The 54,923-nt window shown below is 63.1% G+C and carries 60 protein-coding genes (1 of these 60 running past the window's edge); 38 read left to right on the forward strand and 22 right to left on the reverse strand.

Annotated features, from left to right (window positions below; all coding sequences use genetic code 11):
* Window positions 1–111: 111 nt before the first annotated feature.
* Window positions 112–834: a flagellar biosynthetic protein FliO gene (locus tag RFM52_RS13865; RefSeq protein ID WP_320295791.1), complete on the reverse strand. Its 723-nt coding sequence runs from the start codon at window positions 832–834 to the stop codon at window positions 112–114.
* 211 nt (window positions 835–1,045) lie between these two features.
* Here RFM52_RS13865 and cckA point away from each other — a divergent pair, with 211 nt between their 5' ends.
* Both cckA and RFM52_RS13875 read left to right on the forward strand, forming a co-directional pair.
* Window positions 1,046–3,625 (forward strand): cell cycle histidine kinase CckA, encoded by a 2,580-nt coding sequence (gene cckA / locus RFM52_RS13870; RefSeq protein ID WP_320295790.1) that lies wholly within the window; start codon window positions 1,046–1,048, stop codon window positions 3,623–3,625.
* 169 nt (window positions 3,626–3,794) lie between these two features.
* Window positions 3,795–4,502 carry a purine-nucleoside phosphorylase gene (locus RFM52_RS13875; RefSeq protein WP_320295789.1) on the forward strand — a complete coding sequence of 236 codons (708 nt, stop codon included), beginning with the start codon at window positions 3,795–3,797 and terminating at the stop codon, window positions 4,500–4,502.
* Window positions 4,503–4,598: 96 nt separating this feature from the next.
* Here the strand turns inward: RFM52_RS13875 and RFM52_RS13880 are convergent, their stop codons facing one another.
* Entirely contained in the window at window positions 4,599–4,904 is a 306-nt protein-coding gene (locus RFM52_RS13880; RefSeq protein ID WP_320295788.1) for a ribbon-helix-helix domain-containing protein, read from the reverse strand.
* A gap of 121 nt (window positions 4,905–5,025) precedes the next feature.
* Window positions 5,026–5,271 (reverse strand): hypothetical protein, encoded by a 246-nt coding sequence (locus RFM52_RS13885; protein WP_320295787.1) that lies wholly within the window; start codon window positions 5,269–5,271, stop codon window positions 5,026–5,028.
* Between RFM52_RS13885 and RFM52_RS13890 the strand changes: the two genes are divergently transcribed.
* The 3 genes from RFM52_RS13890 (at window position 5,249) to RFM52_RS13900 (ending at window position 7,888) form a co-directional block, all read left to right on the forward strand.
* A complete protein-coding gene (locus tag RFM52_RS13890; protein WP_320295786.1) occupies window positions 5,249–5,644 on the forward strand; it encodes a VOC family protein in 396 nt (131 codons plus the stop codon). The two genes, RFM52_RS13885 and RFM52_RS13890, sit on opposite strands and share 23 nt — an antisense overlap.
* A gap of 75 nt (window positions 5,645–5,719) precedes the next feature.
* Window positions 5,720–6,268, forward strand: coding sequence for a gluconate 2-dehydrogenase subunit 3 family protein (locus RFM52_RS13895; RefSeq protein ID WP_320295785.1), 549 nt, complete (start codon window positions 5,720–5,722; stop codon window positions 6,266–6,268).
* Window positions 6,269–6,316: 48 nt separating this feature from the next.
* The gene (locus tag RFM52_RS13900) at window positions 6,317–7,888 is read left to right on the forward strand and encodes a GMC family oxidoreductase (RefSeq protein WP_320295784.1); all 1,572 of its coding nucleotides are present in this window, start codon (window positions 6,317–6,319) and stop codon (window positions 7,886–7,888) included.
* A gap of 59 nt (window positions 7,889–7,947) precedes the next feature.
* Here the strand turns inward: RFM52_RS13900 and RFM52_RS13905 are convergent, their stop codons facing one another.
* Entirely contained in the window at window positions 7,948–8,337 is a 390-nt protein-coding gene (locus RFM52_RS13905; protein WP_320295783.1) for a hypothetical protein, read from the reverse strand.
* 308 nt (window positions 8,338–8,645) lie between these two features.
* On the opposite strand from RFM52_RS13905, the gene urtA reads away from it, so the two are divergent.
* From urtA to RFM52_RS13935, 6 genes are all read left to right on the forward strand, one after another.
* Window positions 8,646–9,956, forward strand: coding sequence for an urea ABC transporter substrate-binding protein (urtA, locus tag RFM52_RS13910; RefSeq protein ID WP_320295782.1), 1,311 nt, complete (start codon window positions 8,646–8,648; stop codon window positions 9,954–9,956).
* Window positions 9,957–10,064: 108 nt separating this feature from the next.
* On the forward strand, window positions 10,065–11,681 hold the full coding sequence (gene urtB / locus RFM52_RS13915) for an urea ABC transporter permease subunit UrtB (protein ID WP_320295781.1): 1,617 nt from the start codon (window positions 10,065–10,067) through the stop codon (window positions 11,679–11,681).
* Window positions 11,678–12,901 (forward strand): urea ABC transporter permease subunit UrtC, encoded by a 1,224-nt coding sequence (urtC, locus tag RFM52_RS13920; RefSeq protein WP_320295780.1) that lies wholly within the window; start codon window positions 11,678–11,680, stop codon window positions 12,899–12,901. Before urtB ends, urtC begins: the two co-directional genes overlap by 4 nt.
* A gap of 6 nt (window positions 12,902–12,907) precedes the next feature.
* A complete protein-coding gene (gene urtD / locus RFM52_RS13925; RefSeq protein ID WP_320295779.1) occupies window positions 12,908–13,654 on the forward strand; it encodes an urea ABC transporter ATP-binding protein UrtD in 747 nt (248 codons plus the stop codon).
* Window positions 13,655–13,724: 70 nt separating this feature from the next.
* Window positions 13,725–14,420, forward strand: a complete 696-nt coding sequence (gene urtE / locus RFM52_RS13930; RefSeq protein WP_320295778.1) for an urea ABC transporter ATP-binding subunit UrtE — start codon at window positions 13,725–13,727, stop codon at window positions 14,418–14,420.
* Between the two features lie 266 nt (window positions 14,421–14,686).
* The gene (locus RFM52_RS13935; RefSeq protein WP_095765283.1) at window positions 14,687–14,863 is read left to right on the forward strand and encodes a hypothetical protein; all 177 of its coding nucleotides are present in this window, start codon (window positions 14,687–14,689) and stop codon (window positions 14,861–14,863) included.
* 23 nt (window positions 14,864–14,886) lie between these two features.
* Here the strand turns inward: RFM52_RS13935 and RFM52_RS13940 are convergent, their stop codons facing one another.
* The 10 genes from RFM52_RS13940 to RFM52_RS13985 all read right to left on the reverse strand — a co-directional run bounded on the left by RFM52_RS13940 (window position 14,887) and on the right by RFM52_RS13985 (window position 24,137).
* Window positions 14,887–16,032 (reverse strand): GGDEF domain-containing protein, encoded by a 1,146-nt coding sequence (locus RFM52_RS13940; RefSeq protein ID WP_320295960.1) that lies wholly within the window; start codon window positions 16,030–16,032, stop codon window positions 14,887–14,889.
* Between the two features lie 112 nt (window positions 16,033–16,144).
* Window positions 16,145–16,399 (reverse strand): hypothetical protein, encoded by a 255-nt coding sequence (locus RFM52_RS13945; RefSeq protein ID WP_320295777.1) that lies wholly within the window; start codon window positions 16,397–16,399, stop codon window positions 16,145–16,147.
* A gap of 247 nt (window positions 16,400–16,646) precedes the next feature.
* A complete protein-coding gene (locus RFM52_RS13950; RefSeq protein WP_320295776.1) occupies window positions 16,647–17,450 on the reverse strand; it encodes a DUF72 domain-containing protein in 804 nt (267 codons plus the stop codon).
* 30 nt (window positions 17,451–17,480) lie between these two features.
* Entirely contained in the window at window positions 17,481–17,939 is a 459-nt protein-coding gene (locus RFM52_RS13955) for a GNAT family N-acetyltransferase (RefSeq protein WP_347349925.1), read from the reverse strand.
* Complete coding sequence (locus RFM52_RS13960) at window positions 17,936–18,346, reverse strand: DUF302 domain-containing protein (RefSeq protein ID WP_320295774.1); 411 nt, start codon at window positions 18,344–18,346, stop codon at window positions 17,936–17,938. Before RFM52_RS13960 ends, RFM52_RS13955 begins: the two co-directional genes overlap by 4 nt.
* The gene (gene uvrA / locus RFM52_RS13965; RefSeq protein WP_320295773.1) at window positions 18,346–21,267 is read right to left on the reverse strand and encodes an excinuclease ABC subunit UvrA; all 2,922 of its coding nucleotides are present in this window, start codon (window positions 21,265–21,267) and stop codon (window positions 18,346–18,348) included. Before uvrA ends, RFM52_RS13960 begins: the two co-directional genes overlap by 1 nt.
* A 1,102-nt stretch (window positions 21,268–22,369) precedes the next feature.
* Window positions 22,370–22,651 carry a hypothetical protein gene (locus tag RFM52_RS13970; protein ID WP_320295959.1) on the reverse strand — a complete coding sequence of 94 codons (282 nt, stop codon included), beginning with the start codon at window positions 22,649–22,651 and terminating at the stop codon, window positions 22,370–22,372.
* A gap of 72 nt (window positions 22,652–22,723) precedes the next feature.
* A complete protein-coding gene (locus RFM52_RS13975; protein WP_347349926.1) occupies window positions 22,724–23,326 on the reverse strand; it encodes an ATP-dependent Clp protease proteolytic subunit in 603 nt (200 codons plus the stop codon).
* A 26-nt stretch (window positions 23,327–23,352) separates the two neighbouring features.
* On the reverse strand, window positions 23,353–23,826 hold the full coding sequence (locus tag RFM52_RS13980; RefSeq protein WP_320295771.1) for an SRPBCC family protein: 474 nt from the start codon (window positions 23,824–23,826) through the stop codon (window positions 23,353–23,355).
* Window positions 23,823–24,137 carry an ArsR/SmtB family transcription factor gene (locus RFM52_RS13985; RefSeq protein ID WP_127863847.1) on the reverse strand — a complete coding sequence of 105 codons (315 nt, stop codon included), beginning with the start codon at window positions 24,135–24,137 and terminating at the stop codon, window positions 23,823–23,825. The genes RFM52_RS13980 and RFM52_RS13985 overlap by 4 nt, the downstream gene beginning before the upstream one ends.
* Window positions 24,138–24,373: 236 nt before the next feature.
* On the opposite strand from RFM52_RS13985, the gene RFM52_RS13990 reads away from it, so the two are divergent.
* The 3 genes from RFM52_RS13990 to RFM52_RS14000 are packed head-to-tail and all read left to right on the forward strand — an operon-like array spanning window position 24,374 to window position 25,787.
* Window positions 24,374–24,901 carry a single-stranded DNA-binding protein gene (locus RFM52_RS13990; RefSeq protein ID WP_320295770.1) on the forward strand — a complete coding sequence of 176 codons (528 nt, stop codon included), beginning with the start codon at window positions 24,374–24,376 and terminating at the stop codon, window positions 24,899–24,901.
* 33 nt (window positions 24,902–24,934) lie between these two features.
* Window positions 24,935–25,333, forward strand: a complete 399-nt coding sequence (locus RFM52_RS13995) for a DUF2306 domain-containing protein (RefSeq protein ID WP_320295769.1) — start codon at window positions 24,935–24,937, stop codon at window positions 25,331–25,333.
* Between the two features lie 28 nt (window positions 25,334–25,361).
* On the forward strand, window positions 25,362–25,787 hold the full coding sequence (locus RFM52_RS14000) for an OsmC family protein (protein WP_320295768.1): 426 nt from the start codon (window positions 25,362–25,364) through the stop codon (window positions 25,785–25,787).
* A gap of 70 nt (window positions 25,788–25,857) precedes the next feature.
* Here the strand turns inward: RFM52_RS14000 and RFM52_RS14005 are convergent, their stop codons facing one another.
* The 3 genes from RFM52_RS14005 to RFM52_RS14015 all read right to left on the reverse strand — a co-directional run bounded on the left by RFM52_RS14005 (window position 25,858) and on the right by RFM52_RS14015 (window position 27,520).
* Window positions 25,858–26,487 (reverse strand): MarC family protein, encoded by a 630-nt coding sequence (locus RFM52_RS14005; RefSeq protein WP_126082577.1) that lies wholly within the window; start codon window positions 26,485–26,487, stop codon window positions 25,858–25,860.
* Between the two features lie 92 nt (window positions 26,488–26,579).
* Complete coding sequence (locus tag RFM52_RS14010; RefSeq protein WP_320295767.1) at window positions 26,580–26,957, reverse strand: VOC family protein; 378 nt, start codon at window positions 26,955–26,957, stop codon at window positions 26,580–26,582.
* 32 nt (window positions 26,958–26,989) lie between these two features.
* Window positions 26,990–27,520 (reverse strand): hypothetical protein, encoded by a 531-nt coding sequence (locus RFM52_RS14015; protein ID WP_320295766.1) that lies wholly within the window; start codon window positions 27,518–27,520, stop codon window positions 26,990–26,992.
* Between the two features lie 85 nt (window positions 27,521–27,605).
* Between RFM52_RS14015 and RFM52_RS14020 the strand changes: the two genes are divergently transcribed.
* Entirely contained in the window at window positions 27,606–28,433 is an 828-nt protein-coding gene (locus RFM52_RS14020) for a helix-turn-helix transcriptional regulator (RefSeq protein ID WP_320295765.1), read from the forward strand.
* Window positions 28,434–28,460: 27 nt separating this feature from the next.
* Here RFM52_RS14020 and RFM52_RS14025 read toward each other — a convergent pair whose 3' ends face one another.
* Both RFM52_RS14025 and RFM52_RS14030 read right to left on the reverse strand, forming a co-directional pair.
* Window positions 28,461–29,084, reverse strand: a complete 624-nt coding sequence (locus RFM52_RS14025) for a ParB-like protein (protein ID WP_320295764.1) — start codon at window positions 29,082–29,084, stop codon at window positions 28,461–28,463.
* Window positions 29,081–30,808 (reverse strand): SulP family inorganic anion transporter, encoded by a 1,728-nt coding sequence (locus tag RFM52_RS14030; protein WP_320295763.1) that lies wholly within the window; start codon window positions 30,806–30,808, stop codon window positions 29,081–29,083. The genes RFM52_RS14025 and RFM52_RS14030 overlap by 4 nt, the downstream gene beginning before the upstream one ends.
* A gap of 173 nt (window positions 30,809–30,981) precedes the next feature.
* Between RFM52_RS14030 and gyrA the strand changes: the two genes are divergently transcribed.
* Entirely contained in the window at window positions 30,982–33,768 is a 2,787-nt protein-coding gene (gene gyrA, locus RFM52_RS14035) for a DNA gyrase subunit A (RefSeq protein ID WP_320295762.1), read from the forward strand.
* A 51-nt stretch (window positions 33,769–33,819) separates the two neighbouring features.
* Here the strand turns inward: gyrA and RFM52_RS14040 are convergent, their stop codons facing one another.
* Entirely contained in the window at window positions 33,820–33,972 is a 153-nt protein-coding gene (locus tag RFM52_RS14040; protein WP_320295761.1) for a hypothetical protein, read from the reverse strand.
* A 191-nt stretch (window positions 33,973–34,163) separates the two neighbouring features.
* Between RFM52_RS14040 and coaD the strand changes: the two genes are divergently transcribed.
* The 7 genes from coaD to tgt are packed head-to-tail and all read left to right on the forward strand — an operon-like array spanning window position 34,164 to window position 38,760.
* Window positions 34,164–34,664, forward strand: a complete 501-nt coding sequence (coaD, locus tag RFM52_RS14045) for a pantetheine-phosphate adenylyltransferase (protein ID WP_320295760.1) — start codon at window positions 34,164–34,166, stop codon at window positions 34,662–34,664.
* An 18-nt stretch (window positions 34,665–34,682) separates the two neighbouring features.
* Window positions 34,683–35,288 carry a peptidylprolyl isomerase gene (locus RFM52_RS14050; RefSeq protein WP_430699249.1) on the forward strand — a complete coding sequence of 202 codons (606 nt, stop codon included), beginning with the start codon at window positions 34,683–34,685 and terminating at the stop codon, window positions 35,286–35,288.
* 29 nt (window positions 35,289–35,317) lie between these two features.
* A complete protein-coding gene (locus RFM52_RS14055; RefSeq protein WP_320295759.1) occupies window positions 35,318–35,830 on the forward strand; it encodes a peptidylprolyl isomerase in 513 nt (170 codons plus the stop codon).
* A 10-nt stretch (window positions 35,831–35,840) separates the two neighbouring features.
* Window positions 35,841–36,290 (forward strand): DMT family transporter, encoded by a 450-nt coding sequence (locus tag RFM52_RS14060; RefSeq protein WP_320295758.1) that lies wholly within the window; start codon window positions 35,841–35,843, stop codon window positions 36,288–36,290.
* Entirely contained in the window at window positions 36,290–37,378 is a 1,089-nt protein-coding gene (queA, locus tag RFM52_RS14065) for a tRNA preQ1(34) S-adenosylmethionine ribosyltransferase-isomerase QueA (RefSeq protein ID WP_320295757.1), read from the forward strand. The genes RFM52_RS14060 and queA overlap by 1 nt, the downstream gene beginning before the upstream one ends.
* A complete protein-coding gene (locus RFM52_RS14070) occupies window positions 37,368–37,637 on the forward strand; it encodes a hypothetical protein (RefSeq protein ID WP_320295756.1) in 270 nt (89 codons plus the stop codon). The genes queA and RFM52_RS14070 overlap by 11 nt, the downstream gene beginning before the upstream one ends.
* On the forward strand, window positions 37,630–38,760 hold the full coding sequence (tgt, locus tag RFM52_RS14075) for a tRNA guanosine(34) transglycosylase Tgt (protein WP_320295755.1): 1,131 nt from the start codon (window positions 37,630–37,632) through the stop codon (window positions 38,758–38,760). The genes RFM52_RS14070 and tgt overlap by 8 nt, the downstream gene beginning before the upstream one ends.
* Window positions 38,761–39,079: 319 nt before the next feature.
* Here the strand turns inward: tgt and RFM52_RS14080 are convergent, their stop codons facing one another.
* Window positions 39,080–39,403, reverse strand: coding sequence for a hypothetical protein (locus tag RFM52_RS14080; protein ID WP_320327851.1), 324 nt, complete (start codon window positions 39,401–39,403; stop codon window positions 39,080–39,082).
* A gap of 54 nt (window positions 39,404–39,457) precedes the next feature.
* Between RFM52_RS14080 and RFM52_RS14085 the strand changes: the two genes are divergently transcribed.
* On the forward strand, window positions 39,458–40,435 hold the full coding sequence (locus RFM52_RS14085) for a hypothetical protein (protein ID WP_320327852.1): 978 nt from the start codon (window positions 39,458–39,460) through the stop codon (window positions 40,433–40,435).
* Window positions 40,436–40,454: 19 nt separating this feature from the next.
* Here RFM52_RS14085 and RFM52_RS14090 read toward each other — a convergent pair whose 3' ends face one another.
* A complete protein-coding gene (locus tag RFM52_RS14090; RefSeq protein ID WP_320295753.1) occupies window positions 40,455–40,874 on the reverse strand; it encodes a DUF4864 domain-containing protein in 420 nt (139 codons plus the stop codon).
* A gap of 214 nt (window positions 40,875–41,088) precedes the next feature.
* On the opposite strand from RFM52_RS14090, the gene RFM52_RS14095 reads away from it, so the two are divergent.
* From RFM52_RS14095 to RFM52_RS14160, 14 genes are all read left to right on the forward strand, one after another.
* Window positions 41,089–41,325, forward strand: coding sequence for an Lrp/AsnC ligand binding domain-containing protein (locus RFM52_RS14095; RefSeq protein WP_040995065.1), 237 nt, complete (start codon window positions 41,089–41,091; stop codon window positions 41,323–41,325).
* 168 nt (window positions 41,326–41,493) lie between these two features.
* On the forward strand, window positions 41,494–42,906 hold the full coding sequence (locus RFM52_RS14100; protein ID WP_320295752.1) for a circularly permuted type 2 ATP-grasp protein: 1,413 nt from the start codon (window positions 41,494–41,496) through the stop codon (window positions 42,904–42,906).
* A gap of 154 nt (window positions 42,907–43,060) precedes the next feature.
* Window positions 43,061–44,002 (forward strand): alpha-E domain-containing protein, encoded by a 942-nt coding sequence (locus RFM52_RS14105; RefSeq protein WP_320295751.1) that lies wholly within the window; start codon window positions 43,061–43,063, stop codon window positions 44,000–44,002.
* 21 nt (window positions 44,003–44,023) lie between these two features.
* Complete coding sequence (locus RFM52_RS14110; RefSeq protein WP_320295750.1) at window positions 44,024–44,818, forward strand: transglutaminase family protein; 795 nt, start codon at window positions 44,024–44,026, stop codon at window positions 44,816–44,818.
* A 32-nt stretch (window positions 44,819–44,850) separates the two neighbouring features.
* Window positions 44,851–45,582 carry a proteasome-type protease gene (locus tag RFM52_RS14115; RefSeq protein ID WP_320295749.1) on the forward strand — a complete coding sequence of 244 codons (732 nt, stop codon included), beginning with the start codon at window positions 44,851–44,853 and terminating at the stop codon, window positions 45,580–45,582.
* 101 nt (window positions 45,583–45,683) lie between these two features.
* Entirely contained in the window at window positions 45,684–47,096 is a 1,413-nt protein-coding gene (locus RFM52_RS14120; protein ID WP_320295748.1) for a pyridoxal phosphate-dependent decarboxylase family protein, read from the forward strand.
* 126 nt (window positions 47,097–47,222) lie between these two features.
* Window positions 47,223–47,990, forward strand: coding sequence for a DeoR/GlpR family DNA-binding transcription regulator (locus RFM52_RS14125; protein ID WP_320295747.1), 768 nt, complete (start codon window positions 47,223–47,225; stop codon window positions 47,988–47,990).
* 126 nt (window positions 47,991–48,116) lie between these two features.
* Window positions 48,117–49,643, forward strand: a complete 1,527-nt coding sequence (gene glpD, locus RFM52_RS14130; protein ID WP_320295746.1) for a glycerol-3-phosphate dehydrogenase — start codon at window positions 48,117–48,119, stop codon at window positions 49,641–49,643.
* A 39-nt stretch (window positions 49,644–49,682) separates the two neighbouring features.
* Entirely contained in the window at window positions 49,683–50,762 is a 1,080-nt protein-coding gene (locus RFM52_RS14135) for an ABC transporter ATP-binding protein (protein WP_320295745.1), read from the forward strand.
* 10 nt (window positions 50,763–50,772) lie between these two features.
* Window positions 50,773–51,840, forward strand: coding sequence for an ABC transporter ATP-binding protein (locus tag RFM52_RS14140; RefSeq protein WP_320295744.1), 1,068 nt, complete (start codon window positions 50,773–50,775; stop codon window positions 51,838–51,840).
* Complete coding sequence (locus RFM52_RS14145) at window positions 51,841–52,707, forward strand: carbohydrate ABC transporter permease (protein ID WP_320295743.1); 867 nt, start codon at window positions 51,841–51,843, stop codon at window positions 52,705–52,707.
* A 1-nt stretch (window position 52,708) separates the two neighbouring features.
* Window positions 52,709–53,623 (forward strand): carbohydrate ABC transporter permease, encoded by a 915-nt coding sequence (locus RFM52_RS14150; protein WP_320295742.1) that lies wholly within the window; start codon window positions 52,709–52,711, stop codon window positions 53,621–53,623.
* A 3-nt stretch (window positions 53,624–53,626) separates the two neighbouring features.
* On the forward strand, window positions 53,627–53,914 hold the full coding sequence (locus RFM52_RS14155; RefSeq protein ID WP_320295741.1) for a DUF2160 domain-containing protein: 288 nt from the start codon (window positions 53,627–53,629) through the stop codon (window positions 53,912–53,914).
* 79 nt (window positions 53,915–53,993) lie between these two features.
* Window positions 53,994–54,923, forward strand: partial view of an ABC transporter substrate-binding protein gene (locus RFM52_RS14160; protein ID WP_320295740.1) — the 5' portion only. Its footprint extends 795 nt past the window's final position; the window shows 930 of its 1,725 coding nt (coding positions 1–930); it begins with the start codon at window positions 53,994–53,996; the stop codon falls past the right edge of the window.

Here is a 54,923-nt window from a genome sequence, read left to right on the forward strand (position 1 = left end):
ACAAAGACATGCTTAAAATCAAACACTTAAAGCAGGTCGCGTGAATCCTTTTTCACGCGACCTGCTTTAAGCTGCGGAGAGGTGCGCCTGTGCCGGCAAGCTGTCGCCAGGTCAGCGCTTGTGGCTGCCCAACTCGCCAAGGAGCTTGGTCATCTCGTCATCGAGCGAAGGCTTGGCCGCGGGCTTGGCGATTGCCGGCTGGGAATGCTGGTCGTCGAGAGAGGTCTCGAGCTCGTGCATCAGCGTGTCGTCAATGGAGTCGTTTGAAGGCGGCGGCGCATATCTGGTGCTGCCATTCGTCGTCCCATAGCTCGGCAGCGGCGTGACTTTCGCCGTCGACTGGCTCGGCGCCGCCGGCTTGGGCGCGGGTGCCGGCGCGCGCGGACGTGCGGCGGCGGCTGGCTGGGCGGCAGGCGGCGGCGCCTGCCTGGCCGGGGCGGGTGCGGGAGCTGGCGCCGGTTGCGGCGCGCGCGGGCGCGGGGCGGTGGCTGCCGCCTGCTGCTGCCCGCTGTCGCCGGTCAGCGCAGGGCGGCGAGGTGCCGCCAGCCTGATGTCGCGCTCGACCACGACATCGGTCGGCCCGCCGATCAGGATCAGGTGCTCGATGTCGTCGCGGCGCACCAGCACCAGCCTGCGATGGCTGTCGACGGCGGTGGCATCCATGACCGCAAGGCGCGTCTTGCGGTTCCTGCCGCCGGCGACGAAGGTGCCGAAGGTCAGGTTGCGGACCACCTTGATGGCGAGCAGGACGACAACCAGCAGGATGAGGGCCGCTACCGTCCACAGGATTGCAGCGACATAACCCGGGCCCGCCACGTTATCCAGCCACTGCATCGGTGCACCCCAATCGCCATCTTTGAAGTGAGGGGACACTAGACCGTTGGGACCAGCGACCGCAAGTTGGCTTCACCTTTCGTGAACAGTTTGAAACATGAATCGTTGATTTTATCGGACATTTGCCGCCGGGGCCTTTTCCGTTACAGGAGAATGTGATTCAACCGGCCGTCCGCGCCCGTCGGACACCGGAATCACGAGCAGGGGGAACATGGCCAAGGAAGCGCGCGGCGATTTCTATCCGGTACCGATCGTCGACCAGAACACGCGTCCGGGCGCCGTCACCAGGCTCATCGTCTTCATCGTCGTGCTGACCGGCGCCGCGATCGTCTTCGGACTTTTCCGCGAGCGCCTCGGCGATCCTTTCCTGCTCGGCATGCTCGGCGTGCTCGCCATGATCGGTGTCGGCTTCCTGTTCGCGACCGCGATCGGCTTCGTGCAGATCGCGCCGCGTTCGACCGGCGACGAACTGTCGAAAGCCTTCGTCGACTCGATGTCGCAGGGCTTGCTGGTCACCGACACCAAGGGCCGCGTCGTCTACGCCAACCGCGCCTATGCCGATATGACGGGCGCTGCCTCGGCCGCCGATCTCAAGACCGTCGAAGGGTTATTGTCGGACGTCCCCGAGGCGTCGATGACGATCTACCGGCTGGCGTCGGGCCTGCGCGACGGCCAGCCTGGCGACGGCGAGTTCCGGCTGGCGCAGTCGATCAAGCCGGGCGCCGAGCCCGGCGCGCGCTGGTACCGCGCCCGCGCCCGCGCCTTCAGCATGCCCGGGCAAAGGCTGCCGATGCTGGCCTGGCAGCTCGCCGACATTTCGCAGGAACGGGCGGAGCAGGAGCGTTTCTTCCTCGACCTGCAGAAGGCCATCGACCATCTCGACCATGCGCCGGCCGGGTTCTTTTCGGCCGATCAGGAAGGCCGCGTCACCTATATCAACGCGACGCTCGCCGAGTGGCTGGGCATCGACCTCGCCTCCTTCACGCCGGGCGCCATCACGCTGCCGGAAATCATCGCCGGCGACGGCATGGCGCTGGTGCGCTCGGTCAAGGCCGACCCCGGCACCACCCGCAACGCCGTCATCGACCTGGACCTCACCACCATGAGCGGCCAGGCGCTGCCGGTGCGCTTCATGCATCGCGTTTCGGCAAGCCGCGAGGGCGTGAACGGCCCGACCCGCACGATCGTGCTCAACCGCACCCAGGGCGAGGACGCATCCGCGGAGCTGCGGGCCTCCGAGGTTCGCTTCACGCGTTTCTTCAACTCGACGCCGATGGCTATTGCCGGCGTCGATGCAAACGGACGCATCCTGCGCACCAACGCGCCATTCCTGCAGCTGTTTTCATCCGTGGTCGACCGCGATGCCGTCGACCGGCGGGTGCGCTTCGAGACCATCATCCACGAGCGCGACCGGCCCGCTTTCGCCGCCGCCTTCGAGAAGGCCCGGCAGCGGCAGGCCAATATCGAGCCGATCGACTCCGTGCTGCCCCGCAACGAGGAGCGCCACATCCGCTTCTACGTCAACGCCGTCGCCGACAGCGCGGGCAGCGAAGGCGCCGAGGAATCGGCCATCGTCTATGCGGTCGAGACCACCGAGCAGAAGGCGCTCGAGGGCCAGATGGCGCAGAGCCAGAAGATGCAGGCGGTCGGCCAGCTCGCTGGCGGCATCGCGCACGACTTCAACAACGTTTTGACCGCCATCATCATGGCGTCCGACCTTCTGTTGACCAACCACCGTCCGTCGGATCCGTCCTTCCCCGACATCATGAACATCAAGCAGAACGCCAACCGGGCGGCCTCGCTCGTGCGGCAATTGCTCGCGTTCTCGCGCAAGCAGACGCTACGGCCGGAAGTGCTCAACCTGACCGATGTTCTGGCAGATCTCAGGATGCTGCTCGCCCGCCTGGTCGGCAATGACATCAAGCTGAAGATCGACCACGGCCGCGACCTGTGGCCGGTCAAGGTCGATATCGGCCAGTTCGAGCAGGTGGTGGTCAATCTCGCCGTCAATGCGCGCGACGCCATGCCGAGCGGCGGCGATCTCACCGTGCGCACCCGCAACGTCACGGCGGAAGAGTGCAAATCCTTCGCCTATCGCGAGCTGACGCCGGCCGACTATGTGCTCGTCGACGTCGAGGATACCGGCAGCGGCATCGCGCCCGACGTGCTGAAGAAGATTTTTGAGCCATTCTTCACGACCAAGGAAGTGGGCAAGGGCACGGGCCTCGGCCTGTCGATGGTCTACGGCATCATCAAGCAGACCGGCGGCTTCATCTTCTGCGATTCCGAAGTCGGCAAGGGCACGGTGTTCCGTATCTTCCTGCCGCGCCACATCGCCGAGGTGAAGAAGCAGGCAGAGCCCGGCGAGGCGCCTGCGGCCACGGTCCCGGCCAAGCCGGCCGACACTGCCAAGGATCTCTCCGGCTCGGCCACCGTGCTTCTGGTCGAGGACGAAGACGCGGTGCGCATGGGCGGCGTCAGGGCGCTGACCTCGCGCGGCTACACCGTGCATGAGGCGTCATCGGGCGTCGAGGCGCTGGAAGTGTTCGAGGCGCTCGGCGGCAAGGTCGATATCGTCGTGTCCGACGTGGTGATGCCGGAGATGGACGGGCCGACATTGCTCGGCGAGCTGCGCAAACGCCAGCCGGACATCAAGTTCGTGTTCGTTTCGGGTTATGCCGAGGACGCCTTTGCCAAGAACCTGCCGGCCGATGCGCAGTTCGGCTTCCTGCCGAAGCCGTTCTCGCTCAAGCAACTGGCGACGATCGTCAAGGACGTGCTGGAATCCTGAGCAATTCCAGGAAAAGTGTGAGCGGTTTTCCGTTCGGAATTGCGTAGGACAAGGAGATAAGTCCGTTCGGCATTTTTCTGGGATTGCTCTAGGTAAGCCAGCGCTTGCGCATTGCGGCCACCCTGTCATGATGGCGACCGGATGGGTCTATCATGGGGGGTGGTAGCGCGTGACGCCGCATATCGAGGCGCAGAGGGGGGATTATGCCGAAACGGTGCTTTTGCCGGGCGATTCCGAGCGCGCTCAATGGATGGCGGAAACCTTTCTGGAAGTGCCGCGCTGCGTCAACCGCCGAAGGGGCGCGCTGGGTTTCACCGGCCGATTCCGCGGCAAGCCGGTCAGCATCCAGGCGACCGGCATCGGCGTTTCATCGTTCCTGATCTACGCCCATGAACTGCTCGACTATCATGGCGTGAAGACGCTGATCCGCACCGGCACATCAGGCGGCTTGTCGCAAGATGTGCCCCTGCGCGGCATCGTCATCTCCAGCGAAGCGCGGGCGGAGGGCGCAATCAGCGGACAGGTGTTCGGGCTTTACCAACCGGCGGGACCGGACCAGGCGCTGCATGCGCTGGCTTTGCGACGCGCGGCCGATCTCGGCATCGCCTGCAGCGCGGGTCTGACGATCTGCAGCGACGTGTTTCATCATCCCGACGGGCGCGCCCGGTTCGACGAACCGATGGCGCTGGGGGCGTTGGCCGTCGATATGGAAACCAGTGCGCTCTATCGGATTGCTGCGCAGTTCGGCGCGCGAGCGCTGTCACTGCTCACCGTTGTCGATCATATCGCCACCGGCGAGTTGACCGAGTATTCGGAACGCCAGGCCTTGTTCACCGACATGACCCGGCTGGCGCTCGAAGTCGCCGCGGAGAGCTAAAGCGGTTCGGCGGTTGGAAGAGTCGCTGAACCACCTTGGCCGTTTCTTGGCCCGCAGTTGCGGACGGAAACCGCTAAGCACTATTCCTGGAATTGCTCAGGCGGCTTCCCGCTTCAACGCGGCTTGGTCCTCGGCGCTGGGCCGATGGCCGCGCAGATAGAGCGCGCAGGTCGTGCGCAGCATGGAAGCGAAGTTCGGGATCTGGCCGTTGATCTCGATGGCCTCGTCATAGAGCTTCGAGATGAATTTCGGCGTCGTCAGTCCCTGGCTGTCGGCGATCTCGTCAAGCAGATCCCAGAACGTCGCCTCGAGCTGGATGCTGGTCGAATGACCGTCGATACGGATCGACCTGTTGATCTGCCGATAGCCTTCCGGGTCCTGCCCGGCAAAGACTCTGCACATCGATACCTCCCATTGTTGTTTGTCTTGGGCGCCGATTTGGGTTGGCTGGCGCCTTTTTGAACACTGCCTGCGTTTATCATTTTCGATCCGATAGCCGGCGACGGCAATCGGACTTTCGTCCTTAAAGCGCGCCGCTCGAAACCGTTTCGGCGCGACGCGCTTCAAGCCTTTGTTTGCTGCATGCCGATCCCCGAAACCGCGGCACGCTTTTTGGGCGGCATGCAGCTAAAACTGGGGCGACATTAGCCTTTTTCCAGCCCCATGCGTGGTAATCGGCTGCCACCACCTTTTTTCGCCGGCGCGCATAATCGTTTTCGTAAGCACCAGAAGCTGCGGAGACCGATTTGGCGAAGGCGATCCATTCCATGATCCGGGTTCTCGACGAGGCGCGGTCCGTCGATTTCTACAACAAGGCCTTTGGCCTTGAGGTGGCGCAGCGGCTCGATTTCGAGACCTTCACGCTCGTATATCTCAGCAATGGCGACTCGCCGTTCGAGGTGGAGCTGACCGTGAACAAGGGACGCACCGAGCCATATGCGCTCGGCGACGGCTATGGTCATCTCGCAGTCTCGGTCGCCGATCTCGACAGCGAGCACGACCGGATCGGCGCGCTCGGCCTCAATCCGAAGAAGATCGTCGAGTTCAACCGCGACGGAGCGCTGATCGCCCGCTTCTTCTTCATCGAGGATCCCGACGGTTACAAGATCGAGGTCCTGCAGAGAGGGGGGCGCTTCCAATAGGGGATATTGCCGCGCAGAGGCGCGGCGCCAGCAACGGCACTCTCAAGGGTGCGCACAGCAAGCAGGGAGGAAATCATGGTCACAGTCTACGAAAAGAGGCCGGTCGATGAGAAGAAGATTGGGCTTTCGCGGCGCGAGCTTCTCAAGCGCGGCGGCGCGGGCGCGCTGCTCATCATCTCCGGCAGCGCAGTCATCAGCCCCGAACATGCCTGGGGCCTCGAAACCGCGGCGCTGAAGCCCGAGACGATGGCGACGCTCATCCAGATGGCGCGCGACATCTATCCGCACGACCAGGTGCCGGACAAATACTACGCCATTGCCGTCAAGGGTCACGACGAAACGGCCGCCAAGGACCCGGCCCACAAGGAACTGATCGAAAAGGGCATCGCCGAGCTCGACAAGAAGGCCGGCAAGGGCGGCTATCGTGGGCTCGGCTGGGAGGAGGAACGGGTCGCGCTGCTCACCGGCATCGAGAAGACGCCGTTCTTCCAGGCGGTGCGCGGCGGCCTCGTCGTCAGCCTCTACAACCAGAAGGAGGTGTGGCCGATCTTCGGTTACGAGGGCGAGTCCTACTCCAAGGGCGGCTACATCGCGCGCGGGTTCAACGACATCGAGTGGCTCTGAGCCGCTCTGTCTCGAACCGCATTTCGACAGATTTCATGGGAGGAAACCATGGCAGCATCATTTGATCTCAACAACGACGGCGTGGTCGTCATCATCGGTTCCGGCGCCGGCGGCGGCACGCTTGGCAACGAACTGGCGCAGAAAGGCATCGACGTCGTCATCCTCGAGGCGGGCGCCCGCCGCGAATATGAGGACTTCATCAACGACGAGTGGGATTCCTTTGCCCAACTTGCCTGGAAGGACAAGCGCACCACCTCGGGCGACTGGCGCGTGGCGAAGGATTTCCCGAACCTGCCGGCCTGGATCGTCAAGTCGGTCGGCGGCTCGACGACACACTGGGCGGGCGCCTCGCTGCGCTTTCAGGAGCATGAATTCAAGGCGGCCACGACCTACGGCAAGGTCAAGGGCGCGAACCTGCTCGACTGGCCGGTGACGCTGGCCGAGATGGAGCCCTATTACGCCAAGGCCGAAGCCAAGATGGGTGTGACAGGCACCAACAACTGGCCGCGGCTGCCTGGCAACAACAACTTCAAGGTGCTCAAGGCCGGCGCCGACAAGCTCGGCTACAAGGAGTGCCATACCGGCAACATGGCCATCAATTCGATCGAGCGCGACGACCGCAATTCCTGCCAGCAGACCGGCTTCTGCTTCCAGGGCTGCAAATGGGGCGCCAAATGGTCGACGCTCTACACCGAGATCCCGAAGGGCGAAGCGACGGGACATCTGGAGGTCCGGCCGAACTCCATGGCGATCAAGATCAACCATGACGCTTCAGGCAAGGTGACCGGCGTCGTCTACGCCGACAAGGACGGCAAGCTGCAGGAGCAGAAGGCCCGCATCGTCGCGGTCGCCGGCAATTCGATCGAGAGCCCGCGCCTGCTGCTCAATTCGGAATCGAGCAAGTTCCCGCACGGGCTTGCCAACTCGTCCGGCCAGGTGGGCAAGAACTACATGCGCCACACCACCGGCTCGGTCTATGCGATCTTCGACAAGCCGGTGCACATGTACCGCGGCACCACCATGGCCGGCATCATCCGCGACGAGGCGCGCCACGATCCCTCGCGCGGCTTCGTCGGCGGCTATGAGATGGAAACGCTGTCGCTCGGCCTGCCGTTCATGGCGGCCTTCCTGAACCCTGGCGGCTGGGGCCGTTCCTTCACCACGGCGCTCGATCATTATGACCATATGGCGGGCCTGTGGATCGTCGGCGAGGACATGCCGCGCGAGGAGAACCGCATCACGCTGCACAAGGACGAAAAGGACGAGCACGGCATGCCGATCGCCGACGTCCATTTCGACGACCATCCGAACGATGAAGCGATGCGCGACCACGCCTACAGCCAAGGCCAGGCGCTCTATGCCGCCGTTGGGGCGACCAGGACCTTCCCGACGCCGCCTTACCCCTCGACCCACAATCTCGGCACCAACCGGATGAGCGAGAAGGCCGAGGACGGCGTCGTCAACAAGCACGGCCAGTCGCACGACATCAAGAACCTGTTCGTCTCCGACGGCAGCCAGTTCACCAGCGGCGCGGCGGAGAACCCGACGCTGACCATCGTGACGCTGGCGATCCGCCAGGCCGACTATATCGCAGCCCAGATGTCGGCAAAGACCATTTGACCTCCCGACTGCCTGCTGGCGCGGGACCCGCGAGGGTTCCGCGCCTTTTTTATGCGGGGCTATCTTTTGGTGCAGGTCGAGGCCGTGAAGGCGCCGTCCTGCTGCTTCATGATGATATCGAAGGAGGGACCGCTCGGGTCGTCCAGCGTCGCCTGCGTCATCGAGATCGAATTGCCGCCGCTGGTGTAGCCGCCGAGCGGACCAAGCCAGGTGATCTCGCCATTGGGGTTCATCTGGTAATTGTAAGGCGGCGGCGCGGCGCCGAAGGTCACCGGGCCGCTATAGAGGCTGCCTTTGATGGTGATCTCGCCCAGGTCGAGGAACAGGCCGAGCAGGTAGACCTCGCAGTGATAGACGCCGTCCGGCAGCTTGCCATCGGCAAAATCGGCGCGGGCGCCGCCGGCGGCGGACACGAGAAGCAGGAAAGTCAGGATCGTGCGCAGGGCCATGACGTTGCTCGTTTGCGCGGCGACCTTGCCCCATTTTGCCATAGGCCCGCAACAGGGCTGATCAGCCTTGCTCTGCCTTTGCGGTGAAAGTTTAGGCATTTTTACTATTTGGGCAAAATCTAGGCAGCGTTGCGTAAACTTTTCTCAACCTGCCGCAACGCAGCGGATGTGAAAACTTTCCCGGCTACCGGATAACAGACTGTAATCTCTTCGTTATCCCGAAATTCCGTTGAGCGCACTCTCGTCTGGCACGTCGCTTGCACAGTCTATGCTGCGATGCAAAACAACCACGCTTGGGAGTGTGTCATATGAGGGGTAACTTCGCGAAAATAACAAAAATCCTGTCGGCGGGCGTCGTCGCGGCCGGTCTGTTGGCATCGGCTTCCGCCAAGGCGGCTGAAGACACGATCAAGGTCGGCATCCTCCATTCGCTGTCGGGGACCATGGCGATTTCGGAGACGACGCTGAAAGACGTCATGCTGATGCTTATCGAAGAGCAAAACGCCAAGGGCGGCCTGCTCGGCAAGAAACTGGAAGCGGTGGTCGTCGATCCGGCGTCCAACTGGCCGCTGTTTGCCGAAAAGGCGCGCGAGCTGATTTCCAAGGACAAGGTCGCCGCCGTGTTCGGTTGCTGGACCTCGGTGTCGCGCAAATCGGTGCTGCCGGTGTTCTCGGAACTCGACAACATCCTGTTCTACCCGGTCCAGTATGAGGGCGAGGAGAGCGAGCGCAACGTCTTCTACACCGGTGCCGCGCCGAACCAGCAGGCCATTCCGGCCGTCGATTACCTGATGAGCGCCGATGGCGGCTCGGTGAAGCGCTGGGTGCTCGAAGGCACCGACTATGTCTATCCGCGCACCACCAACAAGATCCTCGAAGCCTATTTGAAGGCGAAGGGCGTGCCGGCGGAAGACATCATGGTCAACTACACGCCGTTCGGTTTCTCCGACTGGCAGACCGAAGTCTCGGCGATCAAGAAATTCGGCTCGGCCGGCAAGAAGACGGCCGTCGTCTCGACCGTCAACGGCGACGCCAACGTGCCGTTCTACAAGGAACTCGGCAACCAGGGCATCAAGGCCGAGGACATCCCGGTCATGGCATTCTCGGTTGGTGAGGAAGAACTTGCCGGCCTCGACACCAAGCCGCTGGTCGGCCATCTCGCCGCGTGGAACTATTTCGAGAGCGTCAGCACGCCTGAGAACAAGAAGTTCATCGCCGACTGGCACAAGTTCATCAAGAACAACAAGCGCACCACCAACGACCCGATGGAAGCTCACTATATCGGCTTCAACATGTGGGTGAAGGCGGTTGAAAAGGCCGGCACCACCGATCCGGACAAGGTCATCGATGCCATGGTCGGCGTTTCGGTGCCGAACCTGACCGGCGGCTATTCGACGATGATGCCGAACCACCACATCACCAAGCCGGTGCTGATCGGTGAAATCCAGGCCAATGGCCAGTTCCAAACGGTTTCGAAGACGCCGGGCCTGGTGATGGGCGACGAATGGTCCGACTACCTGCCCGACTCTAAGGACCTGATTTCCGATTGGCGCGCGCCGCTCGGCTGCGGCAACTTCAACGTCAAAACCGGCAAGTGCGGCGGCAAGGGCACGAACTGATCCTCCCCGGGCTGGACCTTCAGGTCCATGCCCAAGACCGCGCGCGTCCGGACAGTTCCTCCACTGTCCGGACGCCCCACTTCAAGCTTCAAGGGTCACCAAAAACCGATGAAGATTTTGCATGCGATTGGCCTGACGCTTTTATTCCTGCTGACGACGCTGTCGTCTTCGGGCGCTGCGGAAGCCGATCTGCGTGCCATCATCGCCAAATTCGCGACAGTAACGGACTTTTCCGAGACGGGAACAGTCGTTCAAGAGTTGACGGCCACAGGCGATCCGGCTGTCGAACGGCCGCTTGCTGCATTGGCGGACGGCAATCTTTACATTCGTACGGCCGACTCGATGGTGTTTGTCGGCAAGGAAGGCGACGAGAACATCCAGCTTTTCGACCCTCTGAGCGGCGAGGCAGCAGGCGAGGCCTCCGAGGACGACATAACCAAGATCAGCGTCAACAACACGTTGCGCCGCACTATCCGCGATGCATTGGGCACGTTGACGCTTGGTTCCAAGGATCCGACTGTGCGCATCGCCGCCGCAGACACAATGTTCAAGACACCGGACGCCGCCAATATCAGCCCGCTCGACGCAGCCATCGCCAGCGAAAGCGTGGCGAGCGTCAAGGCTTTGCTGGAACAGGCGCGTGCCGCTTCCATTCTGGTTTCAGACAAGCCCGATGCAGACAAGCTCGCCGCAATCGCCGTGATCGGTGCGCGTGGCGACCGTAGCGCGGTTTCGCTGCTCACCTCGGTCGAGGCCAACGCCTCTGGAGCAGTCAAGGAAGCCGCGACAGCTGCAATCGCGGGCATCAATTCGACGTTGGCCTTTTGGGATGCCGGACAGAACATCTGGTACGGCATTTCGCTGGGTTCCGTGCTGCTGCTGGCCGCGATCGGGCTCGCCATCACCTTCGGCGTCATGGGCGTCATCAACATGGCACATGGCGAGATGGTGATGCTTGGCACCTACACCACCTTCGTCGTCCAGCAGGTGATCCGCACCTCGTTCCCCGGCCTGTTCGACTGGTCGCTGGTCATCGCGCTGCCGCTCGCCTTCCTTGTGGCAGGGCTGGTCGGTCTTGCCATCGAGCGCGGCATCATCCGGTTCCTCTATGGCCGGCCGCTGGAAACGCTTCTGGCTACCTGGGGCGTCTCGCTGAGCCTGCAGCAGGCGGTGCGCACGATTTTCGGGCCGACCAACCAGGAGGTCGGCAACCCGTCCTGGATGTCCGGCTCGTTCGACGTCGGCCAGCTGGCCATTACCTGGAACCGACTCTGGATCCTGGTTTTCGCGCTCACCGTCTTCGGCGTGTTGCTCTATGTGATGAAGCGCACGCCCTGGGGCCTACAGATGCGCGCCGTCACCGCCAATCGGCGCATGGCCGCCTCGATGGGCATCAGGACGCCGTGGGTCGACGCGCTGACCTTCGCGCTCGGATCCGGCATCGCCGGCATTGCCGGCGTGGCGCTCAGCCAGATCGACAACGTCTCGCCCAATCTCGGCCGCGGCTACATCATCGACAGCTTCATGGTCGTGGTCTTCGGCGGCGTCGGCAATCTGTGGGGCACGCTGGTCGGCGCCTTCTCGCTCGGTATCGTCAACAAGTTCCTCGAGCCCTATGCCGGCGCGGTGCTCGGCAAGATCGTCGTGCTGGTGCTGATCATCCTGTTCATCCAGAAGCGCCCGCGCGGCCTGTTCGCGCTCAAGGGCAGGGCGGTGGAAGCATGATCGCGCAGCGCTTCCTTTCCGCCGACCGCCGCATCGCCGCCACGATCCTCGCCTTGCTCGCGGCCGCCATCGTCGTGCCGCTGCTCAACCTGGCGGTGTCGCCGCAAAGCGCCTTCTACATCCCGCCCTACATCGTGGCGTTGGTCGGCAAATATCTGTGCTACGCGCTGCTGGCGCTCGCGCTCGATCTGGTCTGGGGCTATTGCGGCATCCTTTCGCTCGGCCACGGCGCTTTCTTCGCGCTCGGCGGCTATGCGATGGGCATGTATCTGATGCGCCAGATCGGCTCGCGCGGCGTCTACGGCAATCCGATCCTGCCGGATTTCATGGTGTTCCTGAACTACAAGGAACTGCCCTGGTTCTGGCACGGCTTCGATCATTTCTGGTTCGCGGTGCTCATGGTGCTGGCGGTGCCGGGCCTGCTCGCCTTCGTTTTCGGCTGGTTCGCCTTTCGCAGTCGCGTCACCGGCGTCTATCTGTCGATCATCACCCAGGCGATGACCTATGCGCTGCTGCTCGCCTTCTTCCGCAACGACATGGGGTTCGGCGGCAACAACGGCCTGACCGACTTCAAGGATATTCTGGGCTTCAACGTGCAGGCCGATGCGACGCGCTCGGCGCTGTTTGCGGCGAGCGCCGTCACGCTGGCGCTCGCCGTCTTCGTCACCGCGGCGATCGTGCGCTCCAAATACGGCAAGCTGCTGATGGCGGTGCGCGATGCCGAGAGCCGCACCCGCTTCCTTGGCTGGCGGGCCGAGAACGTCAAGCTCTTCGCCTTCACCGTCTCGGCCATCATGGCCGGCATCGCCGGCGCGCTTTACGTGCCGCAGGTCGGCATCATCAATCCTGGCGAGTTCGAGCCGTCGAATTCGATCGAGGTGGTGATCTGGACCGCCGTCGGCGGGCGCGGCACCATCGTCGGCCCGATCATCGGCGCGCTGCTCGTCAACGCCGGCAAGTCCTGGTTCACCGGCGTGCTGCCGGAATTCTGGCTGTTCGCGCTGGGCGGGCTGTTCGTCGCCGTCACGCTGCTTTTGCCCAAGGGCATCGTCGGAATGTGGGACGGCTGGCGCGGCAAGGCGAGGGCGCTGCGCGCCGCTTCGCTCGCGGCCGAAGCCGGTGCCGATCCACAGGCGCCGGAGCCAAAGATCGTGCGCTCGGCGGCGAGAACACCGGGCGCCTGGTCGACCGCCGGCGCCGAACCGCAGCCGGCGGAGTGAGCGATCATGAACAAGTCGAATACCATCCTCTATCTCGACGGCGTTTCGGTTTCCTTCGACGGCTTTCGCGCCATCAACAATCTGTCGCTGGTGCTCGACAAGGGCGAGATGCGCGCCATCATCGGACCCAACGGCGCCGGCAAGACGACGATGATGGACATCGTCACCGGCAAGACGCGGCCGGACGAGGGCGAGGTGTTCTTCGACGGCCAGGTCGATCTTACCCGGCATGACGAGGCCGAGATCGCCATGATGGGCATCGGCCGCAAGTTCCAGAAGCCGACCGTCTTCGAGAGCCACAGCGTCGAGGACAATCTCATGCTGGCGCTGAAGGGACCGCGCTCGATCTTCCCGGCGCTGTTCCATCGCCGCTCGGCGACCGAGACGCGGCGCATCGACGACATACTCGGCGTCATCCGTCTCGGCGACAAGCGTGACGAGTTCGCCGCCAATCTCAGCCACGGCCAGAAGCAATGGCTGGAGATCGGCATGCTGCTTGCGCAGGATCCGAAGCTACTGCTCGTCGACGAGCCGGTCGCCGGCATGACCGATGCCGAGACCGAGGAGACCGCGCGCCTGCTCAAGGACATCGCGCGCGACCATTCGGTGGTCGTCGTCGAGCACGACATGCATTTCGTGCGCGAGCTCGGCGTCAAGGTCACCTGCCTGCACGAGGGCTCGGTGCTGTCGGAAGGCACGCTCGATTTCGTTTCGGCGGACGAGCGGGTCGTCGAAGTCTATCTGGGGCGCTGAGCATGGTCTGGCGGGTTTCGTTCCACCGTTTCGATTTCGCTTTTCTGAAGCGCTGGCGAAGGGGCTGAACATGCTCGAAGTCTCCAACGCCACGCTGCATTACGGCGCCGCCCAGGCGCTGCGCGGCGTTTCGCTGACGGCCGGCGCCGGCAAGATCACTTGCGTGCTCGGCCGCAACGGCGTCGGCAAGACCAGTTTGATGAGATCGATCGTCGGCCATCACCGGCTGACGAGCGGAAGCGTTGCCTTCGAGGGGAAGGCGCTCGACCGGAGCGCGGCGTATGATCGCGCCCGGTCGGGCATCGCATTCGTGCCGCAGGGCAGGGAGGTTTTTCCCCTGCTGACGGTGCGCGAGAACCTGGAATCCGGTTTCGCGCCGCTCAGGCGTGCAGACCGTAATGTTCCAGCGCATGTCTTCGAGCTGTTCCCGGTCTTGAAGCAGATGCTGTCGCGCCGCGGCGGCGATCTTTCCGGCGGGCAGCAGCAGCAGCTCGCCATCGGTCGGGCACTGGTGATGCGGCCGAAGCTCCTGGTGCTCGACGAGCCGACCGAAGGCATCCAGCCTTCGATCATCAAGGATATCGGTCGCGCCATCCGGTATCTGCGTGACCAGGCGGGGATCGCCGTGCTTCTGGTCGAGCAATATCTCGACTTCTGCCGGGAGCTTGCCGACGAGGTCAACATCATGGATCGCGGCCAGATAGTGCATACCGGTTCCGCCGAGGACCTCGACCGCGCGGATGTGCGGAAGTTCCTGACAGTCTAGAATCGTCGCTCGACTTCGGCTGACACCGCGAACCGATAGCAAGCCCAATATTTCTCTCCGTCGTCTCTGCCCAACTCTGGTGCGCCGAATACCGCATGCTAGTCTTTTCTTGGCCTTGGTGAGTCGGCCGCTTTCCGTACCAGTCGCGAATGAGGGGGAAGGCGCGCGGACACCGCCCGCAAGTTCCACGCAAGCAAGCCTGCTTAGCTTTCCCCGCAGTGATTGTCGGTCAATGCGTCCAAAAAGAATCTTGCCAGGGGACGGCGATGGAACGTTTTGTCGAGGACTACCAGAAGCGGCGCCTGACCGAGCGCGTCGATATCATGACCGCGATCAACATCCTGATGTCGCAAGGCTATGACGAGGATCATCTGCTGGATGAGATCACCAAGGTCTTCTACGTCGATCTCGACGCTTTCAACGAAGTGATCTCACACCATTGAGAGTTCGCACGCCGCGGTAGAATTCAACCGGCGCGGCGAAAATCCAGGACGCGGTTGCGGCCGCCGCGCTTGGCGGCATAGAGCGCCTTGTCGGCGGCGCTGAGCACCTTGTCGAAGCTCATGCCGTCCGCGCTGCCGAAGGCGAAGCCGGCGCTCACCGTGCAGCGCAATGGCCCGCTCTCGGTCTCCACCGTGCGCGCGGCGAACGCGGACCTGACACGTTCGGCCGTCGCCTCGGCTGTCTCGGGCAAGGTGCGTCTCAACACCATGGCAAATTCCTCGCCTCCCATGCGGGCGACGGAGTCGCTCGGGCGCAGATCAGCGGAAAGCACTTCGGCGAAGACCTTCAGCACCTCGTCTCCAGCGGCGTGACCGAACTGGTCGTTGACCGCCTTGAAGCCGTCGAGGTCGAACACCACCACGGCCGTGAAGGCACCGACGGCTGTCTTGCCGTGCAGGTCGAACAAGGCGCGGCGGTTGAGCAGCCCGGTCAAGGCATCGGTTTGCGCCTCGCGTTGATGATGGCGGGCAAGTCGCCCCTGGTTGAGCGCCAACGACAAGGCGCCGATACCGGTCATGGAGGCGATGACGATGACGAGGCTCAGGTCCTCCGCCCAATTGCTCGGTGCATGGCCGAGGACGAGCTTGCCGTCCCATGCCAGCACGGCAGCGCACAGCACGAAGGATACGGCGGTCAGCGAATAGAGCAGCGACACGCCAATGAGATGGACGGGCGCTTCCGCGCGACCCCGCCAATATTCATACGCGGTGCCGAACAGGAGCAGCGCGGCCAGCGCATTCTCCAGAATGAAGCCCAGGCCGTCATAGCCGAGCGCCATCGGCGGCAGGGCCAGCGCGAAGGACAAGCCCGCGCCAAGCGCGATCCGCGGCACGGGCGAGCGTCTTGTCCTGTATTGGTAAGCGGCACCCAGCATGACCGAAAAGCCGAGCAGCAGCAGCGCCAGCGTCAGCACGCCAAGCGCCGCTCCGGGCTGCTTGATATAGGCGTCATAGGCAAAGACCTCGACCACCACGACCAGCACGCTGATCGCCCAGGTCAGCAGGAACCTGTCCGAACGCGCGGTCAGCCAGGTGCCGAACAGCGTGAGGCTGAGGCAAGCGGCGGAGAAGCCGACGGCCAGAAGCAATGAATTGTAGTCGAGCAGCATGTAGGCTTCCTTGCCGCCGCCGGGCTTCTGCAACCTGGCGTAGGTCCATTAGTGCAGCAAGGAAGTATCGATTACGTTACGACAGCGATGAGGGCGCCGTAATTCCGCAACGTCAGAGGACCGCCATCGACAGCAACAGGAGGATGCCGACCGCCATCATCAGCAGACCCGGCCAGTTCTGCGACAGGCCGAGGAAACCAAGTCCGCGCCGCCGCGGCTCCAGTGTCGGGCCCGGTGTTGCCAGGTTCGGCGCCGGGCGATCCGGCGCTGTTGGTGCTGGGTCACTCAGTCGTCCGCGCCGCAGAGCGGCGCCTGCCATGTACACGATGCCGGCGACCGTAAGCAACGCACCGAGGATGACGGTCATCTTTCCTCGCTCCTTTTCCGACGCAGCGGGATTTGGCGAGCGTTTTGCGAGGCGTCAACCTCGCCGTACCGGCCCTCGGCGGTGTCCTGCGGCCGGCGGTTGAGACCAGAACGGTCAAGATGGCCGGCAGGTTCCGACAAGCCAGCCGCCGATAGCGCCGCGTCGCCCCGGCAAAGCTCAAGCGTGGGAATAAAGGGCTGGGTAGCTCTAATGCATATCGCTCAGAAGTGTGCAGCGGCGACGCGCTCTAGGCTGCCACCCGTTTCATCAGCGCCATCGCGCCGAAAGGCGCGCGCACCTTGCCCTCGGTGATGAAGTAGACGAACACGTCACGCGGCTTAACCGGTGCGTCGGTCTTCGGATCGGCGCGCAGCAGGTCGGCTGGTTGCTTGCCCTCCGCCCAGGTCTTCACGCGTCCCGCCCATTCGTCGAGGCCTTTCGGCGTATAACAATCCGGATTGTCGTCGCTACCGGTCTGCAACCGCGCATAGACGAAATCGCCGGTCACATCCGCGATTGCCGGATATTTGGCATGGTCGGCATAGACGATCGCGGCGTTGTATTTTCGAGCGAGCGCCGGGAATTCCGGCACGACGAAGCTGTCGTGGCGGACCTCCAGCGCATGGCGCAACGGCACGCCGTCCTGCTTTTCGGGCAGAAGTTTCAGGAAAGCTTCGAAATCGTCGGCGTCGAATTTCTTGGTCGGCGCGAATTGCCAGAGAATCGGGCCGAGCTTCTCGCCGAGCGCGGCGACGCCGGAGCCGAGGAAGCGCATCATCGATTCACCTGCTTCGCCGAGCACCCTGCGGTTGGTGACGAAGCGGTTGCCCTTGAGCGAGAAGACGAAGCCGTCAGGCACGTCGTTGGCCCATTTGATGAAAGTCGGTTCCTTGAAGCTGGAATAATAGGTGCCGTTGACCTCGATGCTCGGCACATGGCGGCTGGCGTAGTGCAGCTGCTTGGCCTTGGCGAGTTTTTCCGGATAGAAGGAGGTGTCCCAGGGCTCGAAAGTCCAGCCGCCCATGCCGGAGCGGATCTTTCCTTGGCTCATTGTCTTCCTCCTCCGTGTCTTGAAATACGATCAGGCGGCTCGGTCGACCGGCTTCGCCATGTCGACCAACGTCCACCCTGGCCGGTACGGGTTGGCCCGGCGACCCGTTTCGCGATAGCCATAGGCCGCATAGAGCGCGATGTTCCGTTCCATGCGCGAATTGGTGTAGAGCCGTACCTCCGGCACGCCCCATGACCGCGCCTGCTCCTCGGCGAAGTCGAGCAATTTGATGCCGAGCTTCCTGCCCTGGAAAGCCGGCGCGACGGCGACACTGAAGATCATGGCGTGGTCGGAATGACGCTCGAGCACGATCAACCCGGCGAGCTTTGTGTCTTCTTCCAGCAGCCAGACCTCACCGCGCTCGATGCGCGGCGTGTAGTCCTCGGTGACCGGGACCGGGGGTCCGCCGAAGATCGGCGTGTAAGGCGCATAGGCTTCGGCGGTCAGTGCGACGATGGCGGTGAGATCGTCGGGGCGGGCAAGTCTCACGATTGATCCACCCCGGCAGCAGCCGCGACAACCTTTTTCATGCCTGCGGCAATCGCCGCGACGGCGTCGCGGCTGGCGTTGCCAAGTCCATGCCGTTCGGCGAGCCACCGCGCATCATTGTAGGACAACCAGACCTTGCCGTTCTCGTCTTCCCAGGCCAGCGCCTTGATCGGCAGATCGATGCCCGCAAACTGGCGGTCCTGCATCAGCGGCGTGCCGCCCTTCGGATGGCCGAAGATCAGCAATTCGGTCGGTCGCAGTGGCGCGCCGACCTCATGCGCGCCGGCGGCATGGTCGATCCGCGCGAAGACGCGCAGCCCGGCGCCAGTGACCGTCTCGACCAGCCGATCGATGGTTTCACCGACACCGAAGCGGCTTTCGATGGAGACTAGGCCGTTACCTGCCATCACTCGGCCGCTTCGCGTTTGCCTCCGGGGCGCCGTTCCAGAAGCTCCTTGAGGAACTGGCCGGTGTAGCTGCGCTTCTCGCGCACGATCGCTTCCGGTGTGCCCGATGCCACCAGTTCGCCGCCGCCGTCACCGCCTTCTGGGCCGAGATCGAGCACCCAGTCGGCGGTTTTTATCACCTCGAGATTGTGCTCGATGACAACCACCGTGTTGCCCTGGTCAACCAGTTCGTGCAGCACTTCGAGCAGCTTCGCCACGTCGTGGAAATGCAGGCCGGTGGTCGGCTCGTCGAGGATGTAGAGCGTCTTGCCGGTCGCCTTGCGCGACAGTTCCTTGGCGAGCTTGATGCGCTGCGCCTCGCCGCCCGACAGCGTCGTCGCCTGCTGGCCGATATGGATATAGCCGAGGCCGACCTGGTTCAGCGTTTCCAGCTTGTCGCGAACGCCAGGCACCGCCGCGAAGAAATCGACGCCTTCCTCGACCGTCATGTCGAGCACGTCGGCGATCGACTTGCCCTTGAACAACACGTCGAGCGTCTCGCGGTTGTAGCGCTTGCCGTGGCAGACGTCGCAGGTGACGTAGACATCGGGCAGGAAGTGCATCTCGATCTTGATGACGCCGTCGCCCTGACAGGCCTCGCAGCGGCCGCCCTTTACGTTGAAGGAGAAGCGGCCCGGCTGATAGCCGCGCGCCTTCGCCTCCGGCAGGCCCGCGAACCAGTCGCGGATCGGCGTGAAGGCGCCGGTGTAAGTGGCCGGGTTCGAGCGCGGGGTTCGTCCAATCGGCGACTGGTCGATGTCGATGACCTTGTCGAGGAATTCCAGCCCCTCGATACGGTCGTGCTCGGCCGGATGCTCGCGCGAGCCCATGATGCGGCGCGAGGCCGCCTTGAACAGCGTCTCGATCAGGAAGGTCGACTTGCCGCCGCCTGAGACACCGGTAACGGCGGTGAAGGTGCCGAGCGGGATCTCCGCGGTCACGTTCTTCAGATTGTTGCCGCGCGCGCCGACGATCTTCAGCCGCCGGTTTTTCTTGGCCTCGCGCCGCACGCCAGGCGTCGCCACTTCGAGCGCGCCCGACAGATATTTGCCGGTGATCGAATTGGGATTGGCCATCACCTGCTGCGGCGTGCCCTGCGCGATGATCTCGCCGCCATGGATGCCGGCGGCCGGACCCATATCGACGACATAGTCGGCATGCAGGATGGCGTCCTCGTCATGCTCGACGACGATGACCGTGTTACCGATGTCACGCAGGTGCTTAAGCGTGTCGAGCAGGCGCGTGTTGTCGCGCTGGTGCAGGCCGATGGACGGTTCGTCCAGCACATAGAGCACGCCGGTAAGGCCGGAGCCGATCTGCGAGGCAAGCCGGATGCGCTGGCTCTCGCCGCCCGACAGCGTGCCGGAATTGCGCGACAGCGTCAGATAGTCGAGGCCGACATCGTTGAGGAAGCGCAGGCGCTCGCGGATTTCCTTGAGCACGCGGACCGCGATCTCGTTCTGCTTCTCGTTGAGCTGCGTCGGCAGGTCGGTGAACCACTGGTCGGCCTTGCGGATCGACTGCTCGGTGACTTCGCCGATATGCTTGCCGCCGATCTTCACCGCCAGAGCCTCGGGCTTCAACCGGTAGCCGTTGCAGGCGGGGCAAGGGGTGGCCGACATGAAGCGCTCGATCTCCTCGCGCATCCAGGCCGATTCCGTTTCCTTCCAGCGCCGGTCGAGATTGGGGATGACGCCCTCGAAGGTCTTGGTGGTCTTGTAGGAGCGCAGGCCGTCATCATACTGGAAGGTAATCTCGCGCTCGCCGGTGCCATGCAGCACGGCTTCTTTAGCCTCCGCACTCAGATCCTTGAACTTGTCGCCGAGCTTGAAGCCATAGGCCTTGCCGAGCGCTTCCAGCGTCTGCGCGTAATAGGGCGAGCTCGATTTCGCCCACGGGCTGATGGCGCCGTCGCGCAGCGAGACGTTCTCGTCCGGCACGACGAGGTTGGGATCGATGGCGCGCTGGCTGCCGAGGCCATCGCAGGTCGGGCAAGCGCCGAACGGATTGTTGAAGGAGAAAAGCCTCGGCTCGATCTCGGGAATGGTGAAGCCGGATACCGGGCAGGCGAATTTTTCCGAGAACAGGATGCGCTCATGCGTCTCGTTCTTCGACTTGTTGACGGCATCGTCGCCGGTCTGGCTGGCATCGAGCGGCCGGTCGGCAAACTCGGCCACCGCCAGGCCCTCGGCGAGCTTCAACGCCGTTTCCATCGAATCCGCGAGCCGCGTCGCCAGGTCGCCGCGCACGACGATGCGGTCGACCACCACGTCGATGTCGTGCTTGTACTTCTTGTCCAGCGCCGGCACGTCGGCGATCTCGTAGAAGACACCGTCGACCTTGACGCGCTGAAAGCCCTTCTTCTGCAGTTCCAGCAGTTCCTTGCGGTACTCGCCCTTGCGGCCGCGCACGATCGGCGCCAAGAGGAACAGGCGCGTGCCTTCGTCCAGGGCCAGCACGCGGTCGACCATCTGGCTGACCGTCTGGCTCTCGATCGGCAGGCCGGTAGCCGGCGAATAGGGGATGCCGACGCGCGCGAACAGCAGCCGCATGTAGTCGTAGATTTCGGTGACGGTGCCGACCGTCGAGCGCGGGTTCTTCGAAGTGGTCTTCTGCTCGATCGAGATGGCGGGCGACAGGCCATCGATCTGGTCGACATCCGGTTTCTGCATCATCTCCAGGAACTGGCGGGCATAGGCCGACAGGCTCTCGACATAACGGCGCTGGCCCTCGGCATAGATGGTGTCGAAGGCGAGCGACGACTTGCCCGAGCCCGACAGGCCGGTCATGACGATCAGGCTGTCGCGCGGCAGGTCGAGATCGACGTTCTTGAGATTGTGTTCGCGCGCCCCGCGAACGGAAAGGTATTTATGGTCGGCCATCGCCGGTCGCCGCCTCAGATCTGGAATTTGCTGGATTGGGCGGGTTTGTCCCGGCCATCCCTTATGTAGGTTGTTTTGCCGCCGCGTCGAGAGACGCCACAATCTCGACGGAAGAAGCCAATGATGGGTTTAACCGTCTTTCGCGCGAGCGGGCAAGCGGAAAGAACAAAGGTCGAACACGCTCCTGACAAAGCGTTGTGGAAACAGCCGCGTTGGGCGCTGTGGAAACAGTCGCCCTAAGCGTTATCGAAAGCGTTGTGGAAACAAGTGCCGCCGATACCCGGCTCGTTGATCCACAAAGACGCTGGACTTACCTGCACGTAACCTCCGCGCGATCACATTTTTTGGTAACCGGCTATTCAACGGTTGACGTGCCAGGCCCTGGGGAGCAGTCTCGAAGGCGTCAACGAAGCCGGCCGTCTTTCGATGGCCTCGCCGCCCAACAGGCGGCCTGCGAGACGCCGCAGGCGATAGCGATTTGCGCTTCGAACGACATTGTCGCAACGGACCCAGGAGCGGAGCATGACGCCACCGGACAGTCCCTTGAGGCTCCACACGGAGATGGAGCCGCGGCGGGCATAAGTGCCAGGGCAGACTTGAAACGCCAGCCCGACAAACCGTGACTCGCCGATTCCCAACAATCAGAGACGATAGTCGGATCGTCGGCTGAACGCCGCGTTGCATCCGAAATCAAACGCCGGCTGTCCACTCCCGGCTAAAGTTGGATTTCAGATCCATGAAGCCCCATCCATCTGCCAAGCAGGGATGGGGCTTACATTTTGTGGCACTGCTTTGTGACACTGCCAGGTTCGCAGTTGGCCGGAGCCTTCGCAACGTCGTCATTCTAGGGCGGAGCGACGGGAAGCGGAGCGCAGACCATAGAATCCATGCCGTTACCTCAGCCGAGGGGCACAACGGTGCAAATTCTGCACCGTCGCATCGCATTGGCGTAACGGCATGGATTCTATGGTCTACACCGCGTCGCTTCGCTCCTTGCTTCGCCATAGAATGACGAGTTGAGAAGCGCCTCGGCCAATCGCCACAGCGCGCTGACAGTGCTAAGGGGACACACCCAATCCGGCAAAATTTCTGTGCAGGATGATCAGTGGTTCGGCAGCTTCATGCCGCCCGTTGCCATGTCGATCGTTATGCTGCCGCCGATCCTGACATCGGTATTGCCGATTTTGAACGTGCCGTCGTTGCCGGCTGGCAGCGCGTCGTCCGGTTCCGGTTGCGGCGCCGGCTTGGCGATGCGGTAGTCGCCGCTGACGCCCGGCAGTTTCTGCGACGAGCTGTCGTCGGCAAAGGCGAAGCCAGCCATCAGCACGCCGGCAAGCACGGCGAGGGCAGCGCACAGACGCCTGGATTGAAGCGGATTGATCATGCGCGGACTATAGAGACGCGGCTGGGGCGATGCCAGAAGCGCGGCGATCAAATTGCCGCGCCCCGCTCAAGGTCAGGCGGCCTTCTTGCGCGTGTCGTAGACGTGGTCGACGAGGCCCCATTCCTTGGCTTCCGCCGCGCTCATGAAATAGTCGCGGTCGAGCGTGCGTTCGACCTCCTCGTAGCTGCGGCCGCAATGCCTGGCATAGAGCTCGGTCATGTGCTGCTTGGTGCGCACGATGTCCTCGGCATGGCGCTGGATGTCGGAGGCCTGGCCCTGGAAGCCGCCAAGCGGCTGATGCAGCACTATTCTCGTGTTGGGCAGCGCGATGCGCCGCCCCGGGGCGCCTGCCATCAACAGGAAGGAGCCCATCGAGGCGGCAAAACCCATACACACCGTCGAGACCGGGCAGGAGATGTACTGCATCGTGTCGTAGATGGCGAAGCCGCTGGTCACCATGCCACCCGGCGAGTTGATGTAGAGCGAGATCTCCTTGTCGGGATGGTCCGATTCCAGCGACAGAAGCTGGGCGCAGACCAGCGCCGAGACGTTGTCGTTGATCTCGCCGTTGATGAAGACGATGCGCTCGCGCAGCAGCCGCGAAAAGATATCGAAGGAGCGCTCGCCGCGGCTCGACTGTTCGATGACCATCGGCACCAGATTGGCAATGCTCATGACGGGTTTCCTCGGTTCTCTTTTGATCAGGCCGCGCGCAGCATCATTGAGGGCGCATTGGCGGCGATCGGATTCCTTCGCGCGTCGAGCGAAAGCCCGCATCCGGCGCCGGCAATGGCAACGGGCTCAGCCACCCGCACGAAGCCGTCATGGACGATGCTGAGATGCGTGCCGCCCGAGGCAGTGCGCGCCAGCGTGAAGGTGACGACGCTATCGAAAGCGGGCAGCCGGCTGGCATCATCGGCACCGGGCCGCTCGCGCCACGAATAGCGCAGCACCCTGCCGGGCTCGGCCTCGAGCACCTCGCATTCGATCGGCGCATCCGGTCCGGCAAAGGCGAAGCGGGTGCCGGCCTTAGCCATCATGTCGTTCGGCATCAGCCAGGCGGCGAGCAGTTCCGGTTCGGTCAGCGCGCGCCAGACCTTTTCCGGCGGCTCGGCAACCTCGCATTCGAAGCTGAGCGGCGCCTCGGCCGCTGCCGGGTTCTTTCTCTTGGTCATTGGTCCATTCCCTTCAGAACCGTCTTCAACTTCTCGATGCGTTCCGGCCAGAAGGCGCGGTAGCGTTCGACCCAGCCGAGCAGCGGGTCGAGCCCTTGCGGATCGGCGCGGTAATAGGCGTTGCGGCCGGCGCGTCGCTCGACCACCAGACCGGCGCCGCGAAGCACGGCAAGGTGCTGCGAGACCGCCGGCTGCGACACGCTCATGCCGGCGCGCAGCTCGCTCACGCTCATCTCGCTGGCGGTAAGCCGCTCGTAAACGGCGCGTCGTGTCGGGTCGGCGAGCGCCCGGAAAATCTCTGCTTCGATCATGGATAAAGCATAAGTCGATACTTATTGATTTGGCAAGCCTCCATTTGATCGCCATATCAAGGAGCATGTTCAGCCAAGGCCTTTGCTGACATTCCTTGACAGAAAGGGCGGTTGCGACTAGAACGAAAAGAGAACAAAAACCTTGTGGGAAAAGCCAGCCTTTGCGGGCGGCGGCGACCCGCAGGCTGTAAGGTGAGCGACTTAAAATTTGTTTCGGATGAGCGCGGAGAAGTAAGATGGCGGGTAGCGTCAACAAGGTCATTCTGGTCGGCAATCTCGGGGCGGACCCTGAAATCCGCCGCCTGAATTCCGGTGATCCGGTCGTCAACATTCGCATCGCCACGTCGGAAAGCTGGCGCGACAAGAACTCTGGCGAGCGCAAGGAAAAGACCGAGTGGCATAACGTCGTCATCTTCAACGACCAGCTCGCCAAGGTGGCCGAGCAGTATCTGAAGAAGGGCATGAAGGTCTATGTCGAGGGCCAGTTGCAGACCCGCAAATGGCAGGACCAGACCGGCGCCGACAAATACACGACCGAGGTCGTGCTGCAGAAATTCCGCGGCGAGTTGCAGATGCTCGACGCACGCGGCGAGGGCGGCGGCGGCCAGGTCGGCAACTATTCCGGCGGCAGCAGCCGCGGCTCGGATTTCGGACAGTCCGGTCCGAACGAAGGCTTCAGCCGCGGTGGCGGCGGCGGTGGTTCCCGGGGTGGCGGTGGTGGCGGCGGCGCGTCGCGCGAGCTGGACGACGAGATCCCGTTCTAAGCGTCTCGACATGGTCGTTTAGGGGAAGGCGCGATGTCGCTCGGACCGCTTCTGTCGGCGCCGCCTCCCATTCCATGGCATGCCTTCGCGGCCTTGGCCGCGTTGGCGGTGGGCGGCGCCCAGCTGGCGCTGCCGAAAGGGACGATGCGTCACCGCGTGCTGGGTTATGCCTGGGTGGCGCTGATGCTGGTCATCGCCATATCGAGCTTCTGGATCCAGCAGATACGGCTCATCGGTCCTTTCAGCCCGATCCACCTGCTGTCGATCCTGGTGCTGATTACGGTGCCGCTCGCGGTCTGGCACGCGCATAACCATCGGGTGGCAAAGCATCGTAAGGTGATGATCTCGCTGTATGTCTTTGCACTGATTGGCGCGGGCGTTTTCACGTTGCTGCCCGGCCGGATCATGCACGCCGTGGTGTTCGGCCAATAAGGCGGCCAGTTCAGTAAGGAAGACTACAGTGAAAGCACGCGTCAAATGGGTTGAGGAACGCACTTTTGTCGGCGAATCCGGCAGCGGCCACAAAGTGGTGCTGGGCACCGCGCACGGACCGGACGGCAAGACGCCGGGACCGAGCCCGATGGAGCTGGTGCTGATCGGCACCGGCGGCTGCTCGGCCTATGACGTCGTCCACATCCTGGAGAAAGGCCGCGAGGCGGTCGAGGACTGCGTGGTCGAGCTCGACGCTGACCGGGCCGAGACCGACCCGAAAGTGTTCACCCGCATCCACATGCATTTCGTCGTCAAGGGTCGCGCGCTCTCGCATGACAAGGTCAAGCGCGCGATCGATCTGTCGATCGAGAAATACTGCTCGGCCAGCGCCATGATGGCGAAGACGGCGACGATCACGCATGACTTCGAGGTGGTCGATACGGCGGCGAAGTAGGCAGCAGGCAGTAGGCAGTAGGCAGTAGGCAGTAGGCAGTAGGGCGGTAGGTCGACTGCTTCGCAGCCGGTTAGGCCGCCATCAGCGCCCTGACGCCGTCGGCCACGAACTGCACCGCCAATGCCGCCAGGATGACGCCCAGCAGCCTGGTCAGGATCGAGCGGCCGGTCTGGCCGAGGATGCGGTCGATGCGTTCCGACAGCACGAACACCAGATAGGTGATGACGAGGCAGAGGAAGATGATGCCGACCAGCGCTGCCTGGGCGGCAAAGCCTTCAAAATGTCCCGACAGCAGCACTGTTGCCGAGATGGCGCCCGGACCGGCGATCAGCGGGATCGCCAATGGGAAAGCGGCGATGTTGTGGATCATGTCCTTGGTGATGGCGACGTCGCCGATCTTCTCCTTGCGGTCCTGGCGGCGCTCGAAGACCATTTCGAAGGCGATGAAGAACAAGAGGAAGCCGCCGGCGACGCGGAAGGCCGGCAGCGTTATGCCGAACACCGACAGGATCGAGGCGCCGGCAACCGCAAAAAGCGCCATGACCAGGAAGCCGATCACCGAAGCGCGCACCGAAACCTGCTGGCGCTCCTCGCGGTTCATGCCGCGCGTCACGGCGAGGAAGAGCGGCGCCAGTCCCGGCGGGTCGATGGTCACCAGTATGGTGACGAAGGCGTTGAACAGGCTGTCGAAACTCGGCATCGCTGGTCCCCTCCCGCCGGGCGAAGCCAGGCTACCAATTGGTAGAGCAAAGCCGGGGCGCTGAAAACAGCGCGGAAGAGGAAATCAGCCGGCTATTCGGGCCTGCCGCAATAGGCCTCCAGGTGGTAGCCGTCCGGGTCGATGACGAAGGCGGCGTAATAGTTGTCTCCATAGGCCGCTCGGAGCCCAGGCGGGCCATTGTCCTTACCGCCTTGGCGCAATGCCGCGGCATGAAAAGCGTCAACGCTGGCGCGCGTCGGCGCCGCGAAACAGAAATGCAGGCCAGACTCCGTTTCGGCCGGAACCGGCCGCCCGGCGTCGTTCACCCAAAGCTGGATCGCTTGGGCGCCGTAGCCGAGGGAACCGGGCGACTGGCTTAGACAGGAATAGCCGAGCGGCTTGAGCGCCGCGTCGTAGAAGGGTTTCGAAGCGCCCGCGTCGCGGACGCCGATCGAGATGTGGTCAAGCATTGTTTCCTCCATGATTACAATTGGTTGGTCGCTCAGGCTGGAGTCGCGCGACGGGCCAGGAATTCGACCTCCATGCGCCAGGTTGAGCCGCCGTCATGCGAGCGTTCGCCGAGCCAGCGGAACGAATTCCCGGTGATGCGTGAAAAGCTCCAGCGCACCGAGGCACCGGTGCCGTCGGCGCCGATCTGGACGATCGTCTCGCCCTCGGCGCGGCCTTGCTGCCGGCTGTAATACTGGTTGCGCGGATCGCTCCAGAAGATGTGCCACGTGTCGGCGGCGGGATCGTAGACGCGCAATGTCGTGCCGTAGAAGGTCCATGGCCCGAGCGACGGGGAGGGGCCCGCATCGCGCGCGGGCAGGATCCAGACATCCTGCACGGCGCGGCCTTCGAGAACCCAGCCGAAATGCACCTCGCCGCGACCCGTGAGCCTGGTTCCATCCTCGAGAATGCGCGTGGCGTCGAATGTCCAGGCGCCGATGAAGCGGCCATAGAGCTTGAGTTTTTCGGCGAGATCTGGATTGGGCCTGTCGCTGTGCAGGGCCTCGGCAAAAGGATCGGTCATTGTTGCGGCCTCGTTTGTCAGGAGAGGCCAAGCAATAGGGGCGCAGCAGGGTTCTTCGCTTGGGAAAAATTGCTATCTTTTCGCCATGACGACCACCCAGAGAACTTTTGCTTCCGGGCATGGCTGGCAGGTGTCCGACGTGGTGTGCGCTGCGGTCGCCGGCGACAGGCCATTCGAGGAAGAGCATCGCAGCTTCTGCGTCGCTGCCGTGACCAGAGGCACGTTCCGCTATCGCACGCGCCAAGGCACGGCGATGCTGGCGCCGGGCGCCATCCTGCTCGGCAATCCCGGCGCCTGCTATGAATGCGGCCATGAGCACGGCGCCGGTGACCGCTGCATCTCCTTCCATTTCTCGCCGGCCTATCTGGAGCGCGTTCTGGCCGACTTGCCGGGCGTGACACGGCTCGGCTTTGCCGATCCGCGCCTGCCGCCCTTGCCGGCGCTGGCGCCTTTGCTCGCCGAGGCGGAAGCCGCGCGGGAAACGGGCGACGGCGAAGCGTTCGAGGAACTCGGCCTGCGCATCGCCGGCGCGGTCGCCCTAGCCGCGGCCGGATCTTCCACGACTGCCCGGACGCCCAGCCGCCGCGACCAGAAACGCGTTGCCGAGGCGGTGCGCCTGATCGAAATCAACGCCGATCGACCCTTGTCGCTGACCGAGCTGGCCGACGGCACGGCCACCAGCCCTTTTCATTTCCTGCGCATTTTCCGGCACGTCGCCGGCATGACGCCCTATCAATTCCTGCTGAGGACGAGGCTGCATCGGGCCGCGGTGCGACTGCGCGCGTCGAACGCCGCGATCTCGACGATCGCGTTCGATGCCGGTTTCAGCGACCTGTCGACCTTTAACCGCCGCTTCCGGCGCGAAATGGGAGAAAATCCCGGCGCCTATCGCTCCCGCCGCGCGGGCCAATGAGGTTTGCCACTTTCGGCGGGTGCGCGGTCAATCCGATGTCGGGCCGCACCAGCCAGGCAGATAGTCCGCGTCCTTGCTCCTGGCGAGCGCCAAGGCATCCTTCATCGCCTTGTCGAAATTCTTCGCGACCGCGTTGCGGTCGATGCGGCGGCGCAGGAAATCCGCCCAGATGAACTCGCTGAACGGCGTCGTGTCCTTGGCGTAACCGCCCTGGCGGCGCAGTTCGCCCGCCATGCTCCGGTAGGGATCGTCGACCAGCTCGCCGATGGTCTTCGGGATCGCCGCGTAATCGCGGCGCCGACCGTTCTCGTCGAACGGGTGCATCCAGCCGCGATTGTCGAGCACGAAAAGAAACGCGTCCTTGTCGAGCGCGGACAGGTCGCTGATCACGGTCACCAGCACGTCCTTGACGCCTTCCTCGAGCAGGGCGCGGGCGAGATGATGGTGATCGGTGACGTAGTTGCGGTTTTTGGGGCCCAGCACCACCGGCACCATGTGTCTGCCGAGAAAGGCGCCGGTCTTCTTCTTTGCGTCTTGCGCCCGGATCATCTGGCGCTTCAGCCCGACCTCCCGCATGCCGACCGTTATCTGCGTAGGCCGCAAGTCCTCGACGGGGACCGGGGTCACAATGGGTTCTCGGGGATCGATCATGGCACTCCATCCTGTTTCTGCTGTTGCGGTTTCCCCGGACCAAGTGATTTGATCGCAGCGTCGACGCTGTGGAATATGCGCTCTGTGCCGACGATTTCAGCGATGCCGAACCGCTTCAGCGCCGCCTGGGCGCGCAGCGATTCCATGCGCGCGATCGCAAAGACCGCGCCTTTGTCGCGACAATGGCGGATGGTGTCGATCAGCGCCTGGGCGGCGGTGTAGTCGATCTCGACGATGTTGCTGGCTTCCAGCACCACCAGCTTCAGGTCCTCGCTGGCGTCGATCAGGTCGCTCAGGCCACGCTTGAAACGGTCGGCATTGACGAAGGAAAGCGGTGCCTGGAACGCTGCCACCAGCACGCCGGGATCCTGCTCGCCCGCGCTGAAATCGCCCGGCGGCCACCAGACCGACGTGCCCGGTACCTGCGCCAGCTCGATCGGCTCGGTGCGCGTCGAGCCCCAGATCCCGTGCAGAAGCGACAAGCCGATGCCGATCGCGACGCCGGTTTCGATCGGCAGCACGACGATCGCGATCATGGTGATCAGGATCAGCGCGAACTCGCCCTTCGCCTGGCGCCAGACCTTGGCGAACACCTGCCAGCGCAGGATATGCTGGGCCACGAACATCAGCACGCCGGCGAGCGCGGCCTGCGGCACATTGGCAAGCAGGCCGCCACCGAAGGCGCCGAGCGCCAAGACGATGGCCGCCGCGATCAGGCCCGAGAACTGCGAGCGACCACCTGTCTGGGCGACGATGGCCGTGCGCGGCGGGCTGGCGTTAACGGCAAAGGCGCCGAACAGGCCGGACAGGATGCTGCCCGCGCCGACGCCGACGAAGTCGCGGTTGACGTCCGGCGCGTCGCTGTCCCGCGGCGCGAAGGAGCGGCTGGTGGCCGCCGTCTGCACCATGACGACGATGGCGATCAGCAGCGCGAGAGGGACAAGCGCCTGTGCGTCCTGGAAGTCAACGGTCGGCATGCCTGGGGCCGGCAACCCGTTCGGCAAGGCGCCGAGCACTTCGACGCCCCGGTTCTTCAAGTCGAAGGCGATGACTGCAAGCGTCGCCAGAACCATGCCGATCAACGCGGCCGGAATCCGAGCGCTGATATGCTCCGAGACGAAGACGATGCCGAACACGCCGAGCCCAAGCGCCAGACTCCACGGATTGGTGAGGTGGAGATTGGTCGCGATTTCGCCGATGCGCCGCACCGTCTCGCCACCTTCCGTCGGCAGACCAAGCAGACCCGGCAGCTGCGAGACGATGATATGGACGGAAATGCCGGCGAGGAACCCGGTCGTGACTGGCACGGACAGGAGATCGGCGATCCAGCCGAGACGGAAAACGCCGCTGAGCGTCACCAGCAGCCCCACCATCAGCGCCAGCATGGCCGCCAGCGCCAGGTAATGCGGCGAGCCGGACGTGGCGATCAGCGCCAGCCCGCCGGCGAACAAGGGCGTGATCGTCGAATCCGCCCCGGCCGACAAATGCCGGTTGGCGCCGAACAGCGCGAAGGCCAGCGAGCCGGCGACGAAGGCAAAGAAGCCGATCTCCGGCGCGAAGCCGCCGAGGCGCGCCGTCGCCATCTGCTCGGGAATGGCGATCGCGGCCAGTGTGATGCCGGCCGCCAGATCGCCGTTGAGGTCCTTGACGCTCCAGCCGCTCAGCGCCCGCAAGGGCAGCCATGAGGCCAGGTTCACAGCACTTGCGGTTTTTGCCCGATCCATCGCCGACCTTGCCGCATGACGGCGAAAACGACGGTGGCCATATCGTCGCAATCAGCGGTATCCATTTGAAATTACCATCAAAATTGTCTCTGGAAAAGTCCGGCCGAGATTGGAGTTTCGGCAAGGCTTCCTATATAAGCATGCAGTGATTCCCGACTGGATTGTGACCTGATTTGACCGACCAGAAGACACCGCGCGGGCCGGACGGCGGCCCCACCGGCATCGAGCCGATTTCGATCATCGAGGAGATGCAGCGCTCCTATCTCGATTACGCCATGAGCGTGATCGTCAGCCGCGCGCTTCCCGACGTGCGCGATGGCCTGAAGCCCGTGCATCGCCGCATCCTCTATGCCTCGCATGAGAGCGGCTACCACTGGAACCGCAAATATGTGAAGTCGGCCCGCCCGGTCGCCGACGTGATGGGTAAATACCATCCGCATGGCGACGCCTCGATCTATGATGCGTTGGTACGCATGGCGCAGGACTGGTCGCTGCGCGTGCCGCTGATCGACGGTCAAGGCAATTTCGGTTCGATCGACGGCGATCCGCCGGCGGCGATGCGCTATACCGAGTCCAGGCTCACCAAGGTCGCGCATGAGCTCCTGGAGGACATCGACAAGGAAACCGTCGATTTCCAGGACACTTACGATGCGTCCGGCAGCGAGCCCAAGGTGTTGCCGGCCCGTTTCCCGAACCTTCTGGTCAACGGCTCCGGCGGCATTGCCGTCGGTATGGCCACCAACATCCCGCCGCACAATCTCACCGAGGTCTGCAACGGCGCCATCGCCCTGATCGACAATCCGGCGATCGACCTGACGGCGTTGATGGAGATCGTGCCCGGTCCGGATTTCCCGACCGGCGGCATCGTGCTCGGCCGTTCCGGCATCTACAACGCCTATTCGACGGGCCGCGGCTCGATCGTCATGCGTGGCCGCGTCGAGATCGAGCAGCGCGGCAATGACCGTGAATCCATCATCGTCACCGAGATTCCCTATCAGGTGAACAAGGCCTCGATGATCGAGAAGATGGCCGAACTGGTGCGCGACAAGCGCATCGAGGGTATCTCCGACATCCGCGACGAGAGCGACCGCCAGGGCTACCGTGTCGTCGTCGAACTGAAGCGCGACGCCGTGGCCGACGTTGTCCTCAACCAGCTCTATCGCTTCACGCCGCTGCAGACGTCGTTCGGCGCCAATATGGTGGCGCTCAACGGCGGCAAGCCGGAAGTGCTGACGCTGATCGACATGCTGAAGGCCTTTGTCAGCTTCCGCGAGGAAGTCGTCAGCCGTCGCACGAAGTACCTGCTGCGCAAGGCGCGCGAGCGGGCGCATGTGTTGGTCGGTCTGGCGATTGCCGTCGCCAATATCGACGAGGTGATCAAGCTCATCCGCACCGCGCCCGATCCGCAGACGGCGCGCGAGCAGTTGATGGAGCGGCGCTGGCCCTCGCACGACGTCGCGCCGCTGATCAAGCTGATCGACGATCCGCGCCATCGCATCAACGAGGACGGCACCTACAATCTCTCCGAGGAACAGGCGCGCGCCATCCTCGAACTGCGCCTGCAGCGCCTGACCGCGCTGGGTCGCGACGAGATCGCCGACGAGTTGAACCAGATCGGCGCCGAGATCGTTGATTTCCTTGACATTTTGTCGTCGCGTGCTCGTATCCAGCAAATCGTCAAGGACGAGCTGGTCGCTGTCCGCGACGAGTTCGGCACGCCGCGCCGCACCGAGCTCTCCGACGGCGGCTCGGATATGGAAGACGAGGATCTGATCCAGCGCGAGGACATGGTCGTTACCGTCAGCCATTCCGGCTACATCAAGCGCGTGCCGCTCTCGCTCTACCGGGCGCAGCGCCGCGGCGGCAAGGGCCGCTCCGGCATGTCGACCAAGGAAGAGGATTTCGTCACCCGGCTGTTCGTCGCCAACACGCATACGCCGGTGCTGTTCTTCTCCTCGCGCGGCATCGTCTATAAGGAGAAGGTCTGGCGGCTGCCGATCGGCAACCCGCAATCGCGTGGCAAGGCGCTGATCAACATGCTGCCGCTGGAGCAGGGCGAGCGCATCACCACGATCATGCCGCTGCCGGAGGACGAGACCAGCTGGGGCGAGCTCGACGTGATGTTCGCCACCACGCGCGGCACCGTGCGCCGCAACAAGCTCAGCGACTTCGTCCAGGTCAATCGCAACGGCAAGATCGCCATGAAGCTGGAGGAAGAGGGCGATGAGATTCTCGGCGTCGAGACCTGCACCGACAATGACGATGTGCTTCTGACGGCGAATTCCGGCCAGTGCATCCGCTTCCCGGTCTCCGATGTTCGTGTCTTCCAGAGCCGCAATTCGGTCGGCGTTCGCGGCATAACCATGGCCGAGACCGACCGCATCATCTCGATGTCGGTGATCGAGAATGTGGATGCGTCACCCGCCGAGCGGGCCGCCTATCTCAAGCGCGCCGCGGCCGAGCGTCGGCTGGCAGTCGGCGCTGCCGGCGAGGAAGAAGAAATCGCGCTGACCAATGAGGAAATCGGCGAGGAGGCCGAGCTCTCCGAGGAGCGCTACGAATTCCTCAAGGCGCATGAAAAGCTCGTGCTGACGGTGACCGAATATGGCTACGGCAAGCGGTCGTCGTCCTACGATTTCCGCCTGACGGGCCGCGGCGGCAAGGGCATCCGCGCCACCGATGTGTCGAAGGTAGCTGAGATCGGCCGGCTGGTCGCGACCTTCCCGGTCGGCAATGACGATCAGATCATGCTGGTTTCGGACGGCGGCACGGTCATCCGCGTGCCGGTCAACGGCATACGCTTCGCCAGCCGCGCCACCAAGGGCGTGACGATCTTCAATACGGCCGAAGGCGAGAAGGTTGTGTCGGTGGAGCGGATTTCGGAGCCGCAGTCGGACGAAGAGGCCGAGGACGTAGCCTCGGGCGAAAGCGGCGCGGACGATACGGGCGAAAGCGAATAGGTTCGTCCAGGTTTCACCGGCCCCTTTGGGCCGGTTCGGTCATGGCGGGGATCAGTGGCGACGGTAAACGTTGCGATGGGCGAAACCATCGAGCCGCTTGGTATTGACCTTGACGCGCACCCGCCCTGCTTCCTGGTGCAACCCGAATGCAGTCGCGATCAGCATCACGATGGTCATTGCAGTGGCAAGCATGTAGATCAGCATTTGCGTGTTCTCCTGCACCTTACAACGATAAGATGGGAATTTGGTTTCATCCCTTGAAGCGGCAACCTAGTGAACGCTGCGTGAAACGTTCGTGATCGTCGCATTCATCTGTCGTTCATCGGGCGAAAAGGTTCACGCACGCCTCGTCAATCGGATTTGCCTTTGTTTGAGAGGCTCGCTAGAAGCCTGCCATGACCGAACGCACCGCCCTTTACGCTGGCTCCTTCGACCCGCTGACCAATGGCCATCTCGACGTGCTCAAGGCGTCGCTGGCGGTGGCGGATACCGTCTATGCGGCGATCGGCATTCATCCTGGCAAGAAGCCGTTGTTTTCCTTCGAGGAACGCGTGAAGCTGATCGAGGCCGCGACCAAGGCCGAATTCGGCCGCGACAGCGACCGCATCAAGGTCGTGTCCTTCGACGGGCTGGTCATCGACGCATCCCGCAAGCATGGCGCCTCGATCATGATCCGGGGGCTGCGCGACGGCACCGACCTCGATTACGAAATGCAGATGGCCGGCATGAACGAGACGATGGCGCCGGAACTGCAGACGGTTTTTCTGCCCGCCAGCCCGTCGGTGCGCACCATTACCGCCACACTTGTGCGCCAGATTGCGTCGATGGGCGGCGACATCCGCCCATTCGTGCCAGCGGCCGTTGCCGGCGCGCTCACCGCCAAGTTCACCAAATAGGCTTTCCCGGAGATTCCTATGCAGCTGAAGAAGCTCGCTTCGTTCCTTGTCGTGCTTGCCGGCCTTTTCGCGGCATCCATTTTTTCGGCATCCGGCCCGGCCGTCGCTGCCGACAAGGAAAACACCATGATCATCACGCTCAAGGATGGCGACGTGACGATTGCGCTGCGTCCCGATCTGGCGCCGAAGCATGTCGCGCAGATCAAGAAGCTGGTGCGCGACGGCGCTTATGACAATGTCGCCTTCCACCGCGTCATCGACGGGTTCATGGCGCAGACCGGCGACGTCAAGTTCGGCAACATGAAGAAGGGGTTCAACCCCGAAGCCGTCGGCACCGGCGGCTCCGATCTTCCCGACCTGCCGGCCGAGTTCTCGCAGAGCGAGCAGTTCACGCGCGGCGTTCTCGGCATGGCCCGTTCGCAGGACCCGAATTCGGCGAACTCGCAATTCTTCATCATGTTCGCGCCGGCGCCGAACCTCGACGGCCAGTACACCATCGTCGGCAAGGTCGTCGGCGGCATGGACCTCGTCGACAAGATCAAGAAGGGCGACGAGGCCGACAACGGCACGGTCACCGACCCCGACCGCATGATCAAGGTTCGCATCGCCGCCGACAGCAAATAACTCCCTCAATTTTCAAAGGATTTTCTGACATGGCTGAGATCAAGGATCGCGAGAACGCGCTCATCATGGAAACGACCAAGGGACAGGTCGTCATCGAGATGTACCCTGAATTGGCGCCCGGCCACGTCGCGCGCATCAAGGAGCTGGCGCGTGAAGGCGCCTATGACGGCGTGGTGTTCCACCGCGTCATCGACGGCTTCATGGCGCAGACCGGCGACGTCAAGTTCGGCAATTCAAGCAAGTCCACCTATGCGCCGTCGCGCGCGGGTATGGGCGGCTCCGACAAGCCGGACCTGAAGGCCGAGTTCTCCAACGCCAATCACGGCCGCGGTGCCTGCTCGATGGCCAGGGCCCAGAACCCGAATTCGGCGAATTCGCAGTTCTTCATCTGCTTCGACGATGCCGCTTTCCTCAACCGCCAGTATACGGTGTGGGGCCAGGTCATCGAAGGCATGGAGAATGTCGACAAGATCAAGCGCGGCGAGCCGGTGCAGGATCCCGATAAGATCGTCTCGCTGAAAGTCGCGGCGGACGTCAAGTAAAGGCGGAACGATGATGGGCGCTGTCTGGTCCCTGCTCGGCATCCTGTCCGGCGCCTTCATTGCCATCCAGGCACCGATCAATTCGCAATTGGCACGCGGCCTCGGCCTTCCGGTCGCGGCGGCGGCATTCTCCTTCCTGTCGGGCGCTATCGTTCTCGGCATTATCGCCTTCGCGGTGGTGAGGCTGCAGGGCATATCGCTCGACTGGAAGGCGCCGGCACCCTGGCTGTTCATCGCCGGCGGTATGCTCGGCGGCTTCTATGTCACGCTCTCCACCATTCTCACGCCGCGCATCGGCGCGGCGGCGCTGATGGCCTTCCTGGTCGCCGGCCAGCTGCTTGCCGGCATGCTGATCGACCGCGCCGGTTTCCTTGGCGTGGCGGTGCGCGAAATCTCGCTTGGCCGCGTCGCCGGCGCCGTGCTCTTGCTTGCCGGGGCGCTGCTCATCCGGCTCTACTGATGCGCGTCGACCTGTTCGACTTCGACCTGCCGGAAGAGCGCATCGCGCTTCGCCCGGCCGAGCCGCGCGACAGCGCCAGGCTTCTGGTCGTCAAATCCGGTGAACCGCTGCAGGACCGCATCGTCAGCGAATTGCCGTCGCTGCTTCGCGAAGGCGACGTGCTGGTGTTCAACGACACAAAGGTTATCCCGGCGCAATTGAAGGGCGTGCGCAAGCGCGGCGAGGCGGTGGCGCAGGTCGAGGCGACTCTGCATATGCGCGTGGCGCCGGACCGCTGGCAGGCCTTCATGCGGCCGGGCAAGCGCATCGCCGCCGGCGACCGCATCCATTTTGGCCATGACGGCAATTCCTGCTTTCTCGGCCAGCTCGACGCCACGGTGATCGAGAAGGGCGAGGCGGGCGAGGCGCTGCTCGGCTTCGACCTCTCCGGGCCGTTCCTCGACGAGGCGCTGCACGCCGTCGGCCATATTCCGCTGCCGCCCTATATCGCCTCGAAGCGCGACGACGACGAGCGCGACCGCGCCGACTACCAGACCATCTATGCCAGGGAAGAGGGCGCGGTCGCTGCCCCCACCGCCGGCCTGCATTTCACGCCGGAGCTGTTTGCCGCGCTCGACGCCAGGGGTGTCGATCGCCGCTTCGTCACGCTGCATGTCGGCGCCGGCACCTTCCTGCCGGTGAAAGCGGAGGACACGGCCGATCACAAGATGCATGCCGAGACTGGCTCGGTAAGCGCGGAGACGGCGGCGGCGCTCAACGCGGCCAAGGCACGGGGAAGGCGGATCGTCTGCGTCGGCACGACATCGCTGCGGCTTTTGGAAAGTGCCGCGCGCGACGACGGCGGGATCGAGCCCTGGTCCGGACCGACCGACATCTTCATCACGCCCGGCTACCGCTTCCGGACGGCCGACATGCTGATGACCAATTTCCATCTGCCGCGCACGACGCTGTTCATGCTGGTCTCGGCCTTCAGCGGGCTGGAGACGATGCGCTCGGCCTATGCGCATGCCATCGAGAGCCGCTACAGGTTCTATTCCTATGGCGACGCAAGCCTGCTTTACCGGGCGGAGACGAGCGATGGACGATGATCTCGACAGCATGGACCGCGATATGCTGACCGCGGAGGTGAAGAAGCTGCGCGCCGGTATCCGCGCGCATCGCGACACGACCGGGCATGATCTCTGCTGGCATCACCCCGACCTCTGGGACCTTTTGCCGGAAAAGACCGAGCCGTCGATCGCCGTGCCGCCATGGCCGAAATTCATGCGCGGCTGCATCCGCTACCGGCAGTCGCTCGACGAGCAGGCGCCGGGTGCTCCGGTGCACGACAAGGAATTCAATGGCTGAGACTTTTTCCTTCGAGGTGCTTGCGACCGATGGCAAGGCGCGGCGCGGCCTTGTCTCGATGCCGCGCGGCGAGATCCGCACGCCGGCCTTCATGCCGGTCGGCACCGGCGGCACCGTCAAGGCCATGTATATGGACCAGGTGCGTGGCGTCGGCGCCGACATCATCCTCGGCAACACCTATCATTTGATGCTGCGGCCCGGCGCCGAGCGCGTGGCCCGGCTCGGCGGCCTGCACGAGTTCGCCCGCTGGCCTTATCCGATCCTGACCGACAGCGGCGGCTTCCAGGTGATGTCGCTGTCGAAGCTGAGGAAGCTGACCGAACAGGGCGTCACCTTCCGCTCGCATATCGACGGCGCGCCTTACGAGATGTCGCCGGAGCGGTCGATCGAGATCCAGGGGCTGCTCGATTCCGACATCCAGATGCAGCTCGACGAATGCACAGCGCTTCCCGCCAAGCCCAAGGAGATCGAGCGCGCCATGGAATTGTCGCTGCGCTGGGCCGAGCGCTGCAAGGCGGCCTTCGGCGACCAGCCGGGCAAGGCGATGTTCGGCATCGTCCAGGGCGGCGACAGCGCGGCCTTGCGCGTGTGCTCCGCTCAGGCGCTGAAGGCGATGGACTTGAAAGGCTATGCCGTCGGCGGGCTGGCGGTCGGCGAGCCGCAGCCGGTGATGCTGGAGATGCTCGACATCACCTGCCCGGAGCTGCCGGCCGACAAGCCGCGCTACCTGATGGGCGTCGGCACGCCTGACGATATCCTGAAATCGGTGGCGCGCGGCATCGACATGTTTGACTGCGTGATGCCGACGCGTGCCGGCCGCCATGGCCTTGCCTATACGCGCCGCGGCAAGGTCAATCTCAGGAACGCCCGCCATGCCGACGATCCGCGGCCGCTCGACGAGGAAAGCGATTGCCCGGCCGCGCGCGATTATTCGCGCGCCTACCTGCATCACCTCGTACGCTCGCAGGAGGCGCTCGGCGCCATGCTGCTGACCTGGAACAACCTGTCCTATTATCAGAGGCTGATGCAGGACATCCGCGCGGCCGTCGAGGCGCAGGCTTTTGACGCGCGCGCCGCCGAGATCACCGAAGGCTGGGCGCGGGGCGATATCCCGGCCCTTTGATTGGAGCAATTCCAGGAAAAGTGTGAGCGGTTGGGCTCGGCGACTTCGCCGTAGCCTTTCGTCCGGAGTTGCGTCGAACAAAAGAGATAGGGCGTTTCGCTGTTTCTATGAAACGGTGAAACACCCCAGTGAACCCTCGGAGAACCTTTCATAAATCAGATGAGGAGTAAGTATCCCTTGCCATATCGAGGCAAAGGGCGGCACGGCTTTGGTGAAAATAGACGCGTCGACTGCTGACGATCATGTAGCAGGCGCTAATGTCGACCGGCCAGGATCGGCGGCGATCCGGCCATGGAGCTACAGTCTATTACTCGTAATTTCAGCGGTCGTTCTTGCCGGCTTGACCTTGCGTCTGCTCGGCGCGCGCGGGGACCTCTGGCACGACGAGATCTGGAGCATCGTGCTGTTGAAGCCCCTGACGTCGGTCGACCAGATATTCTGGCGCATAAACCACGACAACAATCACTTCCTGAATTCGATATATCAGTATGTCGTCGGCCCCGATGCCGCGCCGCTCGTCCAGCGCGGCCTGTCGATAACGCTTGGTGCGTGCACCGTCGTTGCGGCCGCGGCGATATCGCGCGGACGCTGGGCCATGGTTGCGTCGGCGCTGCTGTTTGCCGTGAGCTACCCGATGGTCCACTACGGCTCGGAGGCGCGCGGCTATGCCGGCCTGGTGCTGTTCACACTCGTTTCCGTGGCTCTTCTGGAGCGCTGGTTCGACAAGCAGGGGCCGTACAGCATCGCTCTTGCCGTCGCCATTCTGCTTGGCTTCCTTTCCCATCTGACGATGATCGAAGCGGTAGCGGTGCTCGCGGTCTGGACAATGTGGCTAAGCTGGCGACGCAGCCGCAGCCTGATTGCCGTCAACAGGGAAGTTATCCAGGCCTTCCTGCCTGCTTTCCTAGCCGTGCTTCCGCTCGCCGCGGCAATCCTCGTGGGCGCGCGATTGTTCAGCTTCAACGTCGGCGGGTATTCGTCCTTCTCGCTTGAGAAGTTCGCCGCCGGCTATGGCGGAATGATCCGCTATCTTTTCGGTCTGCCGGACTGGATCGGCGACTGGACATGCGTCGCGATCGTTTGCGCCCTGGTTTTGGCATATGCAGGCGTCTCGCGCGATCGCCGGGCCAGTCTCTATGTTGTCGGCGTCGTCGGGCTGCCTGCCTTGATGGCGGCCGCGCATCTGCCGAATCTCGAATTCCCGCGCTATTTCATCGTCAGCGGAGCCTTGTTGCTGCTTTGGGCTGGAGAGATGATCGGACGCGGCTTCGACGCCGGCGGTGTGAGAAGGCTTTGCGCCGCCGGGGTGCTCATGCTTGTGGCCGGCGGCAACGTGGCGTTGCTGGCTCGTTTCTATGAGCAAGGGCGCGGTTCCTATTCCAGCATAGTGGACGAGATGACAAGGAGCGGCGCCGCCACATATGCCACCAACGCCGATTTCCGCACCGGCATGGTTGTCGATTATTTCGCGGCGCGCATGGGCCGCCAGGCCTCGCTCGTCACCCAGGACAAGATTTGCGCCGGGCGCGCCGACTGGCTCGTTCTCGAAGGTGATCCCCAAAAACTGCCGGAGCGCGTGGGCTTCGATTGCGCGCTTGCCTACGAACGAGCCGGAGCCTCGACCTACTGGGGTCTCTCCGGTTTGGGCTGGACACTCTATAGCCGTCGGGATTGAGCGGTCACGCCGGGCGGTCTCAGGTGCTGACCGAAGTCGAAGCGCGCAGGCTGCAGCCGGTGATCTTGAAACTGCCGTCCGCCTGCTGCTGCAGCGTATAGACCGCCTCATAGTCCTTGCCGTCGGGCCCGACGATCAGCACCTGCTGGACGATCGAACCGGGCCCGGTCTCTTCGACCTTGCCGAAGGAATAGGATTGGGGCTTGCGCACCGGCGCGTAGCCATTGGTCACCATGTTCATGAAGGTGTCGACGGTCGGAAAGATCTGCTTCACGTTCGGCGCGGCGAAGCTGTAGGCGGTGGCGCCGTCATTGGCGATGAAGGCTTTCAGTTGGCTGTCGATGACCGTCTGCGCGGCCTTGATCTCGGCATCGCCGGCGAAGGCAAGCGAAGCTATCAACATCGGAACAAGAGCTAGTGCGAACAATGCGCGGCGCATGGCCTGCCTCCCGGAACTCGCGCTTGGCGAATGCAGTCTAACATACGCGCTTCGGCATGGCCTGGTTTCACCGAGCTGCGAAGATTCCGCCATTTCGGCGTCGGGAGGCGGGATCAGCTACTCTTTGAGGTGCGCGGTGCGTGAAGCTTGAAAGCCGGGCGGCAGTCTGCCACAAGGGCCGCTTAATCTTGAAGCAGGCTGGCAGGACCGGGCAATGAAGGCATTTTTCGTGCAGATCAAGTGCGACCTGGGCAAGTCCTATGAGGTCGCCAGCGCGCTCGCCGATGCCGAGATCGCCTCCGAGATATACTCGACCGCCGGCAATTACGACCTGCTCGCCAAATTCTATATCGACGACGAGGAAGACGTCGGCCACTTCGTCAACGAGCGGGTGCAGATTCTGCCTGGAATCAAGGACACCTTCACGATCGTGACCTTCCGGGCGTTCTGACGGACCTGGCGATGCCCCGCCGGGAAGCAGCAGCTGACCCGGCCTTGCCGTTGGTGCCTTAAATTTAGGCAATTCGCATAGACCGGCCATCATCGGCTCTTAAATCATCGATTGCGCTTGATTTTCTCCGGCGAGGCCAGTGAAATGGTCGCAGAGGGGAGTACGCGATTGGCAGCTTTCGACGAAATGCTTCCGGAAGTTTCCGGATTGAGAAGACCTTATGAGGCTTACGATCGCTGGCTGAAGGAGCAGGACCCGGCCAGGCTTACCCAGAAAATGCAGGACGCCGAGCGCGTCTTTCGCAAGACCGGCATCACCTTCGCCGTCTATGGCGAGCAGGAAGCTTCCGAGCGGCTGATCCCTTTCGACATCGTCCCGCGCATCCTCTCCGGCCAGGAATGGCGCCGGCTGACGCAAGGCATCGAGCAGCGCGTGCAGGCGCTGAACGCCTTTCTCGACGATATCTACCACCGCCAGGAGATCCTGCGCGCCGGGCGCGTGCCGAGGGAGCTCGTCGCGAAGAACGAGGCCTTCCTGCCCGAGATGATCGGGGTCAGGCCTCCGGCCGGCGTCTACACCCATATCATCGGCGTCGATATCGTCCGCATCTCGGAGAACGAGTTCTACGTGCTGGAGGACAATGCCCGCACGCCGTCCGGCGTCTCCTACATGCTGGAGAACCGCGAGACGATGATGCAGCTCTTTCCGGAGCTGTTCCAGAAGATCAAGGTGCGGCCGGTCGAGAACTATCCGCAACTCCTGCGCCAATCGCTCGCCGCGGTGCGGCCGCAAAGCGCCAAAGGCGCACCGACCATCGCCGTGCTGACGCCGGGTTCCTACAACTCGGCCTATTTCGAGCACGCCTTCCTCGCCGACCAGATGGGCGTGCAGCTCGTCGAGGGGCAGGATCTGCGCGTCGTCGACGGCCATGTCGCGATGCGCACCACCGAAGGCTACAAGCAGATCGACGTGCTCTACCGGCGCGTCGACGACAACTTCCTCGATCCGCTGACCTTCCGGCCGGACTCCGCGCTCGGCGTGCCGGGCATCATGGATGTCTACCGCGCCGGCAACATCACCATCGCCAATGCGCCCGGCACCGGCATCGCCGACGACAAGGCGATCTATTCCTACATGCCGGAGATCGTCGAGTTCTACACCGGGCGCAAGGCGATCCTCGGCAACATCCCGACCTGGCGCTGCTCGGAGCCGGACAGCCTGAAATACGTGCTGGAACACATCAGCGAGCTGGTGATCAAGGAAGTGCACGGCTCAGGCGGCTACGGCATGCTGGTCGGCCCGGCGGCGACCAAGAAGGAATGCCAGGAGTTCGCCAAGAAGCTGCAGGCAAAACCCTCGAACTACATCGCCCAGCCGACACTGGCGCTGTCGACCTGCCCGATCCTGACCGAAAAGGGCCTGTCGCCACGCCATGTCGATCTTCGGCCTTACGTGCTGGTCTCCGATCGCATCCAGATCGTGCCGGGCGGCTTGACGCGTGTCGCCCTGAAGGAAGGCTCGCTGGTTGTGAACTCATCACAAGGTGGCGGGACGAAGGACACGTGGGTGTTGGATGATTGAACAGCGAATAGCGAGTAGTGAGTAGGCAGTAGGCAGTAGGCAGTAGGCAGTAGTGGAAGGATAGGGGACAGGGAAATGCCATATTCCATTGAGGTTCAAATGTTTACTACTCCCTACTGCCTATTCCCTACTCACTAGCCCGAAGGGCGTTCCCATGCTTCTCGGCCGCACCGCCAACGGTCTCTACTGGATGAACCGCTATATCGAGCGGGCCGAAAACATGGCGCGCTTGGTCGACGCCGGCCTGCGCATGGCGCTGACGCGCACGCAGAGCGCTTCTGAGGAATGGAATTCGGTGCTGCTCAGCGCCGGCTCGGACATCGCCTTCAGCCAGAAGTACCAGGATTATACCGCCGCCAACGTCTCCGACTTCCTGCTGCGCGACACCTCGAACCCGTCGAGCACGATGTCGTCGATCGAGACGGCGCGCAACAATGCCCGCATGGTGCGCACGGCGCTGACGCGCGAGACCTGGGAAAGCATCAACGAAGCCTGGATGTCGCTGAAGCGCATGCTGGCGAGGCCGATCGACGAGCGCGACCTGCCGACCGTGCTCGATGCCATCAAGCGCGAGACGGCACTGATCCGCGGTTCGTTCTACGGTACGATGCTGCGCAACGAGATCTTCGATTTCTCGCAGTTGGGCACCTATGTCGAGCGCGCCGACAACACGGCGCGCATCCTCGACGTGAAATATTATGTGCTGTTGCCTTCGCTCTCCTGGGTCGGCTCGACGCTGGACAACTACCAGTGGGAGTCGATCCTGCGCTCGGTGTCGGCGCACCGCTCCTATCGCTGGGTTTATGAGGCCGACTACAAGCCGACCAACATCGCCGACTATCTGATCCTCAATGTGCGCATGCCGCGCTCGTTGACCTTCTGCTATCGCTTCCTCGGCGAGCATCTGAAATTCCTCGCCGACGATTACGGCGAGCGTCATGCCTGCCATGCCACGGCCGAGAAGATCCAGACGCTGCTCAAGAGAGGATCGATCAAGGACATATTCGATCACGGCCTGCATGAATTCCTGGCCGAGTTCATTCGCGACAACACCAGGCTGGGCGACGAGATCGCCCAGGATTACCGGTTCAATTGAGCACAGCCGAGGGCGAGCGCTATGCGGCTCAAGATCACCCACCGCACCGAGTACCACTACGATCAGCCGGTGCAGTATCTGCTGCAGCGGCTGCGCCTGCTGCCGTTGAGCGGGCGTACGCAGACCGTCGGCTCCTGGGCGATCAAGGTTGAAGGGGCTCGCGAGGAGGTGCGCTTCACCGACCATTTCGGTAACGACACGCGGCTGGTGAGCGCCGAGAGCGGCCAGAACGCGATCACCGTCGAGGCCGCCGGTGACGTGACCACGCATGATACGGCGGGCATAACGGGTCCGCATCAGGGCTTTGCGCCGCTTTGGCTGTTCGGACAGCAGACGCAGCTCACCACAGCCGGCGAGGGCATACGCGAATTGGCCGGCGCGGTCGGGCAGGGCACCGAAATCGAGCGACTGCACCGGTTGATGGGCGCCATCGGCGAACGCGTCGTCTACAGGCCGGGCACGACCAGCGTCGTGACGCCGGCGGAAGAAGCCCTGGCGTTGAAGACCGGCGTCTGCCAGGACCACAGCCACATCTTCATCGCCGCGGCCGGCGTGCTTGGCTTTCCCGCCCGCTACATCAGCGGCTATCTGATGATGGATGCGGCCGTCGAGCAGGCCGCGAGCCATGCCTGGGCCGAGGCCTATGTCGTGGGGCTCGGCTGGGTTGCCTTCGACCCGGCGAACGGCATCTCTCCCGACGAACGCTATGTGCGGGTGGCGACGGGGCGCGACTATCGCGACGCCTCGCCCGTGTCGGGGATACTGCTGGGGCAGTCGCAGGAGAAGCTTGCCGTCACCGTCACGGTGGAGCAGTAATCTTCGCAAGATTCTCTGCCGGAAGAGCGACCATGACCTATTGCGTCGGCCTCAAGATCGATCGCGGGCTCGTGTTCATGTCGGACACGCGCACCAATGCGGGTATGGATTCGATCTCGACCTTCAAGAAGATGCATGTGTGGGAACAGCCCGGCGAGCGCGTCATCGTGCTGATGTCGGCGGGCAACCTTGCCACGACGCAGGCCGTCGTCAGCCTGCTCGACGAGCGCAACAAGGCGGTCGGCGACCGCCACGAGAAGCTGCTCGAGACCCCGTCTATGTACCAGACGGTGCGGCTGGTCGGCGAAACGGTCAAGGAAGTGATCGCGCATGCGTCGCCCGACGGCGAGAAGGCGGATTCCTATTTCAATGCTTCCTTCATCCTCGGCGGCCAGATCAAGGGCAGCCCGCCCAGGCTGTTCATGATCTATCCGGAAGGCAATTTCATCGAGTCGACCGACGACACGCCATTCTTTCAGATCGGCGAGACGAAATACGGCAAGCCGATCATCATTCGCGCCTATGACCGGGCCATGAGCCTGGCCGAGACGGTGAAGCTGCTGCTGGTGTCCTTCGACTCGACGCTGAAATCCAACCTTTCAGTCGGGCTGCCGCTTGATCTTCTGTTCATGGAACAGGATGCGTTCAAGGTGGGGCTGAGCCGGCGGATCGGCCAGGACGATCCCTATTACCGCACCATTTCGGACGGCTGGTCCAAGGCGCTGAAATTGGCCTTTTCAAACCTGCCGGATTTTCCGGGGTAAGCTTTCGGTTCTCACCGTTGCTTCACTATATTTAACATGTTAATTAAAAGCCAAGGGCGGTTCGACCGGCCGGTATCTTTGACGGCTGCTGGGAGGAAACTATGGACAATGAGGAATTCCGCGACTGGTCAAGGCGGGCGGCCGATTGGGGCGCCGATTACCGCGCCGGCCTGCGTGACCGCCCGGTGCGGCCAGCGATCGCGCCCGGCGAGATTTTCAGGAGCATCGAAGCCTCGCCACCCGAAATGCCCGAGCCGATGGAGAAGATCTTCGCCGATTTCGAAGAAAAGATCGTGCCGGGCATGACGCATTGGCAGCATCCGCGATTCTTCGCCTATTTCCCGGCCAATGCGGCGCCGGTGTCGGTCGTGGCGGAATATCTGGTCTCGGCGATGGCCGCGCAGTGCATGCTGTGGCAAACCTCGCCGGCGGCGACCGAGCTCGAGATGCGCATCGTCGACTGGATGCGCCAGGCGCTCGGCCTGCCCGAAGGCTTTTCCGGCGTCATCCAGGATTCGGCCTCGTCGGCGACGCTTGCGGCGGTGCTGACCATGCGCGAGCGCGCGCTCGACTGGCAGGGCAACAGACAAGGCCTCGCCGGGCAGGGCAAGTTGCGCGTCTATTCCTCCGACCAGGTCCATACCTCGATCGATCGCGCCATCTGGGTCTCCGGCATCGGCGAGGAAAACCTCGTCCGCATCCCGGTCAGCGGACGTTTTCGCGCCATGGATACGGCCGCGCTGGAGGCGGCGATCATTGCCGATCGCAAGGCCGGCCTGTTGCCCGCGGGCATCATCGCCTGCGTCGGCGGTACCAGCACCGGCGGCACAGACGACATCGCGGCGGTGGCGGAGGTCGCGAAGCGGCACGGGCTTTACCTGCATGTCGATGCAGCCTGGGCCGGGTCGGCGATGATCTGCCCGGAATACCGGCATTTCTGGACAGGCGTCGAGGGCGCCGATTCCATCGTCTTCAATCCCCACAAATGGCTGGGTGCGCAGTTCGACTGCTCGATCCAGTTCGTGCGCCAGCCCGAAGACCTGGTGCGCACGCTGGCGATCAAGCCGGACTATCTGAAGACCCGCGGTCATGACGGCATCATCAACTATTCGGAATGGTCGGTGCCGCTCGGGCGCCGCTTCCGTGCGCTCAAACTCTGGTTCCTGCTTCGCGCCCATGGCCTCGAAGGCTTGCGCAACATGATCCGCAACCATGTCGCCTGGAGCGAAGGGCTTGCCGCGCGGCTGGCCCGGGAAGCGGATTTCGAGCTCAGCAGCGAGCCGATGCTGTCGCTCTTCTCGTTCCGGCATCGCGCGGCACCAGGCATCGATCCTGACGAGCACAATCTGCATCTGGTCGACGCCATCAATGCCGATGGCCGCATCTATCTCACGCAGACGAGGGTCGACGGGCGCGTGGCGATACGCTTTCAGGCGGGACAGTTCGAGTCGACGCCAGCGGATGTCGACGCAGCGTTCGACGTCATAACCGAGATCGCCCGGCGCCCGTCCTGAGGCGGCGGACGTGTTCCGAACTGGTTTGCCTTTTGCAATCAGGTGATTTTCGTTAGCCGGCTTATACCTTTTCTTCGCTTTCGTTTTCCGATATAGACGGAAAAAAACGAAAATGGAGGACCAGCAATGTTTCTTTCGCCACGCCATGCCGAGATCATCCAGATGGCGAAAGACCATGGCCGGGTGCTGGTCGACGACCTGGCGACGCATTTCAATGTGACGCCGCAGACCATCCGCAAGGACCTCAACGATCTGTGCGATCAGCGACTGCTGACCCGCATCCATGGCGGCGCCTTGTTTCCGTCCGGCATCGAGAACATGGAGTACGAGGCGCGCCGCAAGATCGCCGCCGACGAGAAGGAAGCGATCGGCAGCGCTGCGGCGCGTCTGATCCCGGACAATGCCTCGCTGTTCATCAATATCGGCACCACCACCGAGGCAGTCAGCAAGGCGCTGCTCGACCATAACGGGCTTATGGTCATTACCAATAACATCAATGTCGCCAATAGGATGCGTATCTATCCTACCATCGAGGTGGTGATCGCCGGCGGCGTGGTGCGCGGTTCCGACGGCGGCATTGTCGGCGAAGCGGCCGTGGATTTCATCCGTCAGTTCAAGGTCGATTACGCCGTCATCGGCGCCTCGGCGATCGACCATGACGGGGCGCTGCTCGACTTCGATTTCCGCGAGGTGAAAGTCGCGCAGGCCATCATCGCGAATGCCCGCCACGTCATCCTGGTCTCCGACCAGACCAAGTTCGAGCGCACGGCGCCGGTTCGTATCGGCCATCTCTCGCAGGTGAATACCTTCATCACCGATCGTTGCGAGATCCCGTCGATCCGCCGGATTTGCGAGGAAACCGAGGTCCGGCTCATCGAGACGGCGCTCGAATAGGCGCGTACCACTGCTGGCTCACACAGCCGTGATATTTCGTTTGACATTCGGTTTGAGTTCGAAATAATTCCGTCACGGTTTCGTAAAACACAAAAATGGTGCAATGCGAAATCGTTGGAGGACTCCTTGGACGCAATTCCGATCCATGACATTTTCGTCATCGGCGGCGGCATCAATGGCTGCGGCATAGCCCGCGACGCTGTCGGTCGCGGATTTTCGGTCTATCTCGCCGAGATGAACGATCTGGCGAGCGGGACCTCGTCAGGCTCGACCAAGCTCATCCATGGCGGCCTTCGCTATCTCGAATTCTACGAGTTCCGGCTGGTGCGCGAAGCGCTGATGGAGCGCGAGGTTCTGTGGAAGAACGCGCCCCACATCATCTGGCCGATGCGCTTCGTGCTGCCTTACGCCAAGGGCCTCAGGCCCGCCTGGCTGATCCGGCTCGGGCTGTTCCTCTACGATCATATCGGCGGGCGCAAGCTCCTGCCGGCGACGAAGACGCTGGACATGGCCAGCGATCCGGCAGGCAAGCCGCTCAAGCCATTGTTTCGCAAGGCTTTCGAATATTCGGATGGTTGGGTCAATGACGCGCGCCTGGTGGCGCTGAACGCCCGCGACGCCGCCGACCGGGGCGCCATTATCCGCACCCGCACCAAGGTCGTCAGCGCGCGGCGCGACGGTTCGACCTGGACCATCAAGACGCAGAACCTGCTTACGGGTGAAAACGAAGAGGTTCGCGCGCGGCTTCTCGTCAACGCCGCCGGCCCCTGGGTCGATCACGTGCTCTCGACCGCCGTCGGCCAGAACGAAGTCCACAATGTCCGCCTCGTGCAGGGCAGCCACATCGTCATCGCCAAGAAGTTCGACGATCCGCGGGCCTATTTCTTCCAGAACAAGGATGGCCGCATCATCTTCGCCATTCCTTACGAGGAAGAATTCACGCTGATCGGCACCACCGACCGCGATTATCCCGGCGATCCGCATGAGGTGAAGATCTCCGATACGGAGATCGACTATCTGTGCGCCGCGGCGAGCGAATATTTCGCGCAACCGGTAAAACGCGCCGACATCGTCTGGACCTATTCGGCGGTGCGCCCGCTCTATGACGACGGCGCCTCGAAGGCGCAGGAGGCGACGCGCGACTATGTGTTGAAGGCCGATGGCGGGGAGGGCGTCGCCCCGCTGGTCAATGCCTTTGGCGGCAAGATCACGACCTTCCGCCGGCTAGCGGAATCGATGCTGGAGAAGATCGAAGGTTTTCTCGGCAAGCGCGGCAAGCCTTGGACGCATGACGCGCCGCTGCCGGGTGGCGATTTCCCCGCGACCGGTTTCGATGCCCAGGTTGCCCGGCTGAAGACCACCTATCCGTTCCTGGACCAGCGGCTGGCGCGTCGCTTTACCCGGCTCTACGGCACGCGCGCGGAAAAGCTGCTCGGCCTCGCCAAGTCGAATGCGGATCTCGGCCGCAATTTCGGCGCCGACCTTTACGAGGCCGAGGTGCGCTATCTGGTCGAAAACGAATGGGCGGTCGCCGCCGAGGACGTGCTGTGGCGGCGCACCAAGCGCGGCTTGCATTTCAGCCGCGAGCAGACGGCGGCGCTGGAAGAATTCATGCGCGGACTGAGCAACCGTCATGTCGCGGCGGCGGAATGAGGATCGACCGCTGATGCGCAAGGCCTGGGAGGAGGCGTGATGCTGGAACTGAGGAACGTGACGAAGACGGTCGGCGCGCAGGAGCATATCCGCGACGTGTCGCTGACGCTTCAGCACGGCTCGCTGAATGTCCTGCTTGGGCCGACGCTTTCCGGCAAGACCAGCCTGATGCGGCTGATGGCGGGCCTCGACGCGCCGACTTCCGGCTCGGTCTGGTTCGACGGCAAGGACGTCACCGGGCAGAAGGTGCAGAAGCGCAACGTCGCCATGGTCTACCAGCAGTTCATCAACTATCCGGCGATGACGGTCTACGAGAACATCGCCTCGCCGCTCAGGGTGGCCGGCGTCGAGCAGGCGAAGATCGACAAGGAGGTGCGCAACGCGGCCGCGCTCCTGAAGCTCACGCCCTTTCTCGACCGCACGCCGCTCAACCTGTCCGGAGGCCAGCAGCAGCGCACCGCGCTTGCCCGCGCCATCGTCAAGAATGCCAGCCTGGTGCTGCTCGATGAGCCCTTGGCCAATCTCGACTACAAGCTGCGCGAGGAATTGCGCGCCGAATTGCCGAAGATCTTCGCCGCCGCCGGCACGATCTTTGTCTATGCCACGACCGAGCCGCACGAGGCGCTTTTGCTCGGCGGCAACACGGCCACGCTTTCGGAAGGGCGCGTCACGCAATTCGGCCCGACGGTCGAGGTGTTCCGCAAGCCTGTCGACCTGGTGACGGCACGGACCTTCGCCGACCCGCCGCTCAACACCATCGTGCTCTCCAAGAAGGGGACGAACTTCCTGCTCGAAGGCGGTGTCAAGCTGCCGGTGCCGCCGGAACTCAACGGCATTCCCGATGCCAGCTACACGATCGGCTTCCAGCCGCATCACCTGTCGCTGGAGCGGCCGAACGCTTCAGCCGTGCCGGTGCGGGCGAAGGTCACCATCACGGAGATCACCGGCTCGGAAAGCTTCGTTCATATGGATTTCGCCGATGCGCGCTGGGTCATGCTTGCGCATGGCATTCTCGATTTCGAGACCGATGACGAGGTCGAGGTGTTCATCGACCCGCGCCACATCATGGTGTTCGACCAGAACGGCCGCGCCGTGACGGCGTCGAAACTGGCGGCCTGAGGAGCAAACGATGGCGCGTATTGATGTCAACCACATCCGCCACTCCTACCTGCCCAACCCGCAGAAGGATTCAGATTTCGCGTTGAAAGAGGTGCACCACATCTTCGAGGATGGCGGCGCCTATGCGCTGCTCGGGCCGTCGGGCTGCGGCAAGACCACCTTGCTCAACATCATTTCGGGACTTCTGCACCCCTCGCACGGCCAGCTTTTGTTCAACGGCCGGGACGTGACCAAACTGTCGACGCAGGAGCGCAACATCGCGCAGGTGTTCCAGTTCCCGGTCATCTACGACACCATGACCGTCTACGACAATCTGGCCTTCCCGCTGCGCAACCGCCGCGTGCCGGAAGCCGATGTCGACCGCAAGGTGCGCGAGACGCTCGACATGATCGATCTCGCTTCGCTGGCCAAGAAGAAGGCGCGCGGGCTCACCGCCGACCAGAAGCAGAAGATCTCGCTTGGCCGCGGCCTGGTGCGCTCGGACGTCAACGCCATCCTGTTCGACGAGCCGCTGACGGTGATCGACCCGCATATGAAGTGGGTGCTGCGCTCGCAGTTGAAGCAGCTGCACCGCCGCTTCGGCTACACCATGGTCTATGTCACGCATGACCAGACCGAGGCGCTGACCTTCGCCGACCAGGTCGTCGTCATGTATGACGGCGGCATCGTCCAGATCGGCACGCCGGCCGAATTGTTCGAGCGTCCGCGCCACACCTTTGTCGGTTATTTCATCGGATCGCCGGGCATGAATGTGCTGCCGGTTGCGCTGGAAGGCAGGACGGCGAAGCTCGGGGCGCAGCGCCTCGAATTGCCGGGCGTGCCGAAGGCCGAAGCCGGCGCCGTCGAGCTCGGTATCCGCCCCGAATATGTGCGGCTCGGCCGTGAGGGCATGGCGGTGAAGGTTAGTAAGGTCGAGGATGTCGGCCGCCACAAGGTCGTTCGGGCCAACCTCGAGGGCAAGGAGATCGCGGCCGTCATCGGCGAGGACGACGAGGTGCCTGCCGAGCCGAAAGTCCGCTTCGATCCGGCCGGCATCAACATCTACGCCGATTCCTGGCGCGTCGAGATGGGGGCATAGATGGACAAGACCTGGAACAACAAGGCCTGGTTCCTCGTGCTGCCGGTGTTGGTGCTGGTGGCGTTCTCGGCCGTCATCCCGCTGATGACCGTCGTCAACTATTCGGTTCAGGACACGTTCGGCAACAACGTCTTCTTCTGGGCAGGCACAGAGTGGTTCGAGGAATTGCTGCATTCGTCCCGCTTCTGGGAAGCGATGGTGCGCAACCTGATCTTCTCCTTCATCATCCTGGCGATCGAGGTGCCGCTCGGCATCTTCGTCGCGCTCAACATGCCGAAGAAGGGCTGGGGCGTGCCGGTCTGCCTGGTGCTGATGGCGCTGCCGCTGCTGATCCCGTGGAATGTCGTCGGCACCATCTGGCAGGTGTTCGGCCGCAACGACATCGGCCTGCTCGGTTACTATGTCAAGGCGCTCGGCATCGACTACAACTACGTGCAGGATCCGATCGACGCCTGGGTCACAGTCATCATCATGGATGTCTGGCACTGGACGAGCCTGGTCGTGCTGCTTTGCTATGCCGGCCTGGTCTCCATTCCCGATGCCTTCTACCAGGCGGCCAAGATCGACGGCGCCTCGCGCTGGGCGGTGTTCCGCTACATCCAGCTGCCTAAGATGCAGCGCGTGCTTCTGATCGCCGTGCTTTTGCGCTTCATGGATAGTTTCATGATCTACACCGAACCCTTCGTCGTCACCGGCGGCGGTCCCGGAAACTCGACAACGTTCCTTTCGATCGATCTCGTCAAGACCGCGCTCGGCCAGTTCGATCTCGGTCCGGCGGCGGCGATGTCGCTGGTCTACTTTCTGATCGTCCTTTTGCTGTCATGGGTCTTCTACACCGTGATGACCAACTACGACGCGGAGCGCTGAGATGAGCGGCGCCAACGAAAGAACGGACAGAGTGGGCGAGACAGCGGTTTCCGAAGGACTGGCCAGCACCCTGTCGCAGGATGAAGTGGCGCGGCTGATGCGGCGCCGCGGCGAGGAATCGCGCTGGTGGTGGATCGTGCCGACGATCTACATCTTCGTCTTGCTGCTGCCGATCTACTGGCTCGTCAATATGAGCTTCAAGACGAATGAGGAAATCATCTCTTCGCTGACGCTCTACCCGCACGCGCCGACGCTGAACAATTACTACATCATCTTCACGCAGTCGGCCTGGTACTCGGGTTACATCAATTCCATCACCTATGTTGTGATGAACATGGTGATTTCGGTCGCCGTCGCACTGCCGGCGGCCTATGCCTTCTCGCGCTACCGCTTCCTCGGCGACAAGCACCTTTTCTTCTGGCTGTTGACCAACCGCATGGCGCCGCCGGCGGTCTTCGCGCTGCCGTTCTTCCAGCTTTACTCGGCCTTCGGCCTTATCGACACCCATATCGCGGTGGCGCTGGCGCACTGCCTGTTCAACGTGCCGCTGGCGGTGTGGATCCTGGAGGGTTTCATGTCCGGCGTGCCGAAGGAGATCGACGAGACCGCCTATATCGACGGCTATTCCTTCCCGCGCTTCTTCGTGAAGATCTTCATGCCATTGATCGCCAGCGGCATTGGCGTCGCCTGTTTCTTCTGCTTCATGTTCTCATGGGTGGAACTGCTGATCGCCCGCACGCTGACCACCACTGACGCCAAGCCGATTGCCGCCACCATGACCCGCACCGTTTCGGCCGCCGGCATGGACTGGGGCCTGCTTGCTGCCGCCGGCGTGCTCACGCTGATCCCCGGCGCTTTGGTCATCTGGTTCGTGCGAAATTATATCGCCAAGGGCTTTGCCCTGGGGAGGGTCTAAGCCATGAACCTCGACTTCTCCTGGATGGCGTGGACGTGGCCGACGGCCGCTTTCTTCATCGTCATTGCACTGATGCTCTGCGGCATGGGCGTCTGGGAATATGTCTCGCCGGGTGGCAACCCGCGCGTCGGCGTGCTGCGCTTCGAAACGACGCGCGGTGACCGTCTCTTCCTATCGCTGCTCGGCAGCGCGTTTATCCATCTCGCTTGGCTGGGTCTCGTTGGGCCTAACCTGTGGTGGGCTCTCGCTCTCTCCGTGGTCTACGCCATCGGCGTGTTCCGTTACGTATAGAGGGGGAAATAGCTGGAGCGACCGCGTGCTGGCGGCCGCTCCATATCGCACTTGAAACCTTTAACTGTGGAGGAAACACATGCGACGGCAATTTTTAACATCAACGACTGCCCTTGTCCTATTGCTCGGCGCGGGCCACGCCTATGCCGGTATGGACGAAGCAAAAGCCTTTCTCGACAAGGAGATAGGCCCTCTATCGACGCTTTCGCGCGCCGATCAGGAAAAGGAAATGCAGTGGTTTGTCGACGCTGCCAAGCCGTTCGCCGGCATGGACATCAAGGTCGTCTCCGAAACCTTGACCACGCACCAGTACGAATCGCAGGTGCTGGCTCCGGCGTTCACAGCAATCACCGGCATCAAGGTCACGCATGACGTCATCCAGGAAGGCGACGTCGTCGAAAAGATCCAGACCCAGATGCAGACCGGCCAGAACATCTATGACGGCTGGGTCAACGACTCCGACCTGATCGGCACTCACTGGCGCTACCAGCAGGTGCGCAACCTGACCGACTGGATGGCTGGCGAGGGCAAGGACGTCACCGATCCGATGCTCGACGTCGACGACTTCATCGGCACCAAGTTCACCACCGCGCCGGACAAGAAGCTCTACCAGCTTCCCGACCAGCAGTTCGCGAACCTCTATTGGTTCCGCTACGACTGGTTCAATGACGAGAAGAACAAGGCCGACTTCAAGGCGAAATACGGCTACGACCTTGGCGTGCCGGTCAACTGGTCGGCCTATGAGGACATCGCTGAATTCTTTACCGGCCGCGACGTCGGCGGCAAGAAGGTCTATGGCCACATGGACTACGGCAAGAAGGACCCGTCGCTCGGCTGGCGGTTCACCGACGCCTGGCTGTCGATGGCCGGCAACGGCGACAAGGGCCTGCCGAACGGCCTGCCGGTCGACGAATGGGGCCTCAAGGTCGATGAGAATTCTCGTCCAGTCGGCTCCTGCGTCGCGCGCGGCGGCGACACCAACGGCCCGGCCTCGGTCTATGCGATCCAG

This window comes from Mesorhizobium humile (assembly GCF_033977215.1).
Lineage (GTDB): Bacteria > Pseudomonadota > Alphaproteobacteria > Rhizobiales > Rhizobiaceae > Mesorhizobium > Mesorhizobium humile.

What these genes read in the sequence shown, in the direction of transcription:
- RFM52_RS13865 (WP_320295791.1), bottom strand. Translation starts at nt 834, where the DNA reads ATGCAGTGGCTGGATAACGTGGCGGGCCCGGGTTATGTCGCTGCAATC.
- cckA (WP_320295790.1), top strand. Translation starts at nt 1,046, where the DNA reads ATGGCCAAGGAAGCGCGCGGCGATTTCTATCCGGTACCGATCGTCGAC.
- RFM52_RS13880 (WP_320295788.1), bottom strand. Translation starts at nt 4,904, where the DNA reads ATGTGCAGAGTCTTTGCCGGGCAGGACCCGGAAGGCTATCGGCAGATC.
- RFM52_RS13885 (WP_320295787.1), bottom strand. Translation starts at nt 5,271, where the DNA reads ATGGAATGGATCGCCTTCGCCAAATCGGTCTCCGCAGCTTCTGGTGCT.
- RFM52_RS13895 (WP_320295785.1), top strand. Translation starts at nt 5,720, where the DNA reads ATGGTCACAGTCTACGAAAAGAGGCCGGTCGATGAGAAGAAGATTGGG.
- RFM52_RS13900 (WP_320295784.1), top strand. Translation starts at nt 6,317, where the DNA reads ATGGCAGCATCATTTGATCTCAACAACGACGGCGTGGTCGTCATCATC.
- RFM52_RS13905 (WP_320295783.1), bottom strand. Translation starts at nt 8,337, where the DNA reads ATGGCCCTGCGCACGATCCTGACTTTCCTGCTTCTCGTGTCCGCCGCC.
- urtA (WP_320295782.1), top strand. Translation starts at nt 8,646, where the DNA reads ATGAGGGGTAACTTCGCGAAAATAACAAAAATCCTGTCGGCGGGCGTC.
- urtB (WP_320295781.1), top strand. Translation starts at nt 10,065, where the DNA reads ATGAAGATTTTGCATGCGATTGGCCTGACGCTTTTATTCCTGCTGACG.
- urtC (WP_320295780.1), top strand. Translation starts at nt 11,678, where the DNA reads ATGATCGCGCAGCGCTTCCTTTCCGCCGACCGCCGCATCGCCGCCACG.
- urtD (WP_320295779.1), top strand. Translation starts at nt 12,908, where the DNA reads ATGAACAAGTCGAATACCATCCTCTATCTCGACGGCGTTTCGGTTTCC.
- urtE (WP_320295778.1), top strand. Translation starts at nt 13,725, where the DNA reads ATGCTCGAAGTCTCCAACGCCACGCTGCATTACGGCGCCGCCCAGGCG.
- RFM52_RS13935 (WP_095765283.1), top strand. Translation starts at nt 14,687, where the DNA reads ATGGAACGTTTTGTCGAGGACTACCAGAAGCGGCGCCTGACCGAGCGC.
- RFM52_RS13940 (WP_320295960.1), bottom strand. Translation starts at nt 16,032, where the DNA reads ATGCTGCTCGACTACAATTCATTGCTTCTGGCCGTCGGCTTCTCCGCC.
- RFM52_RS13945 (WP_320295777.1), bottom strand. Translation starts at nt 16,399, where the DNA reads ATGACCGTCATCCTCGGTGCGTTGCTTACGGTCGCCGGCATCGTGTAC.
- RFM52_RS13950 (WP_320295776.1), bottom strand. Translation starts at nt 17,450, where the DNA reads ATGAGCCAAGGAAAGATCCGCTCCGGCATGGGCGGCTGGACTTTCGAG.
- RFM52_RS13960 (WP_320295774.1), bottom strand. Translation starts at nt 18,346, where the DNA reads ATGGCAGGTAACGGCCTAGTCTCCATCGAAAGCCGCTTCGGTGTCGGT.
- uvrA (WP_320295773.1), bottom strand. Translation starts at nt 21,267, where the DNA reads ATGGCCGACCATAAATACCTTTCCGTTCGCGGGGCGCGCGAACACAAT.
- RFM52_RS13970 (WP_320295959.1), bottom strand. Translation starts at nt 22,651, where the DNA reads ATGATCAATCCGCTTCAATCCAGGCGTCTGTGCGCTGCCCTCGCCGTG.
- RFM52_RS13975 (WP_347349926.1), bottom strand. Translation starts at nt 23,326, where the DNA reads ATGAGCATTGCCAATCTGGTGCCGATGGTCATCGAACAGTCGAGCCGC.
- RFM52_RS13980 (WP_320295771.1), bottom strand. Translation starts at nt 23,826, where the DNA reads ATGACCAAGAGAAAGAACCCGGCAGCGGCCGAGGCGCCGCTCAGCTTC.
- RFM52_RS13985 (WP_127863847.1), bottom strand. Translation starts at nt 24,137, where the DNA reads ATGATCGAAGCAGAGATTTTCCGGGCGCTCGCCGACCCGACACGACGC.
- RFM52_RS13990 (WP_320295770.1), top strand. Translation starts at nt 24,374, where the DNA reads ATGGCGGGTAGCGTCAACAAGGTCATTCTGGTCGGCAATCTCGGGGCG.
- RFM52_RS13995 (WP_320295769.1), top strand. Translation starts at nt 24,935, where the DNA reads ATGTCGCTCGGACCGCTTCTGTCGGCGCCGCCTCCCATTCCATGGCAT.
- RFM52_RS14005 (WP_126082577.1), bottom strand. Translation starts at nt 26,487, where the DNA reads ATGCCGAGTTTCGACAGCCTGTTCAACGCCTTCGTCACCATACTGGTG.
- RFM52_RS14010 (WP_320295767.1), bottom strand. Translation starts at nt 26,957, where the DNA reads ATGCTTGACCACATCTCGATCGGCGTCCGCGACGCGGGCGCTTCGAAA.
- RFM52_RS14015 (WP_320295766.1), bottom strand. Translation starts at nt 27,520, where the DNA reads ATGACCGATCCTTTTGCCGAGGCCCTGCACAGCGACAGGCCCAATCCA.
- RFM52_RS14020 (WP_320295765.1), top strand. Translation starts at nt 27,606, where the DNA reads ATGACGACCACCCAGAGAACTTTTGCTTCCGGGCATGGCTGGCAGGTG.
- RFM52_RS14025 (WP_320295764.1), bottom strand. Translation starts at nt 29,084, where the DNA reads ATGATCGATCCCCGAGAACCCATTGTGACCCCGGTCCCCGTCGAGGAC.
- RFM52_RS14030 (WP_320295763.1), bottom strand. Translation starts at nt 30,808, where the DNA reads ATGGATCGGGCAAAAACCGCAAGTGCTGTGAACCTGGCCTCATGGCTG.
- RFM52_RS14040 (WP_320295761.1), bottom strand. Translation starts at nt 33,972, where the DNA reads ATGCTGATCTACATGCTTGCCACTGCAATGACCATCGTGATGCTGATC.
- coaD (WP_320295760.1), top strand. Translation starts at nt 34,164, where the DNA reads ATGACCGAACGCACCGCCCTTTACGCTGGCTCCTTCGACCCGCTGACC.
- RFM52_RS14050 (WP_430699249.1), top strand. Translation starts at nt 34,683, where the DNA reads ATGCAGCTGAAGAAGCTCGCTTCGTTCCTTGTCGTGCTTGCCGGCCTT.
- RFM52_RS14055 (WP_320295759.1), top strand. Translation starts at nt 35,318, where the DNA reads ATGGCTGAGATCAAGGATCGCGAGAACGCGCTCATCATGGAAACGACC.
- RFM52_RS14060 (WP_320295758.1), top strand. Translation starts at nt 35,841, where the DNA reads ATGATGGGCGCTGTCTGGTCCCTGCTCGGCATCCTGTCCGGCGCCTTC.
- queA (WP_320295757.1), top strand. Translation starts at nt 36,290, where the DNA reads ATGCGCGTCGACCTGTTCGACTTCGACCTGCCGGAAGAGCGCATCGCG.
- RFM52_RS14070 (WP_320295756.1), top strand. Translation starts at nt 37,368, where the DNA reads ATGGACGATGATCTCGACAGCATGGACCGCGATATGCTGACCGCGGAG.
- tgt (WP_320295755.1), top strand. Translation starts at nt 37,630, where the DNA reads ATGGCTGAGACTTTTTCCTTCGAGGTGCTTGCGACCGATGGCAAGGCG.
- RFM52_RS14090 (WP_320295753.1), bottom strand. Translation starts at nt 40,874, where the DNA reads ATGCGCCGCGCATTGTTCGCACTAGCTCTTGTTCCGATGTTGATAGCT.
- RFM52_RS14095 (WP_040995065.1), top strand. Translation starts at nt 41,089, where the DNA reads ATGAAGGCATTTTTCGTGCAGATCAAGTGCGACCTGGGCAAGTCCTAT.
- RFM52_RS14105 (WP_320295751.1), top strand. Translation starts at nt 43,061, where the DNA reads ATGCTTCTCGGCCGCACCGCCAACGGTCTCTACTGGATGAACCGCTAT.
- RFM52_RS14110 (WP_320295750.1), top strand. Translation starts at nt 44,024, where the DNA reads ATGCGGCTCAAGATCACCCACCGCACCGAGTACCACTACGATCAGCCG.
- RFM52_RS14115 (WP_320295749.1), top strand. Translation starts at nt 44,851, where the DNA reads ATGACCTATTGCGTCGGCCTCAAGATCGATCGCGGGCTCGTGTTCATG.
- RFM52_RS14120 (WP_320295748.1), top strand. Translation starts at nt 45,684, where the DNA reads ATGGACAATGAGGAATTCCGCGACTGGTCAAGGCGGGCGGCCGATTGG.
- RFM52_RS14125 (WP_320295747.1), top strand. Translation starts at nt 47,223, where the DNA reads ATGTTTCTTTCGCCACGCCATGCCGAGATCATCCAGATGGCGAAAGAC.
- RFM52_RS14135 (WP_320295745.1), top strand. Translation starts at nt 49,683, where the DNA reads ATGCTGGAACTGAGGAACGTGACGAAGACGGTCGGCGCGCAGGAGCAT.
- RFM52_RS14140 (WP_320295744.1), top strand. Translation starts at nt 50,773, where the DNA reads ATGGCGCGTATTGATGTCAACCACATCCGCCACTCCTACCTGCCCAAC.
- RFM52_RS14145 (WP_320295743.1), top strand. Translation starts at nt 51,841, where the DNA reads ATGGACAAGACCTGGAACAACAAGGCCTGGTTCCTCGTGCTGCCGGTG.
- RFM52_RS14150 (WP_320295742.1), top strand. Translation starts at nt 52,709, where the DNA reads ATGAGCGGCGCCAACGAAAGAACGGACAGAGTGGGCGAGACAGCGGTT.
- RFM52_RS14155 (WP_320295741.1), top strand. Translation starts at nt 53,627, where the DNA reads ATGAACCTCGACTTCTCCTGGATGGCGTGGACGTGGCCGACGGCCGCT.